Raw genomic sequence first — 57,671 nt, forward strand, 5'->3', positions numbered from 1 at the left:
AAGAAAAACTTCCGCTAAACGCGGTCTGTCTACTTTGAATGTACGTCGATAGACGTTTTTCTTATATGTAAAAATCTAGATAAAACCTTTAATTCGTGAAGTGAAATGTATGCGCTTACCTACTATAATTTTCTATCAAAGGGGGTGATAGTTAAATGTTGGTAAAAGAGGCTCCAAGGTAGGTGATGCCCCAGGAAACGAAGCTTGACCTCGGTAAGAAGCAGGGAGCAAGAATTATTTTTGTTAGTCAAATCTATTTCTGAGGAGGAATGTTTGATGAAATTAAAAAAGAAGATGCTCACTTTACTCCTGACGGCTTCGATGAGTTTCGGTTTATTTGGGGCAACCTCGAGTGCAGCAACGGATTATTGGCAATATTGGACGGATGGCGGCGGAACGGTGAATGCGGTTAACGGGTCCGGGGGCAATTACAGCGTAACTTGGCAAAATAGCGGGAACTTCGTGGTCGGCAAAGGCTGGAGCGTAGGGTCGCCAAATCGGACGATCAATTACAATGCCGGCATCTGGGAACCTTCGGGGAACGGGTACTTGACCCTTTACGGATGGACTAGAAACTCGCTGATCGAGTATTACGTTGTCGACAGTTGGGGGACGTACCGGCCAACAGGTACTCACAAAGGAACGGTGAACAGCGACGGAGGCACCTACGATATTTATACGACCATGCGCTATAATGCGCCTTCCATTGATGGCACGCAGACGTTCCAACAGTTCTGGAGCGTGCGGCAATCGAAACGACCAACCGGCAGCAACGTCTCCATCACCTTCAGCAATCACGTGAATGCCTGGAGAAGCAAGGGCATGAACCTGGGCAGCAGCTGGTCGTACCAGGTCTTGGCGACGGAAGGCTATCAGAGCAGCGGAAGATCCAACGTCACGGTGTGGTAATGGTTCATCGCTAAATTTGGTCTCAAGGCCGTTCGGTTTGCCGCCGGCGGCCTTCACTGATCTTCAATCAAAGGGGAGCTGACCTTGAGGAAGCGATACATGAGCATGATCTTGTCCATCACCATCATGGTGCTGGTCTCCGCCTGCTCGCAGGCAGCAATGGGGAGACCGGAGCGGCAGAACGACTCCTTCGTGCTAGTTCAAGGCGGGAGCGTGAAGAACACCCGGTCTAATTTTTATGGCTCGAGCAGGGTACTGGCTGATTTTTATATCGGAAAATATGAAGTGACCCAGAGAGAATGGGTGGAAGTGATGGGCAGCAATCCGTCTCAGTTCCAAGGCGACCAATTGCCGGTGGAGATGGTGAGCTGGTACGACGTGATCGAGTATTGCAATCAGCGGAGCATAAAAGAGGGCTTGAAACCTTTTTACAATATAGATAAGCAAAAAATAGACCCCAACAATCAAAGCGAATACGATCCTGTGAAATGGACGGTCACCATCAATCCGGACGCGAACGGGTACCGGCTTCCGACGGAGGAAGAGTGGGAGTATGCAGCTGGGGGCGGGCAGCACAGCCAAAGCTATAAATACAGCGGAAGCTCGCGTGTGGACGATGTGGCCTGGTATTGGCGGAATGCCGGAGAGGAGTACCTGAGCGGGGACTGGAACTGGCCGATCATTGAGAGTAATCATAGCCGAACCCGGCCTGTTGGCGGCAAGGAGCCCAATGAGCTGGGGCTGTACGATATGTCTGGCAATGTGAGGGAATGGTGCTGGGATTGGTACGGGGACGAGGTGAACCAGAACTATAAGCGTGGCTCATTTCGCGTAGTGAAAGGCGGCGGCTGGATCGGCGATGTCAGCAGCAGCGAGGTGTCGTTTCGCGGCAAGTTTGAAGCGAGCGGCTTTGGCCCGGATCAAGGGTTCCGCCTGGCGCGCAACAAGTAGTTTGGCGAGGACGCTTGGCCTTATTTTGGAATTGAATCAAGCCCTTCTCACGTAGTAAGCTAGGGGAGAAGAACCCATACGGGATGAAGGGAGCTGGCTCCATAAATGAAGCTGGAAACGGTGATGCAGGAGCTTGAGGCACTCGGTAAGGAGCGCCTGAAAAAAATGTACATGTCCAACGGCGCGCGGGAGCCGCTGTTTGGTGTAGCCACAGGAGAAATGAAGCCGCTGTTCCGGCAGATCAAGATCAATCAGCCCTTGGCTGAGGAGCTTTACGCGACGGGGAATTACGATGCGATGTATTTTGCGGGGATGATTGCGGATCCGAAGGCGATGACGCATGCGGATTTTGATCGCTGGATCGAGGGGGCGTATTTCTATATGCTGTCGGACTTCGTGGTTGCCGTCACCTTGGCGGAGGCGGATATCGCCCAGGAGGTGGCCGACCAGTGGATCGCCAGCGGGGACGAGCTGAAGATGTCGGCGGGTTGGAGCTGTTACTGCTGGCTATTGGGGAGCCGGCCGGACAGCGAATTTGACGAGGGCAAGTTCGCCGGCATGCTGGAAACGGTGAAGAACTCGATTCACGATGCGCCCGAGCGTACGAAGTCTGCGATGAATAACTTTGTTTACACCGTCGGGGTTTCTTACCGGCCACTCCACACTCAAGCGGTGGAGACCGCCCAGGCGATCGGCCCGGTCGAGATGAAACGGGGGAAGAAGAAAAGCGCCATTCTGAACGCTTCGGAAAGCATTCAAAAAGCGCTGGATCGCGGGCAACTGGGCTTTAAGCGGAAGTATGTGCGGTGTTGAGATTGGCGGGGAGGGGACACGGAGCTGGTAGCTGTGGGCGTTAGTCCACCGGGTGCATTCTATATGAAAAATCGAATACAATCGGCTAAATTCGGCGATATCGGCGAAATGTATTCGAAAAATCATACAGAATTGGGCCTGATGCGGGTGAAATCGAGCTACAACGGTTTCCCATTCAACGTCGGCGGGTCCTCGGGCTTCATCTCGGGACCGAAATCGTCCGTCGCTGCGGCAGGGTTGCCGTCCTGGTTCCAGGCGTCTTTCGTCATGAAGGCGCCTTTTCGGCCTTCGTTGGTGGAGTCCTTGGCCTTGGCCCGCTGCAGCTGAGTGTAGTCCTCATTTTTGCTCATCTTAGGCACCTCCTTAGGTTTCGTGTATCGTGGGTGGTTATTTAGTATTCCCAAAGATCATTTCCTCAAAAAAGAAAATCCGCCAAAGCTCGAACTCCTTGGAGTCCAAGCCTTGACGGGTCCCTATCTCATGATCGTTCAGCTTATTGCGCCTTCACGAACTCGGCCGCCTTCACGCCGGCCTGACGTCCGAAAATGATAATATCGGCCACGGAGTTGCCGCCGATCCGGTTATCCCCGTGCAACCCGCCGGTAACTTCGCCAGCGGCAAACAGACCTGGGATCGGGTTGCCTTCTTTGTTCAATACTTCTGTGTTGGTGTTGATTTTCACGCCGCCCATGGTGTAGTGGATGCCGGGAGCAATTTTGATGGCATAGTACGGTGCGCCGGACAAATCGTTATCCATCCCGGTGGTTCTGCCGAATTCGGCGTCATTTTGATTCTGAACAGCCGCGTTCCAAGTTTCTAACGTTTGCGCCAAAGCATTTGCCGGTACACCCATCTTTTCGGCCAAAGCTTCAATCGTGTCGCCCTGGAGTACAATGCCCATCTTCTCATATTGTTGGATCGCTTTAGCTCGGGATTTCACACCGAAATCAAAGACAAGGTAGGCGGACTTCTCAGGCAGGGCATTGATCGCGTTGGTCACTTTATCGCGCGTGTCCATTTCATTAAAGAAACGCTTGCCTTCGCTGGAAACAAGGATCGCGCCTTCGCCGCGCACGGCTTCACCGATCAGATAAGATTTCTCCTGTTGAACAGTCGGGTGAACCTGGATCTGATCCATATCAACGGTAACGCCGCCCAATTTCTCAATCATCGTAATGCCGTCGCCGGTGCTGCCAGCTTGGTTGGTCGTGACATATCCCTTTAAGTCCGGTCTAAACTGCGTGATCATTTCCGGATTGGCCCCGTAACCGCCGGTCGCCACGATGACGGCTTTGCCGGTAATCGTTTTTTCTTCGGTATCGTTCAGGACCACCTTCACGCCGTTGACTTTGCCGTCTTGCTGAGTAATCTCCTTGACATTGGCGTTGACGAACAACGGAATGCCTTGTTCTTCAACGTTTCGGACCAGGCCGTCCACCAGGTATTGTCCCACGGCGGAGCCGTCTTCCGGACGGTGCGTGCGTTTTTCGCTCATGCCGCCCGTAATCGTGAGGTTATTCAACCGAATGCCAATGGAATCGAGCCAATCGATCGCGCCTGCGGAATGGTCAACGAAGAAACGCAACAGTTCGGTATCATTTGTATTGTGGCCACCTTTTAGCGTCTCTTCATAGAACTTGTCGTTGCTGTCTTCAATGCCTTGTTCCTTTTGGAATTTCGTCTCCGAGGCGTTCATGCCGGAGGACGATTTCGTCGTGTTACCGCCGGCCACCGGCATTTTCTCGAAGATAACGGGGTTCATACCGTTGGCTTTCGCTTCGAGTGCTGCGGTCATGCCAGCACCGCCTGCGCCGATGATAATGATATCGTAGCTGTCCTTCAATTGATCGTGAGGCGTATAGCTTTTTTCGGATGCGCCGGCTACGGCTTCGGCTTCGTTTTCTTTGGCTTTGTCCGTCTGTCCGCCAGCCTGCGTCTGGTTCTGATCCTGAGCCTGGTTCTGAGGCTCATTCCCATTGTTGCCGCATCCCGCGATGACAAGCATCAAGGATAAGACGAGAATGAGTGCTGCTGTAACTTTCTTTTGCATGATAAACCCTCCACTTCTGTCTATATCGGGGTGCTGTTTCTCTTTCGTTCCCCTTGGAGAGGATAACATAAGGGCATACCATAGTAAGTGAACCATTTCACAATTCGACAAATTTTGATATCCCAGCGTCCGGTACCCAGCGTCCGGTAAAAACAAAAAGGCAACTCCGTCAGCCAGGTTAAATTGGCTTGGCGGAATTGCCTTTATTTTTGCATGATCTATACAGCTTCCATCTTCTGCGCGGTATACAAGCGGTAGTACAGACCACGTTTGGCCATCAGCTCATCATGCGAGCCGGATTCGGCAATCCCCTTGTCGGAGACATACATGATGCGGTCGCAGTTCTTCACCGTCGACAGCCGGTGCGCGATGATGAACGAGGTGCGTCCCTTGAGCAGCTCGTTTAAGCCTTGCTGAAGCAGGCGCTCCGTCTTGGCGTCGATCGAGGAGGTCGCTTCGTCCAGGATCAGAATGCGCGGATCGGCCAGCAGCGTCCGGGCGAACGAGATGAGCTGCCGCTGTCCTTGGGAGAGCTTCGAGCCGCGTTCGTTCACCTCGGTGTAGTACCCTTGCTCAAACTCGCGGATGAACTCGTCCGCGCAGACCGTTTTGGCCGCGGCGATGACTTCCTCCTCGGTGGCGTCCAGCTTGCCGTATCGGATATTATCCATGATCGTACCCGAGAAAATAAAGCTATCCTGCAGCATTATCCCCATCTGGCTGCGCAGCGACTTCAACGTCACTTGAGAGATGTCGTGACCATCGATCAGAATCGCGCCTTCGCTCACATTATAGAAGCGCGAGATGAGGTTGACGACCGTGGTCTTGCCCGCGCCCGTCGGTCCGACGAGGGCGATGCTTTCCCCGGCTTTTACCTCGAAGTTCAGGTGCTCCAGAATGTTCAGGCCTGGATCGTAAGCAAACGTAACGTCTTTGAATTGGACGTTGCCCTGCACCGGCGGCAAAGCCTTCGCCCCCGGGACATCGCTGACCGTCACCGGTTCATCCATCGTTTCGAAGATCCGTTCCAGATAAGCGACGGCGTTAATGAAGTTGTTATACAGCTGGGACAGGTTCAGGATCGGTTGCCAGAAGCGGGCCGCATAGTTACTCATCGCAAGGATGACCCCGAAGGTCACGCCTTCCGGACCCATCGCAAGCAAGCCAACCATATAGATCAGCGTCGTGACGATCGTCGCCAGGTTGTCGACGGAGAACGGGATCAGGGCGTTGTAGCGAAGCGCCCGCATCCATTCCTTGCGGTAGTTGCCGGCCAGGCGGGTAAAGATGCCTTCGTTATGCTTCTCGCGGGAGAAAATTTGCGTCACGCCAATCCCGCTGATGCTCTCCTGCAAATACGCGTTCATGTTGGAGCTTTTGTTGGAAACAGCCTGCCATGCCCGGCGCTGCCGGGTTTTGATCAGCAGCATAACGCCGAGGAACACCGGCAATCCGGCCAAGGTGACGAACGACAACCGGACATCCAACGCAAACATAAACACAGCGATAAAGATCAAATTGACGATCTCCAAAATAAAGTTGATGATCCCGTTGGACAAAACGTCCGATACGGCGTTGACGTAGTTGACGACGCGGATCAGGATTTTCCCTTGCGGGCGGTCGTCGTAATATTTAAACGGCAGCTGCTGCAGATGCTTGAACAGATCCGTACGGATATCGAAGATGATATCCTGGCCGACCCGGGTCATGATCCGGGAGCGGATCGTCGCCAGCTCGACGCTGACCACGATCGTGAGCAGCATCAGCGCAGACCACCCGACCAGCGCACCAAACGCTTTCTCCGGAATCGTCACGTCCACAACGTGTTGAATAATGAGCGGCGCCGACAGCGCGATTGCAGCCGACAAGGCGCTCAGCACAAACGCGATGATCATCGGCTTCTGCTGTTTTCGGATGTACACCATGGCACGTTTGAAGTGCTTTATGTCAAAAGGAGACTCCAGATTCTCATCCACATCGAACTTATTTCTGGCCATGGGCGCTCACCGTCCTTCCGATCCCTTCATTTTGAAGCATAAATACATCGTAATAATAGCCGCGTTTCGCGAGCAATTCCGCATGGGTGCCTTCCTCGATCAGCCGTCCGCCGTCCAGGATCAGAATGCGGTCCGCTTCGGCCGTGGTCGACACGCGCTGGGCAATGATCAGCTTCGTGCACGGGAAGTTCAGCTCGCGCAAGCTCTTCTGGATATGCTCCTCGGTTTCCAAGTCAACCGCGGAGGTGGTGTCGTCGAGGATCAGAATCGGTCGGCGCACCGCCAGCGCCCGGGCCAGCGCAATCCGCTGCTTCTGACCGCCGGATAAGCCGACGCCGCGTTCCCCAACGATGGTGTCATACCCTTCCGGCATTTTCGTAATAAAATCATGCGCAGCAGCGAGCCGGGCATACTCTCTCGTTTGTTCCTCCGGCAGTTCGGGATCGCCGTAAGCGATATTTCCGTCGATCGTATCGGAGAACAGCAGCACGTCCTGGGTCGCGATGCCGATGTTGCTGCGGAGCTCATCGAGCTCCAGGTCGCGGACGTCCACGCCGTCAACCAACACTTGCCCGTCGGATACGTCGTAAAAGCGGGGGATCAGGTTTACGAGCGATGTTTTGCCCGAACCGGTTGAGCCCATAATGGCGATCGTTTCCCCCGGATTCACCGAGAAGCTGATATCGTGAAGCACTTCATTGCTGTCATATTTGAAGCTGACATGCTTGAATTCGATCCGTCCTTCGTAACGGCGCTTTTCGATCGCTTTGTGCTCGTTTACGATTTTTGGTTTGGCGTAATAAATTTCTACAATTTTACTTAAGCTGGCGAAGAAACGTTGAATATCGTTAATGATAATGCCGATGTTGCGCATCGGGTTGGATACGGCCCAGATCAATGCGGAGAACGCGGAAAATTCCCCGAAGGTAATCCGTCCCTGCATGACAAAATATCCGCCAGCCAGCATCAGGATCACGTTAAACGCTTGTGCGAACGTCTCCAGATACGGGAAGTAGTCCAGCCACACGAGCGCGGCTTTCTTGTTCGCTTCTGAGAAGTGAATGTTCTTGTCGGTGAACTTCTCAATTTCAAATTCTTCACGGGCAAAGGCTTTAACGACGCGGTTCCCCGAGATGTTCTCTTGGGTGATCGTGTTCAGTTGGGACAACCGCTCGCGCAGATCCACGTACATTGGACGGACCTTTTTCGCGAAGATGTAAGCCACGATGAAGATCGGAGGCGCCAAGATCAGCAGCCACAGCGTCAACACAGCATCAATTGTGAAAAAATAAGCGACGGCCGCAACAAAGATCGTCACCGATTCAATAATCGTCTTGATAATCCACGCCATCGAGTGCCGCACCATGTCCAGGTCCCCGGTCATCTTGGTCATGAGGTCCCCGGTCCGGTTATGGTCATAGTACTCCATATCCTGGCCTTGGATTTTGTTGTAGAGGTAGATGCGGACTTTGTACAGCATATTTTGCGAAGCCTGCTCGTATTGCATCGTCGTCAAATAAGCAAGCCCCGTCCGCAGCAGAGAGAAACCAATCATCCCCAAGCAGAGCATGATCAGCAGTCCCCGTTGCTGCGATAAATTTTCCATCGCATGTTCACCTGTGATAAACGTGTCGACAATGCGTTGGCCTATGTACGGATTGATAATCATGAGCGAGGAGCCCACGACGGAAAGCACCAGCGCCGTGATATATCTGGCCCGGTTGCCCTCCAAATTCTGCCACAGCCATTTGAGTTCAAACAATTCTGATCACCCGTTTCTGTTTGTTGTTGCAAGCTGTCAAATGCAACCCCGTTTTCGCAAATCATCGTGATTATACCACAACCGTTCACAGGTAAAACCCGCATATTCCAGCGTGTTGTCACGTAGGTTAGCGTTTTCGTGATGGGATCGCCTCTTTGCTTTTATTTCGGTAAAATCTTTAGAATATGAAGTGAATAGCTCCGATTTTGCAGGCCGATATGAAAAAAAGTGAAGGAGGGATTGCCATGGTCGAAGATATCGTCATCGTACCGTTAACCGCTGAAGATCGAGAGGAAGCCTGCCGGTTATTCGAGCAGACGATTCCAGAGGCGTTTGCCGCGGAAGGGCTTGGACATTTAATAGAAGATATCCGCGAGGAAATTGAGGGGAAAATCCAGCTGGTGGACGCAGCGCTTGGGGCTGCACCTGGCTTTGATTCACGCGGGGATGGGCCACAAGCGGTGGAGAGCCCTGTCTTTTTCCTCGCTGCGAAGATCGCTCGGGAGGTGGTCGGCATCATTTCCTTTGGCCCTTGCGGGAAGGAAATCAGGGAATGTACCCAGCACGCGTTGGACGATGTTGGCGAGCTGGGGAGCTTGTACGTGCTGTCCGCCTATCAAGGACAAGGCATCGGATCGGCTTTGATCGAGGCGATGGCGAAGGCGCTGCGGGAGCGGGGCATCGAGCGGTTCTGCCTCGACAGCGGCTACAAGCGGGCGCAGCAGAAGTGGCTTCGCAAGTTCGGTGAGCCTTATGCCGTGGCCAAGGATTACTGGGGGCCGGGGCAAGACCATATGGTATGGTTGTGTCAGGTGGAGGACTACGTGGTGCGCAGGTAGGGTTTCCGACTTCACTCGGTGCTGAAATAAGGGTAAAAAGTGGTCTTATTCTTCAAAATCAACACGTTCCTCGTAAAATAAGGCCCTAAAATGGCCTTATTGATCTCAAATCGGGCCAATACGGGACATTTCAGCCTCTTTTCCTCCAAATAAGACCCTAAAAGGGCCTTATTTTCTTCATGGAGTGCAAAAGGGCGGAAATAACGCCACAAAAGGGCCTTATCGGAATGCTCTGCCGAAATGAGAACGGTCGGCCATCGCGCATGCACCGAACCGGTCCGATCCAACTCTCCATTTGCCGGGTTACCTGTGAAGTGTTATATTGGTAAGATTGGTGGAACGAGCTTCAAGCCTTGGGCACTTCCTGCCAAAATTAGCGATTCCGGCAGTAAGGCCGGCAAGGAGTTATTATGCAATTTAAAGAACTGAACCTGATCCCTTCGATCTTAAAAGCGTTGGAGCAGGAAAATTATACGGCACCTACGCCGATTCAACAACAAGCGATCCCGCCGATACTCAGCGGCCAAGACTTGCTGGGTTGCGCGCAGACCGGTACGGGGAAAACCGCAGCATTTGCCATCCCTACACTGCAGTTGCTGCATAAGGATGGCGCCCCGCGTGCAGGCCGGCGGAACATCCGCGCGCTTGTGATCACGCCAACCCGCGAGCTGGCGCTGCAGATTTACGAAAATTTTTGCACCTACGGCAAGTACCTGCCTCTGAAATGCGCCGTCATCTTTGGCGGCGTGTCGCAGAAACCTCAGGAGGCCGCGCTGCAAAAGGGCGTAGACATTCTGGTGGCCACGCCCGGAAGGCTGAACGATCTCATGCAGCAGAAGCTGATCGATCTGAAGAACGTGGAGCTCCTGATTTTGGATGAAGCGGATCGCATGCTGGATATGGGCTTTATCCACGACGTCAAGAAGATCATCGCCAAGACACCGTCCCAGCGGCAAACCTTGCTCTTCTCCGCCACGATGCCAGATGCGATCGCGCAAATGGCCGATTCCATCCTGAGAAATCCCGTCAAGGTGGAGATTACGCCGGTTTCCTCAACGGTGGACACCATCGGGCAGTATCTGTATTACGTGGACAAGGGCAACAAGAGGGATCTGCTGATTCATCTTTTGAAAGACCCGTCCATCGAATCCGCCATCGTCTTTACGCGGACCAAGCATGGGGCGGACCGGTTGGTGCGCCACTTAACGAAGGCGCAGGTCAGCGCCAAAGCCATCCATGGCGACAAATCGCAAGGCGCTAGGCAGACGGCTTTGCAAGATTTCAAGAATCGCACCTTGCGCGTCCTGGTTGCTACCGATATTGCGGCACGGGGCATCGACATCGACGAGTTGTCCCACGTCATCAACTATGAGCTGCCGAATATTCCCGAAACATACGTCCACCGGATCGGGCGGACCGGCCGGGCCGGACAAAGCGGCGTCGCCATTTCGTTCTGCGATTTTGACGAGAAGCCGTACCTGGCCGATATCGAGAAATTGATCGGAAAGCGGATCCCTGTCATTAAGGAGCACCCTTATCCGATGCAGCAGACCGCCTTAGCTCCAAAGCCGGTGCAGCCGGCAAGGGAGTCCAAGAAGCGCACGGAATCCTTGAACACCAAACGTGTAAGACAATCCCGCTAAATGAAGAAGGAGTTGCACCTCCCATCTTGATGATGGTACAGGGCAACTCCTATTCTTGTAGGTCTTCCTAAGGCTCATTCCCCGCCCGACAACAACTTCAGCAGCTTCTGCGGAATGTTGAACTTCTGGTTGTCGATAAGCAACTGGAACTCTTCGGAGGCTTCGACTTGGTGAGCGTGCTTGATTTCCTCCATTTCCTGCTGCAGCTGTTCCATTTTCAAGTCCAGCTCGTAGGCGGTGTCGGCGGCGTTCTTGAGATCCTGGAGCAGACGATCCGGTACGGACTCGTTGTATTTATAGAAAATTTTGTGCTCCAGACTGGCCCAGAAATCCATGGCAATGGTGCGGATCTGAATTTCGACGCACACCATTTCCTCGCCGTCTGACATGAACACCGGCACTTCGACCAGCATGTGCAGGCTTTTGTATCCGTTCGGCTTGGGGTTCTTGATGTAATCTTTGATCGTAAGGATCTTCAGGTCCTTCTGCGCCTGCAGCATTTCGCTGATCCGGTAAATGTCCGAGATAAACGAACAGGTGATGCGAATGCCGGCGATGTCGCGGATACTGCGCTTGATATCCTCTAAGGAGGAAGCGCCGCCTTTGCGGTACAGCTTCTTCATGATGCTTTCCGGAGACTTGATTCTAGACTTCGTATGCTCGATCGGATTGTAGTCGTGGAGAAGCTGAAACTCCTCCTGCAAAATTTCGATTTTTGTCTCCACCTCGTGGAGAGCAAATTTGTACATCATCATAAATCGGGTCAACGACTTCTGCAAGGCCTTCATTTGCTCTAAGGGGTTCACAAAAGATTGATTTATCATTAGGGGCTCCGTCCTTTAACATTGTTCATCACATGATTTCCATTTCCATTATAGCTTAGGAGACAGGCCAGATGCCAGAAAGGGGGATATCATGAGCGAACGCCCCTGATTGATTGTACTTACGAGGTTTGCAGCAGGGGCAACGCGTCCGTCAATTGGATCTTATACGATTTGACCAGGGTCTCCCCATTGGTGGTATCAGCTTCGTAAGCCCGTTCGAATCCGAGGCTCTCATACAGCTTCACCGCAGCGGCCATCATGTCCGACGTATGTAGGTACAGCGTGCGGGCGCCCAGCTCCAGGGATCGGCGGGCGGCCTCACGAATAAGCTGCTTTGCAATTCCGCGTCTGCGGGCATAGGGGGATACGGCGAGCAGCCGGATGATGGGGGATTGGATGCCTAGGTCCGATCTCCCATAGGCCGCTTCCGAGTTCAGGAACAGCTGCACGCTGCCCACGATGTCTCCGTTAAGCTCGGCGACAAGGCGGGCATAAGGGCCGTTGCCGTAGACAGAGCTTCGGATGTTCTCGCGATATTCCTCCCACCGCTCACGGGGCATATCAAACGCATATTGCCGGTAAGCTTCCAGCATCACCTTGGCAATTTGTTCCCGTTCATCCTCCCGGGCATCCCGGATTAACACTTCCTGCTCTAAACGGCTCATCTCTCCAACACTCCTTATCGAAGTAATTCATTTAACATCCCAATCAGGTGAAGTGAAATCAGTATAGACTAAATACCGACTAACCGCATCGGAATATAAAAATATTTACACAGACATTAAAAAATTCTATATCGAACGATTGACAAAAAGTGGCGGGCTCCCTAAGATTAAGGATAATTTTAATAAAACCGCCTATATAGATTGGTATAGTAAGAAATATAGAGTAATTAGGGGAGGGATCTTTTTGAACATCGATCATATTGAGGCGTTTGTATACATCAATCACTACGGCAGCTTCAACAAAGCGGCGGAGGTGTTATTTCTTTCGCAGCCGACGGTGACCGCGCGGATTCAATCGCTGGAGCGGGAGCTGGATTGCCGATTGTTCGATCGCTTGGGGAAACAAATCCAGCTGACGGAGAAGGGAAAACAATTTCTGCCTTATGCCCAGCAAATCCTCCAGATCTACCAAAAGGGAAAACATCATCTCCATTCCCGGCCGGGTACCCCTGAGGAGCTTCGGATTGGCAGCACCGTTTCCGTGTCCAACTATTTAATGCCGCACCTGCTCGTGCTTCTGCATCAACGCTTTCCGCTGATCAACTTCAAGGTGACAACCGGTCCGACTGACGTTCTGGCAGGCAAGCTGGCGGCCAAGGAAATCGATGTGGCATTTGCACGCAAGCAGATGAGTCCGTCGTTCCAATCCTATCCTTTCTATGATGATCCGATCCGGCTATACGTGTATAAGGATCACCCGCTTGCCGCTGCCGGAAGTGCATCCATCCGCGACATCCGGCGGGAACCGCTGGTGTTCTTCGAATGCGGCTCCCTCGACTGGATGCGAATTCACCGCGCGTTCGAAAGCCTGGAGCAGCCGCCAAACATCGTGTTTCAAGTCGATAATGCCGAGACTGCGAAGAAGCTTGTGATCAGCCGGGCCGGCATCTGCTTTCTCCCTGGGTTGTCCGCCAGACAAGAAGTGCAGGAGGGAATCCTCGTGCCGGTAGACATCCTTGAGACGGCAGGCGTTTCTTTACAAACCCACCTTATCTCCCTCAGCGGTGAAAACAACGTGTTTTTGGACGCTTTGTTAGAGCTAGGCGCTTCTCCTATCGACGATTTGCATGTACCCATAGAAAAACTCGATTAGACGTGTAACAAAAATCACAGTAAAGTAGTGTCAACATAATCCTGACTAAACTTATAGGGATTGTAAAACAAAGATCACCGTGAATAAGGAAGGGGTTAGAGACATGAAGAGATGGTTAAGTGCAGCGGCCGTACTGGTGTTAGCGGGGGCGCTGGCAGGATGCGGAGCGGGAGCGTCCGGCGGGACGGAAGCGAAGGATACGGCGGCGAGTGCGGACACGGGGGAAGTGAAGAAAATCATCGTAGGGACGGGCACAGGCTTTCCGAAAGTATGCTTTATCGACGAGAACGGGAAATTAACCGGATTTGACGTTGAGCTGGTCCGCGAGATCGATCAGCGTCTTGAGGAATATGAATTCGAGTTCCAGACCCAGGAGTTTTCCAACCTGCTGCTGAGCTTGGAGACGAAGAAGATCGATTTTGTCGCTCATGAGATGGAGAAGAACCCGGAGCGGTCCGAGAAATACCTGTTTAACAAAGAGCCCTACGCGCACTGGAGAAATAAGATCATCGTCGCGAAAGACAACAATACGATTCATTCCTTGGATGATTTGAAGGGGAAGAAGGTGTTGACCTCACCAACCAGCGCGCAGGCACAAATTTTGGAGAACTACAACAAGGAAAATAACAATGCTATCGAGATCGTGTACCAGAGCGGTGCAGCCAACGATACGGTCAGCCAAATCACTTCCGGCCGCGTCGAAGCCACATTGGGAGCGGACTTCTCGCTGTCGCTGATCGATCCTCAAGGCAAGCTGAAGACGACCGGGGAGGAGCTGTCACAAGCCGATATTCTCTTCGTCTTCCGCAAAGACGATCCGGAGGGACAGAAGCTGGCGGATGCGATCGACGGGGTCATCAAGGAATTGAAGGCGGATGGAACCTTAGGCAAGCTGAGCAAGGAATGGCTGGGAGAAGACTTCACTAGCTAATCAACAAGGCGGGAAAGGAGGGAGATTTTCATGGGGGCACCGTTTGATTTTTCTTTCGTGATCAGCGCCTTTTCGAAGCTGTGGTCGACGCTGGGCGTCACCTTGCTGATTGTGGGCGGGTCGCTGCTGACGGGAATGATCGTCGGGTTTGTGATCGCGTTCCCCCGGCTGTATCGGATTCCGGTGTTGCAGCAGTTTTCGAAGGTATATGTCTCTTTTTTCAGAGGGACGCCGATCTTGATCCAATTGTTCCTGTTCTACTATGGCTTGCCGGAGCTGTTGAAGCTGGTCCACCTGGATATCTCCCGAGCGCCCGTGTTGTTCTTCGTCATTTTGACCTACGGCCTGCACACCGGAGCCTTTATGTCGGAGATGATCCGCGCTTCGGTGACGGCCGTGGATCGGGGACAGGTCGAAGCAGCCTATGCGATCGGGATGAAGGGGCATCAAGCATTCACCCGAATTGTATTGCCGCAAGCGTTGGCGGTGGCGGTGCCGGTCTTCTCCAATATGGTGATTGCCTTGTTGAAGGATACTTCGCTGGCGTTTACCCTTGGCGTCATGGAACTCACCGGCAAAGCCCAGACGCTTGGCGCGCTTACTCAGCATTTTATTGAAGCGTATTTGGCTCTGGCGTTCATCTATTTGGTCGTGAGCTTCACATTAGAGAAGCTGCTGCGGGCCGCCGAACGGCGTTTGCTGAAGCATGAGCAGACGGATGGGGCGGAGAGAAGGAGGTTCCGGATCGAGCGGAAGCCATCGCTTCGGGCCATGTTCGCCGGGATCGGCGCGGAGAAAGGAGGCGCAAAACTATGAAAATCGACCCTTCGTTTATCTGGACGGCCTTCGTTCAGCTGTTATCGGCGATTCCCACCACCTTAATGATCACTGCCGTGTCCGTCTCGGTTGGGTTTGTCATTGGCGTGATCACCGCGCTGTTCCGGCTGTATCGGGTTCCTGTGCTGGGGCAAATCTCCACCGCTTATGTCACCTTTATTCGCGGAACGCCCATGCTGACGCACTTATTGCTGATTTACTTCGGGTTGCCGGTCATTATTGACGGCTTATCGGAGGGGTTCGGCTGGGGCTTTAAGTCCGCCTCCATTCCGATGATTGCTTTTGCCTATATTTCCTTTTCTATCACGGCCGGGGCTTATATGTCCGAGGTCGTCCGCTCGGGGCTGCTGGCGGTGAACCGCGGGCAGCTCGAAGCAGCCTATTCCATCGGGATGACGACGTTTCAGGCGCTGCGGCGGATCGTGTTCCCCCAGGCGCTGGCGTTCAGCCTGCCGAACCTGTCCAACTCGGCGATCGGGATGCTGCACGGGTCGACGCTGGCTTTTACCGTATCCGTCGTGGATATTAACGCGAAAGCGCAAATCGTTGCCTCGACCAACTGGAAGTTTTTTGAGGCCTATGTTGCGGCGGCGTTGATTTTCTGGGGGCTGACCGTCCTGATCGAACGGCTCACGGCGCGGCTCGAGAAACGAATCCAACTTTACAATCGGGGGGGAGTGGCATGATTCAGCTTCGTCAATTATCCAAGTCTTTTGGGCGCCAGCAGGTCTTAAAATCGATTGATCTGACGGTGAACCAAGGCGATGTCGTAGTCATTCTGGGACCAAGCGGCTCCGGCAAAACGACGCTGCTGCGATGCATCAACTATCTGGAGAAGCCCAGCGGCGGCGAGATTGCCATCGGCGATTACCGGGTGAACTGCAGCCGCGCGACCAAGAAAGACATTCATGCCCTCCGGCAAAAGACGGCGATGGTGTTTCAGCAATATAACTTGTTTCGGCACAAGACGGCGCTGGAGAACGTGATGGAAGGCTTGGTGATCGTCAAAAAAATACCCAAGGAAGAAGCCAAAGCCCGCAGCATCGCTTTGCTGGAGAAGGTGGGGCTGGCCGGTAAGCTGGACGCTTATCCAAGCCAGCTGTCCGGAGGCCAGCAGCAGCGGGTGGGCATTGCCCGAGCACTGGCGCTTGAGCCGGAGGTTATTTTATTTGACGAACCTACGTCGGCGCTGGACCCGGAGCTGGTTGGCGAAGTGCTGGAGGTCATTCGCAAGATTGCCAAGGAAGGGATCACGATGATCGTCGTGACCCATGAGATGGGGTTTGCCCGGGATGTGGCCAACCACGCCGTATTTATGGACGGCGGCGTCATCGTGGAAGAAGGGAGCCCGGCGGAGCTGCTGTATCATCCGCGTGAAGAGCGGACGAAGCAGTTTCTGAAACGGATTACCCCTGAGCCGAGCTATAGCATTTAAGCATTTAGGATTTAGGAGGCGAAAGAGAGATGGGACTCACGATTAGCGTGTTGGATCAAAGCCCGGTTTACCCGGGGGAGAGTGCGGAGCAGGCGTTTAAGCATACCGTATCGCTGGCCCGCAAATCCGAGGAGCTGGGGTTCCGGCGGTTTTGGGTGTCTGAGCATCATGATTCGGAGCAGGTGGCCGGTTCCTCGCCCGAGGTGCTGATTTCCTACCTTCTGGCGAAAACGAGCACGATCCGGATCGGCTCCGGCGGCGTGATGCTCCAGCATTACAGCCCATATAAGGTGGCGGAAAATTTCAACGTGCTGGCTTCTCTGGCGCCGGGGCGGGTCGACCTTGGCGTTGGCCGGGCTCCAGGAGGTTTGCCGAAGAGCACGCAGGCTTTGCAGCAAGGTGTAAGGGAATCGGCGACCCTGACGGACAAAATCGTGGAGCTGCGCAAATACGTGCAGAACCGCCTGGAGGCGGACCATCCGCTGGCCGGATTGCGCGCGGCCCCGCTCCCGGCGGAGGCTCCTGAGCTCTACGTGCTTGGGGCGAGCGTGGATAGTGCGCAAATCGCTGCAGGACTAGGCTTGCCTTATGTGTTTTCCTTGTTTATTAACGGGGATCCGGCGATTGCGCTCAAGGCGATCCAAACCTACCGGGAGAGATTTGAGGCGTCCCACGGTACCGAGCCTCAAGTCATCCTGGCGTTGTCCGTCATCGTCGCCGAATCTGAAGCGGAAGCCGCCGAGCTTGCCGGCAATCAGAAGGTTGTGAAGGTGCGGCTCGCCAGCGGCAAATTGGTGACGCTTGGCACACGGGAGCAAGCGGAAGAGTTCGGCCGTCAGGCCGGAGAGCCCTATACGATCGAGGAGCAGGAGCCTTGGATTGTTAAAGGGACCAAGGCAACGGTCCGGGAGCAGCTGTTCGCGCTGCAGAAGGACACCGGCATCGAGGAAGTGATTGTCACCAGCAATATCACGCCTTTCGAGAAGCGAGTCCGCTCCTTTGAGCTGCTTCGCGAAGCATTAGTCGAAGTGACGGTGGAGGCGTAACATGTCTAACGATACTTATACGACTCAAGAGTTGTCCGGTACAGCGGCAGAGCGGTTCGTAGAGATTCGCCGGGAGTTGCACCGGTACCCGGAACTGTCAAACGAAGAGTTCGAGACGACCCGTCAAATTCGCGGCTGGCTGGAGGAAGCGGGCATCCGGATCCTGGACATTCCGCTGACAACGGGGCTGGTAGCCGAGGTTGGCGGGCTCCAGGGCGGGCCGGTGATCGCGCTTCGGGCGGATATCGACGCACTGCCGATTCAGGAGGAGACGGGACTCCCGTTTGCTTCGGCGAATCCCGGCAAGATGCACGCCTGCGGGCATGATTTCCATACTGCCGCCCTGATCGGTACGGCGTATGCGTTGAAAGCGCGGGAGGCAGAGCTGAAGGGCACGGTCCGGCTGATCTTCCAGCCAGCCGAAGAGAAGGCCAAAGGCGCGCGGCAAGTCATCGCCAGCGGGGCGCTCGACGGGGTGCAGGCGATCTTCGGCATGCACAATAAGCCCGATCTTCCCGTCGGGACGATCGGGATCAAGAGCGGCGCGCTTATGGCCGCCGCCGATGGCTTTGTTGTAGAGGTCGCCGGACGGGGGACCCACGCTGCCGTGCCGGAAGCCGGCAACGATCCGATCGTCACCGCCGCGCATCTCGTGACGGTGCTGCAATCGATTATCAGCCGGAACGTTGGTTCCCTGGAAAGTGCCGTCATCAGCGTCACGAAGCTGCACAGCGGCACGGCGTGGAACGTCGTCCCTGAAACAGCGCTGCTGGAGGGCACGATCCGCACCTTTGATGAAGAGGTACGGCGGCGGGTGCTGCAGCGCTTCGAAGAGGTGGTTCAAGGAGTGGCGGCTGCATTTGGCACGACAGCTTCCGTCCGCTGGATCGAAGGGCCGCCGCCCGTGCTGAACGATCCCAAGCTGGCGGAGCTTGGGCTGGCGGCCGCAGAGGCGGCGGGGTATCAGGGCATCATGCCGGTTCCGTCGCCGGCAGGAGAGGATTTTTCGTGGTATCAACGGGAAGTTCCGGGGCTCTTCGTCTTTATGGGGACGGATGGGCCGCAGGAATGGCATCATCCAGCCTTTGATCTTGACGAGCGGGCGATTCCGGTAAGCATCGGCTTCTTCACGAAGCTGGCGGAGCTGGCATTGGAGGAGCTGGCACGGGATAACCGACGGAAGGAAGGCGCGTCCCGATGAGCACGCCCGCCGTTTATGACGTCATCGTCGTTGGCGCAGGCTCCATGGGGATGAGCGCCGGGTACTATTTGGCCCGTAAGGGGCTGCGAACGCTGCTGATCGATGCTTTTGATCCGCCGCACCGGGAAGGCAGCCATCACGGCGAACCCCGGCTGATCCGGCATGCTTACAGCGGAGATCCCGTGTATACGGAATTGGCGGTTCGCGCCCACCGCTTATGGAATGAAGTGGAGGAGCTGACCGGAACTCGGCTGCTGGAGCCGTCCGGCGTGCTGAATATCGCGGATCGCACCATCTATTCCTTTAAGGAGCGAATTGCGCAATCGGAGGCGCTGGGCGTCCGTACGGAATGGCTGGATGCGGCAGAAATCCGCGCCCGCTGGCCAGAGCTGACGATCCCGGATTCGTTTGAGGCGATGTATGAGCCGGACGCCGGGTACTTGTACAGCGAGCGATGTGTGGAGGCGTATCGCAAGCTGGCGTTGGCACAAGGCGCGGAGCTGCTGACGTACGCCATCGTGCGGGATTTGAAGGTACACAGCGGAGCAGGCGGCGTGACGGTTTATACCGCGGACGACAAGTTTCATGCCGGGGCCGTTCTGCTTACTGCCGGGGCATGGTTCAGCACGCTCGCCCCGTTCGTCAACCTTCCCATTCGCGCCGTGCGCAAGGTGGTCGGATGGTTCGAGACAACCGGTCCTGGCTTCGACGCGGGACGTTTTCCCGGGTTTACATTGGGGACGCCGGAAGGCGGGTATTACGGGTTCCCGAACATCGGCGGAGCCGGTCTTAAGATCGGCCGCCATGACGGCGGAATCCCCTGGACCCCGGGGGAGACGTTGGCGCCTTTCGGAAGCCGTCCCGAGGATGAAGCGGATTTGCGCCGCGTGCTGTCAGCCTATATGCCGGGGGCGGCCGGCCGCCTAAAGCAAGGCGCGGTCTGCAAATACGAGATGTCGCCGGATGAGGACTTTATCATCGACCGGCATCCAGAGCACCCGCAGGTTTGGGTGGCGGGCGGCTTTTCCGGACACGGCTTCAAATTTGCCAGCGTGATTGGGGAGCGGCTTGCGGACTTGGTTGAAAAAGGGAAGACGGATGACTCGCTGCGGCCGTTTGCGCTGGATCGTTTTGGCCAGTTGGCGAAGTAGAGAGATTTGGCGCTGGACCTGATTGGGCCAGTTGGCGAAGCAGGGAGTTCGGGAAGAAGCTTAATTTGGAATCGGAGGGGATGGCATGACTAAAGTAAATTTTGAAGCTTTTTTGAATACACATGGACAGCTCGTTACGGCCATTGATGGCCTCAGCGAGGAGCAGACCACTTGGAAGCCAAAGCCGGAGAGCTGGAGCGTACTGGAGGTATTAACCCACTTGGTGGATCACAGTATCGTTGTCTCTTTTCGGATCCGGGATATTCTGGCGGGAACGGAGGCGCGGCTGCCGGCTTTTAACCAAGACGCCTGGATCAGCGGGCAATATGCCAACGCAGGTAAAGTCTCCGATGTGCTGCAGGCCTTTCATGCGTTGCTTTTGTACAACAGCCTGCTGTTAAGCCGCCTGGATGCGGCCGACTTGGAGAAAACCGGCGTGAACGCCAAGGGAGAAACTGTCTCCATCAAGGATATTGTCGAGGGCTTTACCAACCACGTCCAACGTCATTTGGGGCAAATCGATCGAATCAAACAAGCAGCCGGGTTTGCCCTAAGCAAGAGCTAAGGGCTAGGAAACGAACGATACCCAAACGATAAGGAGGAACGAGATCATGGCGAAACCAAGACAACTCAAATTAGGCGCATTATTGCACGGGGTAGGAGGAGGAACCTCCCTGTGGCGTCATCCGGATGTGCAGGCGGATGCCAGCGTGAATATCGACGTGTATAAACGTTGGGTGCAAAAGGCGGAGGCCGGCAAATTCGACCTGGTATTTATTGCGGACGGCTTATACATCACGGAGAAATCGATCCCCCATTTCCTGAACCGCTTTGAGCCCTTAACGCTCCTCAGCGCCCTGGCGGCGGTCAGCAAGCATGTGGGTCTGGTCGGAACGTTGTCCACTTCGTACAGCGAGCCGTTTACCGTTGCCCGGCAGTTCGCCTCCTTGGACATGATCAGCGGAGGGCGCGCAGGCTGGAACGTCGTAACCTCCCCGTTGGAAGGCTCGGCGCTGAACTATGGGAAGAAGGAGCATCCGGACCATGCCAAACGTTACCGGATTGCCACCGAGTTTCTGGAGGTGGTCCGCGGTCTGTGGGATTCGTGGGAGGACGACGCATTTGTGCGGGATAAGGAGACGGGGGTATTTTTTGATCCGGAAAAAATGCACACGCTGAACCACGTCGGAGAATTCTTCTCGGTGAAGGGGCCGCTGAACATCGCCCGCTCTAAGCAAGGGCAACCCGTGATCTTCCAGGCGGGCTCCTCTGAGGTCGGCAAAAATTACGCAGCCAAGCACGCGGACTCCGTGTTCACCGGGCATGAGACGATCGAGGACGCGCAAGCTTTCTACCAAGATGTGAAGTCCCGCGCCGCATCGTTTGGACGGAATCCGGAGGAAGTCCTGATCTTTCCGGGGATCAGCCCGATCCTTGGCCGTACGCCGGAGGAAGCGGAACGCAAATATCAAGAGGTCGCCAGCCTGGTGACGATCGAGAATGCGCTGGACTATTTGGGCCGTTTCTTCGAGCATCATGATTTCTCCCAATATCCGCTGGATGAGCCGTTCCCGGATGTCGGGGATTTGGGCAAAAACAGCTTCCAAAGCAGCACGGATAAAATCAAAAAAGACGCCAAGGAAAAAGGGTTGACGTTAAGACAAGTGGCGCTTCAAGTCGCAACGCCGCGCGGCGGATTTATCGGGACGCCGGTGCAGGTCGCAGACCGGATTCAGGCCTGGTTCGAGGGAGGCGCAGCCGACGGGTTTATGATTACCGCTGCCGTTCCGAACGGGCTGGAGGATTTTGTGGATCTGGTCGTACCGATTCTGCAGGAGCGCGACCTGTTCCGGACTGAATACGAAAGCGATACGCTGCGCGGCAACCTGGGCCTGCCGTTTCCGGAGAACCGATATACGCTGGAGCGTAAAGCGGTAGCGGCTAAATCCTGAGGCGGGTACCGGCATGCTGAGGTGGTGCCGTTAGCTTTGCAGTATCAGGAGATGGATTACGAATAGGAGGAGATCAAATTATGAGCAAAATCGTTATTATCGCTGGGAGTCCAACCTTAGGTTCACGGTTGTTCGGATTAACGGATTACGTACAGGAGAAGTTGACCCAAGCGGGCAATTCCATCGATTGGTTCTCGGCGGCAGAGCTGCCGGCGGAGGATTTGCTCCGGGCGAATTTCAACAGCGAGGTTGTGAAGGAGCTGAACGCAGCGGTTGAAGCGGCCGATGCCGTTATCATCGCCAGCCCGGTCTATAAAGCGTCTTATTCGGGCGCGCTGAAGACGATCCTGGATTTGATCCCGCAAAAAGGGCTCCAAGGCAAAGTAGTGCTGCCGCTGTTCATCGGCGGGACGATTGCCCATTTGCTGGCGGTGGATTACGCGTTGAAGCCGGTGGTTGCGGCGCTTGGCGGAACTCATATTCTCAGCGGTGTATTTGCCGTCGATCAATGGGTTAGCCGGTTGGAGAACGGCGGGTTTGCGCTGGAAGAGCAGCTTCGGGTGCGGCTGGACGAGGAGGTAGCCGAGCTGAACCGGGAACTGGCCCGTTATCGGCTTGGGGCAGAGGAGCAGAAGCAAGGCCAGGTTGTGTAAATTCAGAAGGCGATGTGCCTGAAGGTGAAGGAGAGCCTCACGGGATTCTGTGCTGCACTAATGCCGACTAAACATATGAGTTAATGATTGATTAGAGTGTCATGATTTCTAAATTAAACAAAGGTGGAGTGAACAATGGGTTCCCATTCCAATAGACAGCTCCGGTTCGGAGCCGCGATTCATGGCGTAGGGAGCAGCCATACGGCGTGGAGGCATCCGCAGATTCCTTCGGATGCCAGCATAAGCCTTGCTTTTTATACGCAACAGGCGCAAATCGCTGAAAACGGAAAATTCGATTTTGTGTTCATTGCGGACGGTCTCTACATCAATGAAAAATCGATCCCGCATTTTCTGAACCGGTTCGAGCCGATTACGATCTTGTCTGCGCTTGGCGCTGTAACTTCACGGATCGGCCTGGTCGGAACGCTGTCGACCTCGTACAGCGAGCCCTTTACGGTCGCCCGGCAGTTCGCGTCGATCGACCATATTAGCAAAGGACGGGCCGGTTGGAACGTTGTGACTTCACCTTTGGAAGGGACGGCCCTCAATTTTGGCGGCAAACCGCACCCCTCGCATTCTGAGCGATACCGAATCGCCGAGGAATATTTGGAGGTCATCAAAGGCCTGTGGGACTCCTGGGAGGATGACGCTTTTATTCGCGACAAGGAGAGCGGGGTTTTCTTCGACCCGTACAAAATGCATCGGTTGAATCACGAGGGCGAGTATTTCTCCGTACAGGGCCCGTTAAACATCGCGCGTTCCAAGCAGGGCCAACCAGTCGTGTTCCAAGCCGGCTCCTCCGAAAGCGGCCGCAACCTTGCGGCCAAGACGGCGGACGCGGTATTCACCGGACCGGAGACGCTTGAAGAAGCCAAGGCGTTCTATCAGGACGTGAAGCGGCGCGCCGTCGAAAATGGGCGTTCCCCTAATGAGATTCTGATCTTCCCGGGAATCGGTCCAATCATTGGCCGGACTGAGGAGGAAGCGGAGCGGAAATACCGCGAAATCGCCGAATTGGTGACGCCGGACAAAGCGCTGGAGTACCTTGGACGGTATTTTGAGCACCATGATTTCTCCCGATATCCGCTGGATGAGCCGTTCCCGGATCTGGGCGATTTCGGTTCGAACAGCTTCCGCAGTACAACGGAACGTATCAAGAAACGGGCGAAGGAGCAGAACCTGACGCTCCGGGAAGTTGCGCTGCAGGAGGCGACGCCAAGGACGGTGTTCTTTGGCACGCCGGAGAAGGTTGCGGATATTGTGCAGCAATGGTTCGAGGAACAGGCGGCGGACGGTTTTATTATCGGAGAAAGCGTTCCGGGCGGGCTGAGAGATTTCGTGGAATGGGTCGTGCCGATTCTGCAGGAACGCGGATTGTTCCGCACCGATTATGAGGCGGATACGCTTCGCGGCAATCTGGGGCTGCCTGTGCCGGTGAACCGTTACACGGCGCAGAGGGCGCTGCAACAGGCCGGCAGCGTTCGGTATGTCTGATCAAACGTTAGTTTAAGCACAGGGAGGGCGTTGATGCCATGAGAATCATGAAAACCAAGCGCAGTAAATCCATCGTCGCAGCGGCAACGATGATGGTGCTGCTGCTATCGGCCTGCGGGAGCCATCCAACCGCACAAGAAAGCCCAAAGGCTGAGGCGTCCGCCTCGGATGCCGAACAAACAGCTGCCGCACCAGGCGGGGAACTCACTTATGCGCTGGCGACCTCACCCGATACGTTGGACCCGCATCGCAGCGGGCTTGCCGTAGCGGTTCGGGTCCTTCGCACGATCTATGACAGCCTGGTCGTCCAGCTGCCGGACAATACCATCAAGCCGTGGCTGGCGAAGGAATGGACGGTTTCGGAGGACGGGCTCAGCTATACCTTCAAGCTCCGGGAGGATGTCAAATTCCATGACGGAACCCCGTTTAATGCCGAAGCGGTTAAATTCAACTTCGACCGGATTCTCGATCCGGCCACAAAAGCGGCGAATGCGGCTGCCTTGCTTCAGCCGTATGAATCCTCCGAGGTAATTGACGAGTACACCGTCAAGCTCAACCTTTCGACACCGTCCAGAGCGTTCCTTGGCAACCTCAGCCAGGCGCTGCTTGGCATCGTCTCGCCGACGGCAGCCAAGCAATACGGTGATCAGCTGGGACAGCACCCGGTGGGAACCGGACCGTATAAATTCGTGAAATGGGAGGAAAACGCCGGCATTCAGGTGGAGCGCAATCCAGATTATCATTGGGCGCCTGAATTGGTCGACAACCCGGGAGCGCCTTATCTGGACAGCGTGAACTTTCGTATCATTCCGGAGGAAGCGACCCGGATCGGAAGCGTGCAGAGCAAGCAAGTGCTCGCTGCCGAAACGGTGCCGCCTCAGAATGCGATCGCACTGAAGAACCATGCCGAGCTGCAGTTGCTCCAGACCAATACGGTCGGCCTGCCGTATACGTTATTTTTTAATCTGGACCATGCCCCCTGGAATGAGCTGAAGGCCCGGCAAGCCGTGCAGCTCGCAGTTGATGTGGATGCGATCGTCAAGACCTTGTACTTAGGCACTTACGAGCGGGCTTGGTCACCGCTGACGCCGGGAACGTTTGGCTACGATCCTTCGCTGGAGAACTCGATTCAACCTGATCTAACGAAGGCCAACCAGCTGCTGGATGAGTTGGGATGGGTGAAGGGAGCGGACGGCATCCGGGAAAAAGACGGCAAGAAGCTCACCCTGCATTACGTCGACGGAACCCCGAACCGGGAAAAACGCAACGACATCGCGGTGATCATTCAGCAGCAGTTGAAGCAAATCGGCATCGCCGTTGAGGTGGAGATCACCAAAGATGTCCGGACCGTGGTGTATACCAACGGAGATTACGATTTATACGGAAACAGCCAAGTCAATTCTGATCCGAACGCACTCTATTCGTTCTACCATTCCTATGATCCGAACGGACAGCCCACCTTGTCGCGGCTGAACAGTCCAGAGGTGGATGAGTGGCTCGAGCAGGGAAGAGTGGAGAAGGATGACGCGAAACGGGCGGAGCTGTACAAGAAGGTGCAGCATTACATTATCGACAATGCGATCATTCTTCCGATCTACGTGTTCCCTTATACCGTAGCTGCATCCCAGTCCGTACAAGGAATCAAATTCGATTCCCTCGGCTATCCGTTGTTTAACGACGTTTCATTAAAGAAGTAACGCGAAGGGAGCTGCATTAGGAAAATGGTTTGGACGATCTTCCAGCGGCTGATCGCCTCGTTGCTGGTCATTTTCGGATCGCTGGTGCTGGTCTTCACCATTTTGTACGTCCTGCCCGGCGATCCGACGGACGCGATGATTGATCCCGCGCTGGCGACGCCGGAGGCGATTGCGGCCTTACGGCACCAGCTTGGCGTTGACCAGCCGTTCCACGTTCAGCTCCTGCGGTATTTCGGCGGTATATTCCGGGGAGACTTCGGCAACTCGCTGCTGAATTCGGACCCGGTGCTGCCCAAGATCGTGGAGAGCTTGCCGGCTACGCTCGCTTTAACGGCGGCCAGCGCCTTCGTGTCCGTCGTTGTCGGGATCCTGCTGGGCGTTCTCTCGGCGATCCATCGCAACCGGGCGATTGACATTATTGCCCGGATCATCGGATTATTTGGCATCTCCATGCCGACGTTCTGGTCGGGCATTCTGCTGATCCTGATCTTCTCGATTACGCTGGGCTGGTTCCCGGCGATGGGATCGGACGGCTGGAGGACCCTCGTCCTGCCGGCCCTTGCACTTGGCACCGTCGGGGCGGGATTTATCCTCCGGATGGTTCGAAGCAGCATGCTCGATGTCATTGGGGAGCAGTTTATCGTCACCTTGCGATCCAAGGGACTCACCGAGCGCGCGGTGATGTACCGGCATGCGCTCAGGAACGCGTTGATCCCGGCTGTGACGATGATTGGCATGCTGATCGGCGAGATGCTGGCCGGCACGGTCGTGATCGAGACCGTATTTTCCCGACAGGGCATCGGCAGGGTGATCTCGGACGCCATCATGGCCAAGGACTTGCCGGTGGTTCAAGGCGTTATCCTGTTTTCTGCCGCCATTTATGTATTCGTTAATCTGCTAGTGGACATTTCTTATGCGATCATCGATCCACGAGTCCGACGCTCCACTTAATGAGGTTCACGTACTCTATGAACGGGAGGGAAATCGAGTGAGAGAAGCGATCTTCTCCAAAACCGTCTGGCGCGAACGTAAAGCCGGAGCTTCGGCCGCGCCGCGAACCGGCCGATTTTCGGTCAATGACCTGCTTCTGGTGTTGGCCGGATTATTCATCTTGTTTATCGTCGCATGCGCCATCGTCCCTTCCTGGATCGCTCCGTATGCTCCGACGGAAATGCTGACGGACCGTATCCTGCAAGCGCCCAGCCGGGCTCATCCGTTGGGTACGGATTATTTCGGCAGGGATGTCTTCAGCGTGATCGTGCATGGAAGCCGCGATTCCCTCTTTATCGGGCTGGCTTCCGTGCTGACCGGCGGGTTGATCGGCGGAGCTTTCGGAGCCATCGCCGGGTATGCGGGCGGATGGGTGGATACGGTAATGATGCGAATCAACGATATTCTGATGACGATTCCGGGGATTCTGCTCGCGCTTGCGATCGCCGCGGCCCTTGGCCCCAGCCTGTTTAACATCGTGCTGGCCGTCGCCGTCTCCTCCGTACCGGGATATGCCCGCGTGATGCGAGCTCAAATTTTAAGCATTAAAAACCGCACGTTCGTGAAAGCCGCCGCCTCCATCGGCGCTTCGCCCTGGTCGATCTTCTGGAAGCATGTGCTGCCGAACTCCCTTTCACCGCTGCTGGTCATGGCGGCGGTGGGGATCGGCACGTCGATTCTGACGGGATCGGGTCTCAGCTTCCTCGGGCTGGGCGTGCTTCGCGAAATCCCGGACTGGGGGACGCTGCTGTCCCAGGGCAGAGGTTACCTGACCGTAGCTTGGTGGATCTGCACTTTTCCAGGGCTGGCGATTACCTTGTTTGTCTTGGCAGTCAATATACTGGGGGACCGTCTGAGAGATCATCTGGATCCGAAAAAACTTACGCAGCGATAGGAGGGGGCCATGAGGAGCGCATTGTTGGATATTCAGCAGCTTTCCGTTGATTTCAGCACCCGAAACGGACTGATCCAGGCGATTCGGGATGTCACCTTAACGATCGGAGAAGGGGAAACCGTTTGCCTCGTCGGCGAGTCCGGAAGCGGCAAGACGGTCACCTCCAAAGCCATTATGCGCTTGATCGATCATGAGAACGGCAGGATCACGGGCGGCAGCCTCCGCTTAGGCGGGACCGATTTGACGGGACTGTCTGAGGCGGAGCTTCGCCGGGTTCGCGGAAAAAAGATGGCGATGGTGTTCCAAGAGCCGATGGCCGCCTTTGACCCGGTATTTACAATCGGCCGGCAAATCCGGGAAACCATCCTGCAGCATGAGCGGATCTCCAAGCGGGAGGCCGATGAGCGGGCGGTTCGCCTGCTTGAACGCGTGGGCATTCCGGAGCCGAGGCTGCGGCTGAAGCAATACCCGGGCGAACTGTCGGGCGGCATGCTGCAACGGGCGATGATCGCGATGGCGCTGTCCTGCGGCCCGGACCTGCTGATCGCAGATGAGCCGACAACCGCATTGGATGTGACCATCCAAGCGCAGATTCTGAGCTTGCTTAAGGACTTGCAGCAAGAGTTCGGGATGTCGATTTTGCTCATCACGCATGATTTGGGGATTGCCGCCGATATCGCTGACCGTATTGTGGTGATGTATGCCGGGGAAATCGTGGAGGAGGCGCCGGCAGAGCAATTGTTCCGACTCCCCCGCCATCCGTATACCCGCGGACTGCTCCGCTCCATCGCTAAGCTGGATACCGTCCGCGGGACCCGGCTCCATTCCATCGAAGGGTCGATTCCCAGCCTGGCCGAGCCGCCCAGCGGGTGCCGGTTTCATCCCCGTTGCGCTTACGCCACGGAAAGCTGTATTCGGGAAGCCCCGCCTTTAGTGGCAGATGCAGAAGGCCGCCGAACCGCTTGCTGGCACTCGGAAGAGCTGGTCCGGCAGGATAGCTGGCTTGCGGCGCAACCGGAAATCGAAGCCGCCCCGATACACGTACGCAGCTCTTCCTCGGAGAGCGAAGGCCCCATCGCGACGGCCGAACCGACTGATGTAAACGAAGGCGAGGTGCTGTTTGCCGCTGAGCATTTGCGCAAATATTACCGCGTTCACGGCGGAGGCTTAGGGAAACGGACCCGGCTGATCCGTGCCGTAGACGATGTCACGTTTACGATCAAGAAAGGGGAAACCTTTGGCCTGGTTGGCGAATCCGGCAGCGGGAAGTCGACGCTGGGGAGGGTGCTGCTGCAGATGGAGAAAGCGACGGCAGGAAGCGTGTTGTTCGCCGGCGAGGACCTTACTCGACTGAGCGGAGCAGCCTTGCGTTCGGCCCGCCGCCATATGCAGACGATTTTTCAGGATCCTTATGGCTCGTTTGATCCGAGGTGGAAAATCGGGGACAGCATCGCTGAACCGCTCAAAGTTCACGGAGATTTGCCCTCTGGGGAAATCAAGGAGCGCGTTCGCGAATTGTTGGAGCTCGTTGGTTTGGACCCATCTTGGGACGAACGGTATCCGCATGAGTTCTCCGGCGGGCAGCGGCAACGCATCGGCATCGCCCGGGCTATCGCCTTGAACCCGCAGTTCATCTTAGCGGATGAAGCCGTCTCGGCCCTGGACGTGTCCGTCCAGGCTCAGATCATCAACCTGCTGCAGGACCTGCAGCAGAAGTTGGGGCTGACCTATCTGTTTATCGCCCACGGGCTGCAGGTCGTGCGGCATATTTCCGACCGGATTGGCGTGATGTATCTCGGGAAGCTGGTGGAGATTGCCCCAAGCGAATCGCTGTTCCTTCGGCCGGCCCACCCGTATACCCGGGCGCTGATCGACTCCATTCCCCGGAGCCGCCCGGGCGAGGGACAGGGGCAAGGGCAGCTTCCCCGCGGCATCACCGGTGAAATCCCATCCCCGGCGAATCCCCCGGCAGGCTGCCGGTTTCACACCCGCTGCCCGTTTGCCGTCTCGCGCTGCCGGGAAGAGGAGCCGCAGCTTCGGCCGCTCGAAGGCGGCCATTACGCGGCCTGTCATTTTCCGTTATGAGGACTGGAACTGAACGCCGGTTCTGGCCCATTCTCCTGACGTTGTTTTTAGGGTCCTTTGCCGGGGTATATCACGTCGTGTCGCTAAACGTCTCGCTTCCCGGCTTTATCGGGATCTTTCATGCCGAGCTGAATACCGTACAGTGGGTGATTACCGGCTTTTCCTTGGCCTGCGGCATGATCGCGCCGGTCAGCGGATATGTATGCCTTCGGTTTGGGAGCAAACGGGTGTTTCTGTGGTCGCTGGCAGGGATCAGCGTGACCTCGCTGCTGTGCGCGATCTCGTGGAACGTTCAGGCGCTGATCGGGTTTCGTATCCTGCAGGGGGTGTTCTGCGGACTGATCCAGCCGGTTTCCCTGATGATGATTTACCAGACGCTGCCGCGCGAACGCCAACCGCTGGCCGTCAGCGTCTGGTCGTTTTCCACGGTGCTGGCCACAGCGATTGGACCTTCGCTAAGCGGTTGGTTTCAGCAGGTGGATTGGCATCTGATTTTTCTCGTGACCGTGCCGCTCGGCATCGGCGCCTGGATCGCCGCGAAGGTTCTGCTGCCGTCCGCAGGAGGCGCCGATGCTTCGAGAAAATTAGATATCGCCGGGCTGTTCCTTGCCACCGGAGGAAGCCTGGCCATGCTGCTGCTGTTCGGGAATTTGCATCAATGGGGGCTTGCTTCTCCTTTAACCTGGGCGTGCTTGATCGCCGGAGGTGCAGCCTTCGTAATGTTTGTGCGAGTGGAGTTACGCACCCCAGAGCCGCTGTTGAATCTGCGGTTATTTCGCAATTTACCCTTTACAGCAAGCTTAAGTCTGACCCTGATTCTTACGGTAGCCCTGTACTCCGGGGTGTATTTCATCCCGCTGTTCCTCGAGGAAATCCGCGGAATGTCCGCCTTCCATATCGGGCTGCTGTTTCTTCCGGCTGCGGCGTGCCTGACCTTGGCGACCTTCCTCTCAGGGAAAATATACGCTTCCCGTGGCCCCGCGCTGCTGGTTGGTGCGGGCAGCTTGCTGCTGCTGGCGGCCAACCTGCATTTCAGCCGGCTTCATCCGGAGACGACGCTGCTTTCGGTGATCATCTGGTTATGCATTCGTAACGCCGGTACGGGGTTTGCACTCACTCCAGCCACCGGCAGTGCGATGGGGGCGGTGTCCGAGCAGGAATCGGGAGATGCTTCGGCGCTGCTCAGCTGGCTGAGGCAGATCGTTAGCTCCATCTCGCTGGGGATGTTCACGTCTGTGTTCTACGTCCGTTTGGGGATCCATGAAGCCCGGATGCATGCCGAGCTTAACGCTAACGGGCTGAGTCGAGAACAGTTGTACAGGGAGGCGTATACGCAGAGCATTGGAGATGCCTTTTGGCTGGCGAGCGGGTTAATTGCCGCAGCGATTCCTCTTGTTTGGCTGATCCGTAGAAAGAGACAGCCACAAGATGCCGGTGCTCCTGCTTTAAAACGCTCTGTCTGAGGAAAGTAGTCCAATGTAACTTTGATTAACCCGGCAGGAGGCGAAAGCCTGATGAAAGTTGCTTTGTTCAGCTTGATGATGAATGTTCCCAATGCGGTAACGGGGGAAGCGTGGACGGCGCAGCAAAAATTTCAAAATGTGATCGACCAGGCCATCCTCGCCGAAAAACTGGGGTTCGATGCTTATGGGATCGGTGAGAGACACGGGGAACCTTTTCTCTCTTCTTCACCGCCGTTGGTCCTGACCGCGATCGCTGCTCAGACCACCCGCATTCGCCTTCTCACCACCGTTACGGTGTTGAGCGTGCTTGACCCAGTTCGGGTCGCCGAGGATTATGCCACCTTGGATCATTTGTCCGGAGGGAGGCTGACGATGATCATCGGCAAAGGCAACGATCCCCGGCATTACTCGTTGTTTGGCATCACAGAAGAAGAGCAATGGGAGTCGCTCGCCGAACGATACGGATTGCTGAAGCGGCTGTGGACGGAGGAGAAGGTAACCTGGTCGGGCCGTTACCGGCCCCCGCTCCAAGAGGTAACGACCTTTCCGAGACCCCACCAATCGGAAATCCCCGTATGGCACGGCAGCGCATCAAGCACGCTGTCGACGGAGCTCGCCGCCCGGTACGGGGAGCCGATTTTTTCTTCGAACTCTTTTCACCCGTTTGAAAAATACAAAGCCTTAATCGATCATTACCGCGAACGACTGGTCTATTATGGCCATGATCCCCACAAAGCGGTGGTGGGAGCCGGTTCGGGAAGTTTATATCTCGCGGACACGGCCGAGGAGGCCTTGCGGCGGTTTAGACCCTATTATGAGGCGTTCAGCGGGACGGAGGCCGCCAAGCACAATCAATCGCCGTTTACCTCGCTAAAGGATATGGTGGAACGGGGACCGGCCTTAATCGGCAGCGCTGAACAGATTATCGTGAAAATCCTGAAATACCACGAGGCCTTCGGACATACCGTGCTGGGGATTAGCGTGGACGGATTAAGTGAGGCCGAGCAGCGGGAGCAGCTTCACCGGTTTGCCGAAGAGGTGCTGCCGGTTTTGAAACGGGAGATTCCAAACCCCTTGTACCGTGGAATTTAAAAAAAGAGCTTCTTTACACCCGAAAGGGGGTGGAGAAGCTCTTTTTGCTGTTCACTCAAGCTGGGGTTTCACTCAGCCGCCCAGCTGCGATTTTACCTGCTGCACTTCCTGATCGTCCGCCATCATCGCCGGCTGGTAGAATCCTTTGGACTGAGCCAGTTGGAACAGCTCGTATTGCGATTTCTCGCAATTGTCCCGGATTTGCTGAATCGTTGATCTCAGCTGGGGATTCGCGCATTCGGAAATGACGCTGGAGTAGGTGGTCAGGCTGCTTTTGACCATGGACAACGCGTCGTTCACCATATCTTTATCCTGCATCATCGTGTAAAGCTCCTCCTAATTCAGAAATGACATGAGCTGCTGCTTCGTATTCAGTGCGTCCTGAGCCGATTTTTGAAAGTAAGCTTTGACTTGCGGATCAACGGACTGCTGCGCGTAGGCAAGCATTTTTTGATGTGCTGTTTCATGAGCGCCAATCAGGTGCCGCAGGCTTTGCAGCTCCTGTTGATTGATTTGGGCCATGCCATCTGCTCCTTTCCAATGGTATTCGCTGGTTATTGTTTGCGAAACCGGAGCAAATATGCGATGAGTTGATTTTTTCTTGGAAAAAAGCGGCTTATCTGTGAAGAAAACGTGACGGGGATCGGGGAGAAATAGGTCATTTGAGTCTTGTATATTTTTGAACTCGTGACTCTTATCACAATTCCATACCATGTAAACTATTAAAATAGTCACTGTGTTTTTGTCGAATTTAGTTAAAAATGAATATGTAGGTATTATTTAGATTTTATTCCGAAGATGCAGTTAAAGCACCGGGGCATCAACCTATGAAAATTTAATTAAAAGGTGGAATCATCATGTCCAGGCGAGGTAATTTATTCCGATTGTTTAAGAGTTTCAGGTTCCATTCGCTAACCGGCAAATTGCTGGGAATGATCGTACTGCTAATGACAATATGCGCCGTATCTTTCACGCTGGTGTCCTATTACGAGGTCCAACGATCAATGACCAGTCAGATGAAGAGCGACGGGACCACCCTGGTGACGAACATTAAACGCGAAATCATCAGCAATGAGCTGTTGGATATGGAGCAACTGCAGAAGGTATTTCAAACCATCATGGAGGAAGGCAACGGCAACCTCGTTTATGTCTCGCTCTACGATGCCCAAGGGAAATTGATCGTATCGGATAACAGCCAGCTCCAGGGGAACACTGCAGAGGAAATCGACGCCGTCGCTTCTTCCTCGGTTACGGCGTCAAATATGGATTTGTCCTCCGTTGTTGCCAATCAAGAGACGACGGGCCAAATCTTGAAAACGGCCAGTGGTGAGAAGGTTTATAATATTTCCACGGAATTTACATACAACCAAGAGCTCTCCGGTGCGTTAAATGTGGGGATCTCGCTGGAAAGCATGAACGAGCAAATCCGCGATGCACTAATCGAGACGATCGCTATTTCGCTTTTGATTTTATTGTTCGCCGTCGCCTTGGGCGTGTTTATGGGACATCGAATGATTCGTCCGATCGTGATGATGTCCAAATGCATCAAACAGTATGCCGCAGGGGATTTTACCGAAGAATTCATCCATCATAGCCGCGATGAAATCGGTAAAATGGCAGAGGACCTTGCCCATATGCGCAGCAAGCTGGGCGGGATGATGGAGAACATCCAGCTTCGCGCTGGCCAAGTCACCTCCGGTTCGCAGCAGCTATCGATAATGATCGGGGAGAGCTCGCAGGCGGTGAAGGAAATTTCAACCGCGACGGATGCACTGGCGACGGGATCCAGCGATCTTGCGGTGAATGCGCAGGAGGGGTTTGAGCGGCTGAACCGCTTAGCCGAGGAGATTCTTGCCTTGACTGCGCGGGCAGACCAGATGAAGGCAAGCATTGAAGAGACGCAGGAAGCCAACCAAACAACCATGAGTAGCATGAAACAACTGCAGAAAGCGATCCGTGAAAATGCAGAGGTCACCGTCAACATTGAGGAGCAGGTGAACGACCTCAGCGACAAATCGCAGTCGATCACTCAGGTGACGACCGTGATCAAGGCGGTTGCCGAGCAAACGCATCTCTTGGCGCTGAACGCCATGATTGAAAGCGCAAGAGCCGGCGAACAAGGCCGTGGCTTTGCGGTTGTGGCGGAGCAGATTCGTAAGCTGGCCGAACAAACGACAGGTTCGGTGCAGGGGATCGAGGAGATGGTGCGGGAAGTGTCTGCTGCCGTAGCGAAGACCCGGGAGTATATGCAGCAGGGAACCGAAGTCATTACCCGGACAAGCGAGGTGTCGCGGGAGACCGGTCAAGCGTTCCGGCAAATCGATCAGACGATCCATCAGATGATCGCGGGCATGCAAGAGCTGATCGATGGAATCATGCAAGTAAACAACGACAAAAACGAAGTGATCGGCACCATCGAAAACATCTCCTCCATCGCACAGGAAGCCACTGCGTCTACCGAGGAAATCTCGGCTTCAACCGAGCAGCAACTCGCCAGCATGGAGCAGGTATCCGCATCGGCCGTCGAAATGAAAGAGATTGCCGACGATTTGCACCGGATGGTGGAGCAGTTTAAGTTTTGATTAAAGCCCAACAACAACGAACCCCTCGCAAATACAATGTTTCATAGAGCTCTTTACAAAAAAAGTGCCGATGCAACCCTCAGCGAATGAGAAATGCATCGGCTTTTTTTAATTTTGGTAGGCGTTCACGGTTGCATTACCCGCTTCGACCTTTAACCAGTACATAAAATTCTCGCGTGTTTCGATATCGATACTTAAAGAGGGCTCTTCTAGTCCTGTTATAGTTAACGAAAAGTTACCATAATCATCAGCGGTTACCGAACGGGTCATTAGTCTCTTGGACAAAGGGGATGGTCCGTTGATATGAACGGAAAACGTCTTTCCTGCGACCTCTGGAAAAGTTCCCTTAATAAATAAACTATGATCTAAGGAGTAAATGGCTCTAACCGTATTATCAGGGAATCCACCATTTTTTTCATTCTCAGAGAACGGGGTAGGCGACAGCGGTTTTGGCCATATATCATATCCTAGCTCGTATAAGTTTTTCAAGAACACGATGGCTTCGGCTCTAGTTAATTTATCATCTCCGGCGTAGCCCTCTACTGTTGCAGACGTCTTGCCTGAAGTGTATCCCATATTGAACAAATAGCGAATCGAGTCATCATCGGAGTAGTTTCTGCCTCCGAGACCCGCAACGATCCGAGCCACTTGAAGCCTGGTAATTGGTTGGTTGCGAAGTTTGATATCCTTGATACTATCATCTACGTCCAAGTTCAAGGTCCCGGCAAAACGATAATATTCGTCACTCCATGCACCGCGGTCATAGTATGCAGTTCCGGCGCTTTTCTTCATGCTTTGGACCATACTTGAATTGGAATAAAGTTTGAAAAGCATCGCGAAAAATTCAGCTTCTGTAATTGGATTGTTAGGCTTAAAGGTACCATCCTTATATCCGGAGGCAATCTCCCGATCGATAGCCCAAGCAATGGCGCTACTGGCCCAATGAGAATCAACATCACTGAAGTTAGATCGTCCAGAGATATTGACAGTTAACTTCAACTGTTGTCCTTCATATTCAAAGAGAAGTTCCGCCCGACCTGGCTTAATTCCTTTTATTATATTCCCATTGATTTGAATCAGATCTGAACTTGTCGTGAGTTTGTAATTGGATTCGACAGTAAAACGCAATCCATTTGAATACGAAGCAATTACGGTTGGAAGCTCAGCTTGGCCGTTTTGTTTAATAGAAATTTCTTTCGTTTGAGTGGATAGGTTTTGCAGTTCATTTGTTCGACTTGGATCTATCTTGAAAAAGTGAGTCTGATAGGATATTTCGGCAGGTGTACCATCAATTTTACGAAGTCCAGTGATATTTACTGAAAACTGTTCCCCGTCTTGGATCATTTGGACATCATCGGGACGGAAGATGATTGCATAAACGTGACCATATTTCGTAGTATCGACGTTAAAATAAGCTTGCTGCTGCCATTTTAAATCCTCAGAGTCGACGTTGCGGTATCCCGCAGGAAATTCCTCTTTCACCATCTCATGATTAAAATTCCAAGTACGTTGGTCCGATAGTCGGGTTAATTCCACTTTTACATCCGAAAGGGAAGGAGCCTCGAATCGTTCCGGATTTAGCTGCACGGACCAAGCTTGTTGACCATTAAAATATTCAAGCGGGAAATAACCTTTATTGGGATAAAGGGAGTAGTTGAAGTTAAGCGAATCGCTTCGACTGGTATCAAATACCTGCATCGCGCTATAGTATCCGCTCCCTTTAGCAGGGTTAGATTTATATGCCAGACCGAAGCCAATGTTTTTTAGCTGCGGGCTTAATACCCATCTTCGATGGCCTAGTCTATCGATATTACTGACGTCAGAATCATCCATATAGGCATTCACGCTATCCACTAAAATATTTCCGTTGCTTCCGGACGTATAATAAAGATTTGAGGAGCTACTGGATTTGTATCCGATGTCATAGAATTCTTTGAGCATATCGGCTGGTTGTTTTGGCCAATGGGTGAGTTGTCCCACTGTGGAAACAAGTACAGAACCATGCTGTGCTTGCCGGTTTAGTTGAGGATCCAACTGCAGATCACTAGGCAAACCGGTGATAAACCGATAAAAGTTTGCTGTGTCCAAGCCCCTTTTCAGATACTCATCATTCAACTTCCCTGGTAAATAGGGAGCTGTCGTAGCGGGTTCTTCAGCGAAGGCTGGGGAAGTTCCAGAAGTTCCTGTATTCCATAGCCGCCAATGATCGATGATCTCCTCTTTACTTCGCTCCGGTAGCATGCTGTCTAACTGTTCCGCATAAACGCATTTAGGTAATAAAAATGCGCAGAATGTGATTCCAAGGGCTGCGATCAGATGAATCGATATTTTTCTCCAACCTAACATTTAAAGAGGCCACTCCTTTGTCAAACTCCGATAAAATATCGGGAAAAATGTGATAATTAAAACAAATTCGACATTTTTCTGATATTTCCTTCATTTGGGGATGGTGGCTCTCGAAATCTTGATTATCTGCTGACCCGCTCGCGCCGCAGCCCGCGCACCTGCGCGTACACGGCGACGAGCTGCGTCAACAGGCCGGCGATGCATACACCGGTCCAGCCGAAATGCGCATAGCTGAACGAGCCGATCCCGGAGCCCAGAGCTCCGCCGATGAAATACGATACCATATAGATCGTATTGATACGGTTGCGGTACTCGTCGCTGATGGCGTGGATGCGGGCCTGGTTGGAGATCTGCGTCGACTGGACGCCAAGGTCGAGCAGAATGACGCCGACAACCAGGCCCGCCAAGGTGTAGCCGAAGCCGAGCATGCAGGCGTAGGCGAGGATCACCGCGCCCATGCCGATGGCGATGGTGAAGCGCGGACTGCGCCGATCGGCCATCCGCCCGGCGATCGGCGCAGCCAAGGCTCCGACGACGCCAATCAGGCTGAACAGACCGGCCGCGTCAGGGCCGAGGCCGTAGTGCGGTTCGGCCAGCAGGAACGACAGCGTCGTCCAGAACACGCTGAAGGCGGCGAACATCATGCCGCCGTTCAGCGACGCTTCGCGAAGCAGCGGCAGATCTTTAATGAGTGACGCCATCGAGCGGAACAAATCCCCATACCCGGCCATTGCCACGGACGGGGACTTGGGCAGGCGGAACGCTAAGAAGAAGGCCAGAAGGATCATGAGTCCGGAGGCGATAAAATAAACGGTCGGCCAGCCGAGATATTCGCCAACGAGCCCGCTGAACGTCCGGGAGACGAGAATCCCGATCAACAGTCCGCTCATGACAGTGCCGATGATTCGGCCGCGCTCCTTTGGGTCGGCCAGCTGTGCGGCGAGCGGCACGATCAGCTGCGGGACGATGGAAGTGAAGCCCACGGCGAAGGAGGCGACGCTCAGGATGATGCTGTTCCAGGCAAATGCCAGAAACAGCAGGGCGCCGGCGGAGCAGACGAGCATGAACAGAATCAGCGATTTTTTCTCACGGATATCGGCCAGCGGCAGGATCATCAGCATCCCCAGGGCATAGCCAACTTGCGTCAAAGTGGCAGCGTACCCGACCTGGGATTGCGTAACGCCAAACGAGGCGGCAATTTCCGCCAGCAGCGGTTGAATGTAATAGAGATTCGCCACGGCGATGCCGGCGGTGACCGCCATGGTCAACACGAGAAACCGACTCAGCCGAATCGGCGTGCTTTCCGTACTTTCGGTAGGCATGTTTTCTCCAGCCCCTCCTTTCGAGATTTTGGACAAAAAAACAACCTAAGTCCTGTGGAAACGGGGCTTAGGTTGTTTCGCGTAGGGACACTTAACTTACGGCAAAATGTTCCCCGCAGCACGGTAAATTTCGTACCATTCCTCGCGGGTCAAACGGATGTCGCTGGCTTTGATGCAGTCCTTCAAGCGGTCGATGTTCATCGTCCCGATGACCGGTTGCATTTGGGCCGGGTGACGCAGCAGCCACGCGATGGCGATGGTCGTATTCGTGACGCCGTATTTCGCGGCGATTTCGTCAATTTTCTGGTTCAGCTCAGGGAACTTCTCGTTGCCGAGGAAGACGCCTTCAAAGAAACCGTATTGGAACGGCGACCACGGCTGAATCGTGATATCGTTCAAGCGGCAGAAGTCCAGCACGCTGCCGTCACGGTTAATGGCGGCTTCGTTTTCCATATTTACGTTAATGCCGGCCGAAATCATCGTCGTGTTCGTGATGCTCAGCTGCAGCTGATTGGCGACGATCGGCTGTTTGACGTATTTTTGCAGCAGTTGAATTTGCATCGGGTTCTGGTTGGACACGCCGAAATGGCGTACTTTGCCCGCGGTATGCAACTGGTCGAACGCCTCCGCAACCTCTTCGGGTTCTACCAGGGCATCGGGACGATGCAGCAGCAGCACATCGAGATATTCGGTTTTCAGACGCTTCAGAATGCCGTCCACCGACGACAAAATATGCTCTTTCGAGAAGTCAAAGAACCCTTGGCGGATGCCGCATTTCGATTGCAGGATGATTTTCTCCCGAATTTCTGGATTCATGTGAATCGCATCGGCGAAAATCTCCTCACAGGAGCCGCCGCCGTAGATATCCGCGTGGTCAAAAAAGTTAGCGCCTTCTTCCAGCGCGGTTTGGACGAAACGTTCCGCTCCGGCTTTGTCCAGCGAGTTAATTCGCATACAGCCGACGGCAATGACAGGGACCTCCAGCGTGCTCGTACCAAGCTTGATCGTCTTCATTAATCGGATCCTCCTCTATGGTTAGGAATAGATGATTTATTCACCCGGGCCGGATATGTAAAAATATGAGATCGAATCCAGTTCCATCGATGGCGCCTGGATGCCCCCATCATTGTGACATAGAAAAACGGCGGATTCAAGAGCAGGGCAACGCGTTAAAGAAAAACAGCCCAAAAAGGCCGCCGGATCATAAATCCGGCAGCCGAAAGCGGAAAGGAAGGGAAGCCCCTGACCGTTTAGCGAAGGGCTTCGCTGGTAGCAGCAACGCGTTTGTCTTTCAGCACGACGTTGTTGCTGTACAACATCGAGTCGCTGCTCAAACGGTAAGTTGGGTAATTCTCATGGGCAAACAAGCGTAAGACGTCATCAAACAAAATTTCTTGCTGGCGATCCACCAAAAAGGTGAAGCCGCCCGATTCAAATGCGATATCAGTAGGAAGCGGCTCGCTGACCAAATGCAGCGAATAAACGCCGGCTGCGCTGCACCCTTCCGATTCGCCAACCAGCTTGAAGTACCCCGGCTGGCCGCCTAGGCTTTGCGCAAGTTTTTCTTTCGTCAGGTTCGTCATGTCTACTCTCATTCGACACACATCCTTTAGCCTCTATTTATATTTAGTAAAATTAAATTTCCTACAATTTATTTATAAACAATTTAATGAAAGGTGTCAAGTGGGGGAAAGATCACTTGTACGCCGAAGACCTGAGCGAAAGTATGCAGCTGATGGAATGGGTTTGGCAACGGGATGACAGAGCGCTGCGGAATCTTGGACGCTACGAATATTTTATTCGCGGCAGCGAGGCGCGGGCGGGAAAGGATTCGCTTTTTAAGAGAAAAAAGCAAAAAAATTTAGATAATAATGATTTTCATTCTCAATTAGATATGATACGATGGTTCCATCCAAGTAGATCATTTACTTTGTTTACGTGATAAAAAAGGAGAGGTAACGACGATGGAACCAACCGTATATGATGTCACGATTATCGGAGGCGGCCCTGCCGGGTTGTATTCGGCCTTTTATAGCGGCTTGCGCGAGATGAAGACGAAGCTGATCGAGTATCAGCCTTTTCTTGGCGGCAAAGTGAATGTGTATCCGGAGAAAATGATTTGGGACGTCGGCGGCCTGACGCCGGTCACTGGAGAACAGCTGATCCAGCAATTGATCGAGCAGGGAATGACGTTCCAACCGGAAGTTGTGCTAGGTGAAAAGGTGACTTCGATTTCTCGGGGCGAGGATCGCATTTTTACATTGCATACTGCATCGGGAGCCAAACACTACTCCAAAACGATCATCCTGGCCATCGGCGGCGGGATTCTGAAGCCCACGAAGCTCGACATCGAAGGGGCGGAACGATTCGAAGTGACGAATCTCCACTATACGGTGAAATCGCTGGGCCGGTTCAAAGGCAAAACCGTGCTGATCTCCGGCGGCGGGAATACCGCGATCGATTGGGCGAACGAGCTGGCTCCGATTGCGAAGAAGGTCTATCTGACGTACCGAAAAGAAACGCTGAAAGGCCACGAGGCTGAGGTGACGAAGCTGATGAAGAACGATGTGGCTTGCCTGTTGAACACGTCGATCGTGAAATTGACCGGCGCCAAGGGCGGAGATTCCATCCGCAGCGTATGGATTCAAAACCATGAGGACGGCTCCATCGTCGAGCTGGAAGTGGATGAGGTGGTGGTCAGCCACGGGTATGAACGGGATAAGGCGCTGCTGGAAAACAGTGAAGTCAAGATCGAAATGGCGAACGAGTACGGCGTAAAAGGAACGGCCATGAGTGAAACCACGGTGGAGGGGATTTTTGCTGCGGGGGATATTTTGTCTTATGAAGGCAAGCTGCATCTGATCGCCGGGGCTTTTCAGGATGCGGCGAACGCTGTGAACCGAGCCAAACAGTACATCAACCCGGAGGCAGAGGCATATGGAATGGTCTCCTCGCATAATGATCTGTTCATTGAAAAAAATCGGGAGCTGAAGAAGCAACTGTTTGCGACAATGGCAGAATAACCGAATCTACTACATATGGATGCGCTTACCTGAATTGGGTAGGCGTATTTTTTTACCCTTTTACTGCTTATGTGCCATAAAAGTGGGAATATATCGAAACCTCACCCAATAGATATAAAGTCAGCAGCTTGTATAGGCTCCTTGAAAACTATGAACGGTGAGGGAGATGAGAGTTTGAGCAAGAAAGTCGTTGCAGGAATCTTAAGCTTCCTCCTGGCATTTACGCTGCTTCTGCCGATGGCAGGAGCCGAAGGCGACGCTTTGGCGGGAGCCGATGCAAGGAGGGACGGCGTTCCCCGGTTGAATCAGGACGCCGTGACGCAGGAAGCGCTGCGTAAGCAAGTATCGGACGTTCAGCTGAAAGGCAGAGAGCAACGGGAGGTTTTGGGTCAAGCCTCTCCCGCAGGCAATAAGTTGCAGCTGGAACGCCAGGACGCCGAAGCGGCCGCGGTTCAACCGCAAAACTTCGTTCCGCTTACGGACGGCAGCGAGTTAACGACGGTCATCGTCGAGCTGCAGGAAGCGCCGTTAAAGGTGTTTGAGGCTACGCAGAGCAAAATGAAAACAAGCCATTCGCTGAGCTCCCACAGAAAGGCGATCGATTTGCAGCAGCAAACGTTCAAGACGCAAGCGGTTGGTAAACTGAAGGCCAAAATTAAACGCGAGTACGAAAATATTTTTAACGGGTATTCGCTGACCCTTCCGGCCAATGAGATCGAAAATCTGCTCAAGCTTCCGGGAGTGAAGGCCGTTTATCCTAACGAAACGGTCTATGCCACGGAGGAGGAAGAGACTCCGACTGCGCCGCTGGACAGCGTGTCGTTTATCGGCAGCGGTGACTTCTGGGCCGAAGGAAACGAAGGCCAGGGGATTAAAGTTGGGGTCATCGATACCGGTGTGGCGAAGGACCATCCCGATTTGGCGGATGCGGTTCCGGATGGGTATTGGGGTTATGACTTTGTGAACGATGATTCCGAGCCCTACGAAACAACGAAGCAGGATTATTTGGATGCACATGCCCAGAATCCGTCGCTGCCTGAGTTTGATGAAAACGGCAGAGCTTACTATACTTCGCACGGCAGCCACGTCTCGGGAATCGTAGCCGGTCGTGGCGTTGGCACGGATGAACTGGCAGGGACCAAAGGGGTCGCACCAGAAGCGGAAATTTACGCTTATAAGGTGTTAGGTCCATACGGCAGCGGTACGACGGAGGATGTGATCGCCGGTATCGAGCGTGCAGTCGTGGATGGCATGGATGTCATCAATCTGTCGCTGGGCTCCAACACCAATAACCAGCGCTCCGCCGACTCGATTGCGGTCAACAATGCGATGAAAGCCGGCGTTGTGGCCGTGGTATCCAGCGGCAACTCCGGACCGGGGGCTGCGACGGTGACCGATCCGGGCAGTTCGGAGCTGGCGATTACGGTTGGCGCATCCAAGCCGCCGCTCGTCACGCCGATTATGCGGATTCCGGCGATGGGCGGAGAAGGCTTCTTTATGGATACGTTTGATAAGTCCGCCGGGATCGAGGATTTAACCGAGTCTTACCCGTTGGTGGATGTTGGACTCGGGAAAGCAGCGGATTATGCGGGTAAGGACTTGAACGGAAAAATCGCCTTTATCAAACGCGGTGAGATTTCCTTCGCGGAAAAAGCGCTCAACGCCCAAGCCGCGGGTGCGGCCGCCGCGATTGTGTTCAACAACGTGCCGGAAGCTTTGGAAAGCGGGACGTTGGGGGACGCAGATGTTCAAATCCCGGTTTACGCTCTTTCTGGAGCGTATGGGGGACGAATTCGGGAGGCTTTGAAGGAACAGGAGCTGTCTGCTGAATTCAGTACAACGATAGAAGAAGATATTATGGCGGGCTTTAGCTCGCGTGGACCAGCCAAACCGGGGTATGACCTCAAACCGGACATTTCCGCACCAGGGATGAGCGTTCGCTCCAGCGTGCCGGATTATGAAGGCTGGTATGCCGCTCAAAACGGCACCAGTATGGCCGCGCCGCACATTGCAGGTGCAGCAGCCCTCGTGCTGCAAAAATATCCAAACCTGACGCCTTATGAAGTAAAGTCCTTATTGATGAATAATACCGTGAAACTCAGCGATCGGAACGGTGACCGCTATACCCACATGGATCAAGGGGCCGGTCGGGTCGCGCTGGATCAGGTTCTGGAGGCCAAAGCGGTAGCGATGGCAGAGGATTCGACGCCTTATGTGGATGGGGATCTCCCGGAAACTTTTTATACGGGCAGCCTGTCGTTTGGATATGTTGGCAACGGCTTTTCTGCCAAACAACATGTGATCGTGAAGGACATCGTCGGGGAGTCCTCGACCTACACGGTCAGTTCGCATTGGTATGGCAATGCATCGATTGACCTAACCTTGTCTGCGGCAGAGGTTGCGGTCAGCGCTGGCGGGGAAACCAGCTTCGACGTCGAAGTTGTCGTGCCGGAAGAAGCCGCCAACCAACGGTATGAAGGTGAAGTGATCCTGACCGAAACGGCAACCGGGCATGTGATTAACCTGCCGGTATCGGTCTACGTTGGTGATACGCCGCAGGTGGATGTGGTGACGGATGTAGATCTGTCCAGCAACCCGATTTCGCCGAATAACGATGGACTTTATGATACTACAGACATCTCATTCACGGTGAATGAATATACCGATTACTTCTCGCTGGAAGTCCATGATCTGAACGGAAATTGGCAGGGCGTGGTCTTTGAAACCGATCAAGGCATTGATCCCGGCAGCTATACTTTGAGAGGTTGGGACGGAAGTGTTTTTGATGAAAATTACGACGAAGTGTTACTTCCCGATGGCGGATACCTGCTGATCCCTTATACTGGAACATCCTTGTTTGACTCCGTTCCTTCGGAAGACTCTGCTTATGTATTCTTCGTCGATACGACGGCACCGGTATCCCATCTTAGTGAACCGCCATTGACAGTGAAGAGCTCTGGTCAAACGGGAGTCATCTCCGGCGAAGTGACGGAGGATATGCTGATTAATTATCTCGTGAACTTCGGCGGGCTGGATATGGAGCTTGTGATTGGTGTCGAGGCGTGGTTTGCAGATCCAGAGGGCAATGTAGATTATCGGTTTGGCACTATTGATAACCAAGGGAATTTCAAAATTGAGGTTCCCGTATATCCTGGCGACAACGAATATGAAGTGTACATCTATGACTTGGCCGGGAATGGGTTCTGGGATCCGGCACATGTGTTTAGCTACAACCACGCTACAGAACCGGAATTGATCGTTAACACTGAAAATCTGACGCTGCAAGCAGGAGATACCGAACAACTCACCGTAACGTATAAAGCGGCAAACGGTGAGGAGAGCGACGTCACAGTAGCAGCAGAATATTCCGTAGCTGACTCGACTATCGCGACAGTTGACCAAGGCGTCGTAACCGGGGTAGCAGAAGGAACGACCACGATTGAAGTTGCGTACGAAGGAATCTCGAAGACCGTTAATGTAACCGTAACCGCTGAAGGCAATGAAGAACAACCAGAGCTGCGGGTGAATCCGGAGAGCTTGGATCTTCAAGTAGATGAAGTTCAAGCGCTCACCGTAACGTATAAAGCGGCAAACGGTGAGGAGAGTGACGTCACAGCAGCAGCGGAATATACCGTGGCGGACTCCACGATCGCGACTGTCGATCAAGGTATCGTGACCGGGGTAGCGGAAGGAACGACAACGATTGAGGTTGTGCACGAAGGTCTCTCCCAAACTGTTCATGTGACTGTTACTGCTGAAGGCGGCGAAGAACCAGAACCAGGGGAACCTTCGCTGATCGTTACACCACCTTCTCTGACTCTGAAAGTTGGAAAAAGCAACCAGTTAGCAGTGACTTATCGGGATGCGGATGGCAATGAAACCTCTGTGACAGATGCGGTATACGTATCGAGAGATCCGCTGATTGCTGCCGTTTCAAGTACGGGACTGGTTACGGCCTTGAAAGCAGGCTCTACCACGATCGACGTGACTTCCCAAGGTTTGTCGAAGTCCGTCCAGGTCACAGTCACCCCAGCTGACCCGCCTAACAATGGCGGCGGAGGCAATGGCGGAGGTAATGGCGGCGGCAACGGTGGCGGAGGCGGATCCAGCAGCGGCGGTTCCACTTCTACGCCAACCACGACACCAACAACGACGCCAACTAAACCAGCAATACCTAAGGATGCCGTAGCCATCAAGGCAGGCGAACCAACGGTGGTGAAGCTGCCAAATGGGTTTACGTTAACGATTCCGGAAGGCGCGATCACTTCCCCGGATGCCGCTTATGTCCAAGTCACGCCGGCAACCGAGGAAGAAACGAAGAAGCTGCTGGAAGGATTGAAGCTGCCAGCAGAAGTTCAACCGTTTGGAATCTATTATGATATCAACATTTTAGCGAAAGACGGGAAAGCGCTGGAAAATATCCAGCTCAGCAAGCCAGCCGAAGCCGCAATCCCGCTGACGGCATTGAATCCTGGAGCAATCCATGGCGGGAAGATCAGCCTGTTCAAGCTGGGGGACAACGGAGAATTAACTCAATTCTTCGGACGATTGAAGGACGGTAAAGTGGTTGCGAACCTGTACGGCTCTAGCCGTTACATCTATCTGGCCAAGAACGTCACCTTTGCTGATGCCACCCCAGCGAAGTTCGCTTGGGCGGTGGATGCGATCGAAATTCTGGCATCGAAAGACATTCTCGCTGGATCCATCGACGGTAACTTCCATCCGACATCGCAAGTCACTCGGGCGGAATTCGTATCCATGCTGGTTCGGGCACTGGAATTGAAGGCTGATCCAAACGCAGCTAGCCAGATTTCCTTCCTTGACGTTCCTGCAGGAAGCTGGTACGAGGAGGCCGTGAAGATTGCGACATCCAAGGGGCTGATCAGCGGTTATTCCAACGGTACTTTTGCGCCGGACCAACCGATTACTCGCGGTGAAATCGCAATGGTTTTGGCGAAGGCGCTGGAGGTCCTGGGCCAATCCGCAGGGGAAGGCGGAGCGAATCACAGCTTTGCCGATCAAGCTCGCATTCCAGCTTGGGCCGCCGAGGCGGTAGCCAAAGTCACGAGCCTTGGCATCATGAACGGCAAGGCGGGGAACCGCTTCGAGGCCGAATCGCCAACGACCCGAGCTGAGGCAGCCGTCGTGGTGTACCGCATCTTCAAAGATTTTACCAAATAAGATTTGAACGTTCCGCCGTCGGTGCGCATGATGCCGGCGGCGGTTTTCATATACATGAGGTAAGGTTCGATCTCACCGAAGGAGCGTGGACAAGTGGAACAGAAAGTACGTCGTTATCATGAACTAAAACAGCTGCAGAAAGAAACGGAGCAAGAGCTGGCCGCATTACGTGGCGAAATTTTAGAACATTTTCAGGAACAAGGCATTTCGGAGCTGGACGTGGGGGAATACCGGGTTAGAACCATCCGCCAGGAACGGAAGGAGTACGATGATCGTAAGCTTTACGAAGCGCTTCCCGATCCTGGCGTGTGGCGTTTGGTTTCCAAAGCGGACGCCCAGAAGATCGCCGGACTCGTGAAGCTGAACGTAATCCCCGAGGAAAAGCTGGAAGGAACGTTCTCCATCAAACAAGTCACGCTGGTGCAGGTGGACAAGAAGTAGCGACGCAAAGCCGGAATTAGTCCGGCCGCCGCGTTGCCCCAGGACTGGCTGTCGACACAGGGATGGCTTGGCGATTCCGGCGCAAATCCAGCGGCGCTTGGTGGTACCATTTTTTGAATTGATGATAAAAATGGCTGACGTTCTCGAACCCGCACTCCAGGGCGATTTCCACCACGCGCAGCTCCGTCGTCAGCAGCAGGTTGCGGGCTGCGCTCAGCTTCAGCTGGTTCAAATATTCCGTTGGCGTCTGCTGCAGATATCGGCGGAAGGCGCGGTTCACGTGGCCGATGCTTCTTCCGGACAATTCATACAAGGCGGGAAGCCCGCGGTGGAGATTTTCTTTCAGCTGCATTTTGCTGAGTGCATGCTCCAGCCATAATGGAATCTCCTCCTGCTTGACCGGATTCGGGTTAAAAAAGTAACGGGTTAGCAGGTCGATCAGTCCGCTTTTGAGGACGAGGCGGGCCTTCTGTTTGTCGATGGAGGACAACAGCTTGATGCGTTCGAATAAGGCGACGAATTCGCCAACTTCGGTTGGCGACAGCAGGGCCACCTGGGGCAGATGCGATTGCAGCAGCCGCTCGGCGATCTCTTCCTCCCCCAAAAAAGCCATCGCTTCGTCCATCAAGCTATGCCGGCAGGGAACATTGTAAAACCGGCAGTCCTCCTCCCCGTTCTGCTCGTATCGATGGATATCCTCCGGCCGGATGAAGACCAGGCAACCCGCCTGTAGCAATTGGGTCTCCCCATTCACAACATGGCGGCAGCTCCCTGCTTCAATTACGAAAAATTCATAGAAATCATGGGTATGCTCCGGCGAAACCTGAGACAAGGCCTCCACCCGAAACGGGTTGACCGGCACCTCCGGATCAATGTAGTTTTCCTCGGTATATTTCAGCATGGAAGACACCTCTCCACAACAAGATGGTGTTAAAATAGCACATGACTTAGGTGAAGACAATACAAGAAAATATCCAGCCTCTTTAGTACAATCAAACCATGGTCAGGATAAAAAAGTACATGAGGAGGCAAAACAATGCTGCTTGTCGACTTGGGCGGAGCTTGGCGGATGAAACGGCTGGACCAGACGGAATGGCTCCCGGGAACCGTGCCGGGTTCGGTTTATTATGATTTGTTGAATGCCGGACAAATGCCGGACCCGTATTACCGCGATCAGGAGTACGAGGTACTGGAGCTTTCGAAATACGATTATGAATATGAACGGACCTTTCAGGTGGACGAGCCCACGTTGGACCATGACCGGGTGGTGCTGCTTTGCGAGGGGTTGGATACCCTGGCTGAGGTGTACTTGAATGGGACGCTCATTCTGAACGCAGACAATATGCACCGGACGTACGAAGTTGACATCAAATCGCAGCTGATTCTCGGGGAAAATCACATTCACGTGATTTTGCGTTCGCCGGTTGAATACGTGCTGCGCAAGCAGGCGGAACGGCCGCTGATCGGCTGTGCTGACGCCGTGCCGGGGATTTCCCATCTGCGTAAGGCGCATTCGATGTTCGGCTGGGATTGGGGGCCGCAGCTGCCAGACCTCGGGATCTGGAGGGACATGACCATCCGCGGTTACGATCGTTCCCGGATCGAAGATGTGTACATCACGCAAACCCACGAGCCCGGCAAGGTCAGCTTGGATGTACGCGTGCGGACGGATAGCTGGGCGGAAGGGAACCGGGAGATCACGGTCCGCGTAACCAGTCCGTCGGGCCATGTGCTGGAAACCCAGGTTTTGGAGCAAAATGAGCAATCCACCGCTAGGGCAAATGGCACTCTCCGAGAGCGGCATATTCCGGTAGTGATCCTAAATCCGGAGCTGTGGTGGCCCAACGGGCTCGGCGAGCAGCCGCTATACGAAGTGGAGGTTGTGCTTAGCGAGCAAGGCCGGGAGCTGGACCGGCACGACCTGCGCATCGGCCTGCGCACCCTGACGGTGCTGCAGGAAGAAGACGAATGGGGCGAATCGTTCCAGTTTGTCGTGAACGGGATTCCGTTCTTTTCCATGGGGGCGGATTATGTTCCTGAGGACAACATCTTTCCGCGGCGCAGCCGAGAGCGGACAGAACACCTGATCCGCAGCTGTGCTGAAGCCAACTTTAATACGATCCGCGTCTGGGGCGGGGGACATTATCCGGAGGATTATTTTTACGATTTATGTGATGAATACGGGATCGTGGTGTGGCAGGACCATATGTACGCGTGTGGCGTCTATGAGTTGACCGAGGAATTCAAGGCGAACATCACGCAGGAGACGATCGACAATATGAAGCGGCTGCGCCATCACGCTTCGCTGGGGCTTTGGTGCGGGAACAACGAGCAGGAGATGGCCTGGGATGAGTGGAATTGGGCGGAGCAAACCTCGCTGCAACTGCAAGCGGACTACATCAAGATGTATGAGGTGCTGCTGCCGGAGATCGCGAAGGAAATCGATCCGAATACGTTCTACTGGCGGGCCTCGCCGTCCTCGAAGGGGAGCTTCGACAAGCCGAATGACGAAAATTACGGGGACATGCATTACTGGGATGTGTGGCACGGCAAGAAGCCTTTCACCGCCTACCGCACCATCTACCCGCGTTACATGTCGGAGTTCGGGCTGCAGTCATTCCCGTCGCTGAAGACGGTGGAGACGTTTACGCTGCCGGAGGACCGGAATATTTTCTCTTATGTAATGGAATCTCACCAGAAAAACGGGACGGGGAACGAAAAAATCCTCTACTACATCGGGGAAACGTACCGTTATCCCAAGGATTTCTCGTCCCTGCTGTATGCCTCCCAGCTGGTTCAAGCCGAAGGCATGCGTTGCGGAGTCGAGCATTGGCGTCGCAACCGCGGCCGCTGCATGGGGGCATTGTACTGGCAGCTCAACGACATTTGGCCGGTAGCCTCTTGGTCGAGCATCGATTACTACGGCAGATGGAAGGCGCTGCAATATGAGGCCAAGCGCTTCTTTGCTCCCGTGTTGGCGTCGGCCTGCGAGGAAGGTACACGAGTCGCCTTGCACGTATCTAACGAAAGCAAGCAGACCGCGAAGGGCAAGCTGGTCTGGACGCTGCGGAATGCCTGCTCCGAAGTGCTTCGGCAGGGAGAACGGGCGGCGGAAGTCGCTCCGTTTACCAGCGTGGAGCTGGAGCAGCTTGATTTTGCCGGAGAGCTGGACACCAAAGCGAAGCTGCGGAGCACCTATCTCGAATATGCTTGGGAGGAAGACGGAGAGATCGTCAGCGGCGGCACGGTCCTGTTCGTCAAAGCGAAGCATTTCGAATTCGCCAATCCGAACATCCAAGCCGTGATCACGGAGGCGGAAGACCGCTTTACGATCACGCTGACCGCAGAAGCGTATGCTCGGTTCGTAGAGCTGGATTTTACGGGGCTGGACGCCATCTTTAGCGACAATTATTTCGATTTGTCCGGCGGATCGAAGAAGACGGTCACCATCGCCAAATCGACTCTGAGCCGTCCGGCGGCATTAACCGAGCTGCAAGAGCGGCTCACGGTTCGCAGCGTGTTTGATATCTAAACCGCAGAAGATAAACGGGGGTGTTCCTTAGGGGACCCCCCTTTTTAAGCAGATGATCTTCAAAATGACATATCCGTCGTAAAAACAACATATTTACCCCTCATGCTGCAATCGCTTATCGTTAGGAGGAACAAGCATAGAGGGGGAATAGCGATGTTACCATGGTTTGAAGACGCCAAGCTGGGGATCTTTATCCATTACGGGATTTACGCGGTTGACGGTGTTTCCGAATCTTGGTCCTTTCATAACGGCGTGATCTCGTATGAGGATTACATGAAACAATTGGACGGGTTCACAGCTTCCCGGTTTGATGCCGACCACTGGGCGGAATTGATCGAGAAGTCCGGGGCCAAGTACGCGGTGTTGACGACGAAACATCATGACGGCGTAGCGCTGTTTGATACCCAGTACAGTGATTTGAGCGTGGTCAAGCGAACGCCGGCCAAACGTGACATCGTTAAAGAGTATGCCGAAGCGATAAAGAAACGGGGAATTCGACTAGGTTTGTACTATTCGTTAATCGACTGGTCCCATCCTGATTATCCTAGCGTGTATCCAGGCGGTGCTGTGCCCGAGGATCTAAGCCAGGTTAACCGTTTCTCGGAACCGCTGGACGGTAAACAGGACGAGGCGAAGTGGCAGAGGTTCTTGCAGTTTAATCGTCATCAGCTGAGCGAACTATTAACGAAATATGGCAAGGTTGATTTGCTCTGGTTCGACGGGGATTGGGAACGAAGTGCTGAGCAATGGGGATTGCCGGAGTTTAAGGAGTTTTTGCTGTCTTTTAACCCCGATCTGATCATCAACTCACGCCTAGCCGGTCACGGGGATTATAAAACGCCGGAGCAAGGGCTACCGATCACAAGACCCGAAGGACCTTGGGAGTTCTGTACGACGATTAATTCGTCTTGGGGCTATCAACACAATGATCATAAATATAAATCGTTAAATCAAATTATCCGTATGTTCTGCGACTGCATCTCTATGGGCGGCAACATGTTGTTAAATATCGGTCCCCGCGAGGACGGAACGATCGATCCGAGACAAGCTGTCATTTTGCTTGGGTTAGGCGATTGGATACGCGCGCATGAAGAAGCCGTGTATGGAACTGTCGAAGGGATCATGACCCGCTATTGGTTAGGCGGAAGCACGTTAACGAAAGATCGGAAGACGTTATATCTGTTCGTTTACGATGACCCGAAGGAAAGCGTCTGCCTCAAGGGCTTATGTAATCCGATTCAAAAAGTGACCGTGCTCCATTCGGGCAAAGAACTGAAACATGAAATTCATGGCGGTGTGCCCTGGTTTAATATCCCGGGAACGACGTGGATCTATTTAACGCCTGAGGATTGTCATGAGCATGTTACCGTTCTGAAGCTGGAGTTTGCTGAGCCAGTCGAAATGTACGGCGGTTCGGGTGCGGTTGTCACCCATAACTAGAGTAGGGAGAAGCATTGGGCGTACGTCGGTCGGCAGGTCCAGGCCTGTCGTCCGGGCCCGTTTTACAGGATTATCCCGTTTGATCAGAAGATAGGCAAAAGGAAGATCGTACCCCTCCGACCAAAGCCGACGCAGGTTGTCCGCCCTTTCCTCAAGACCTCCAGGCAATCCTCCTCGTTAGCAAAATCGTCTGCAAAATGGTGGAAACCGATTCCACCGTTACCTCCAAAGTCCTTTCCTCTCTCGTGAGAAAAATAGGTACATATCGTTTGTCTGGACGATTTATCGCAAACATATGCTCATCTTTTTACCTCATTGGGCCCCCTGACCAAAGGGGATAATCCTGCAAAGAAGGGGAAAAGAGGGGCCCGCATCTTTCCCCACTCATTGGAGCCATTTGACGATGCGGGTGGACAGCCATTGGCAGAGCAGGGCTATGAGATATTGCTCAGCCACAAGCCCAGACTCATCGGCAGGCGGCGGACATGCCAAAGATGCATTCTAGTCCATGTTTTGTTGTCAGAGAAAATTTGTTGTCAGAGAAAAAGGGTTTATAGAGAGATACATGGAATTAAAGTTTTATACATACTTTGTTTGTTCTGAAAAGCGGTCACTGAGATGGATTTGTTCATCAGCTATGCACAAAACGAGCGGGTTATCCGAGTACCTAGCGATATCCAAGCCGATTGGCGATAAGCAGGAGCCTACCAATCTCGAGGTGACTTTCTCCTACCAGGCGATTCTTTCGTTCGGCGGCACGGTGAGCGTGCAAAGCGCACCCGGAGCGGGGACGAAGTTTACGATTAGCTTGCCGATCTATAACTGTGAGGAAGAAGCAAAGGGGATGAATGAAGGATGAACAAATCCGTCGGAGAGCTTGCGGCCAAAATTGTGCTCTGTGTCCTGTTGTCTAGTGTGATTTTATTCTTAGGATTTTTTGCCGGTTTAATCGTGTCATTCTCCGGCGGAGCGGTGTTCTATACGCCTTTGGTGCTGGTTGCGGCGGCCGTGTTGGTCGTCTTTCTGGCTTTCTTTATGTTCTTGCCGGAGCGGCACCGTCGCAAGTTGTATTTCTCGCTGCTTGCCGTCGTGATCTTGGGCGGCTTGACAACAGGGGGATACGAGATTCGCAAAGCTTACCACAACAGCATTCCGGTCGTCAGCGACCAGGAGGTAGATATGAGGCCGTATCGGCCGTTTGCGGACACGGGGAAGCTGGCCGTGCTGCCGGAACCGTCCAAATTGACATTAACGGAGGATTTACCGCGGCTTGACGGAGCAACGGCACTTTATCCTCTGTATGGAGCGTTTGCGCAGGCCGTATATCCGCGCCAGGATTATGATCTCTACGACAGCGAGGTCATGGTGAATACGACACCTGTGGCTTATAAGAATTTAATCGAAGGCCGGGCGGATATCATTTTCGCCGCCGCGCCGTCGGAGGGGCAAATAGCCGCCGCCCGCAAGGAAGGGAAGGAATTAAAGCTCACCCCGATCGGCCGTGAGGCGTTTGTCTTTTTCGTGAATGCGTCGAATCCGGTAACCGGGTTAACGACGGAGCAGATCCGCGGGATCTACTCGGGGGAAATTACCCGATGGAGTGAAGTGGGGGGCCGCGAAGAGCGGATCCGCGCGTTTCAGCGTCCGGAGGATAGCGGAAGCCAGACGATGCTGATACGGGTGATGGACGGACGGGAGCTCGCCAAACCGCCCAAGGAGAATGTGGCCTCCGGGATGGGTGGCATCATTTCGCGGACCGCGGATTACCGCAACTACAAAAACGCGCTGGGCTATTCGTTCTTGTTTTATGCCACCGAGATGGTGAAAAACGGGAATATCCGCCTGTTGGCCATCGACGGCGTGAAGCCGGAACGAGCGACGATTGCCAGCGGCGAATATCCGTTTGCGGCCGAGTTTTACGCGGTAACGGCGGGCAGTGACAATCCGAACGTGGAGAAGCTGATCGAATGGATTCGCTCCCCGCAAGGGCAGTATTTAGTGGAGCAAACGGGCTATACGCCGCTCGCCCCCTAGGACGTATTGACACTCGAATTGGGGATCGATAAACTAAAAACTAGGAATTAGCACTCTTCCTTGTAGAGTGCTAATATGTTGTAAGACAAGTTCCCCCATGGGGTGAAAGGAAGGAGATCCGATTCATGGCGAAAAAGCAGTTTAAAGCAGAATCTAAACGACTGCTGGAAATGATGATCAACTCGATTTACACACAGCGGGAAATTTTTCTGCGTGAGCTGATTTCGAACGCCAGCGATGCCATTGATAAGATTTATTATCGGGCGTTAACGGATGACAAGCTGGTATTTAACAAGGACGACTATTTTATTAAGATTAAGCCGGATAAAGCAAACCGCACCTTGACGATTTCCGATACCGGGATCGGCATGACCAAGGAAGAGCTGGAGAAGCACCTGGGGACTATCGCCAACAGCGGTTCGTATGCGTTTAAGAACGAAAATGAACTGAAGGATGGTCATAACATTATCGGGCAGTTTGGTGTCGGCTTCTATTCCGCATTTATGGTCGCCGACGTGGTTACCGTGATCAGCCGGGCGCTTGGTTCGGACGAGGCCTACAAATGGGAGTCCAAAGGGGCGGACGGCTACACGATCGAACCGTGTGAGAAGGAAACGGTGGGTACGGATATTATTTTGAAGATCAAAGAAAACTCCGAAGACGACCAATATGACGAATACCTCGAGGAATACCGTCTGAAGTCGATTATCAAGAAATATTCGGATTTCATCCGTTATCCGATCAAGATGGACGTCACGAGCAGCCGGCCGAAGGAAGGCAGCGAAGGCGAATACGAGACGTACACCGAAGAGCAAACCATCAACAGCATGGTGCCGATCTGGCGCAAGAACAAATCCGAACTGACGGAAGAGGATTATGTCAACTTTTACATGGAGAAGCGCTACGGGTTCGATAAACCGGTATCGCATATCCATATCAAGGCTGACGGCGCGGTCGTGTACAATGCGATTTTGTATATTCCGGAGAAGACGCCGTTTGACTATTACACCAAGGAATACGAAAAAGGGCTGGAGCTCTACTCCAACGGCGTGCTGATCATGAATAAGTGCCCGGATCTGCTGCCGGACTATTTCAGCTTTGTCAAAGGGATGGTCGATTCCGAGGATCTGTCGCTCAACATTTCTCGGGAAATGCTGCAGCATGACCGCCAGTTGAAGTTGATTGCGAAGAACATCCAAAGCAAGATCAAGAGCCAGCTGCAAACGCTACTGAAGGAAGACCGTGAGAAATACGAGAAGTTCTACGCTTCGTTTGGCCGCCAGCTGAAGTTTGGCGTGTACAACGACTACGGCATCAACAAGGACGTGCTGCAGGATCTGCTGCTGTTCACTTCGTCCAAGGAGAAGAAGCTTGTTACGCTGGATGAATACGTCTCCCGCATGCCGGAAGACCAGAAGTATATTTATTATGCTGCCGGTGAATCGGTAGAACGGCTGGAGAAGCTGCCGCAAACCGAGCTGGTGCTGGATAAAGGATACGAGATCCTGTATTTCACCGACGACATTGACGAGTTCGCGATCAAGATGATCATGAAATACAAGGATAAGGAATTCAAATCGGTATCGAGCGGTGATTTGGGCATCGAAGCCGAGAATTCCGAAGATAAGGCGAATACGGATGAGAACAAGGAATTGTTCGCCGCAATGAAGGACCTGCTGGCGGGCAAGGTGAAGGAAGTTAAAGCGTCCAAACGTCTGAAATCCCATCCGGTCTGCTTGTCGACGGAAGGTGAGCTGACGATCGAGATGGAAAAGGTACTGAACTCGATGCCAGGCTCGAACGGCCAGTCGGTTAAAGCCGAAAAAGTGCTGGAGATCAACGTGAACCACGACGTCTTCCAGTCGCTGAAGAAGGCTTACGAGAGCGACAAAGAGAAGCTGGCCTTGTACACGAACCTGCTGTACAATCAGGCGCTGCTGATTGAAGGGCTGCCAATCAACGATCCAGTTGAATTTACGAACGATATTTGCAAAGTGATGGTGTAAGCGGAAGAACCACCTTCCTCCGAAAAATGCGGGAGGGTGGTTCTTTTATTTTTGGCCTGGAATATGCCATCATGAGGGTGGGGGCGATACAGGGTGTTTCATGAATTTAAGCTTGTGGCGGAAACGCCGGTTTACGTGCAGGTGAAAAATTATATCAAACGACTAATGATGCAAGGCGCTTTGCAGGCCGGGCAACGGCTTCCCTCAACACGGGAACTGTCGGAACTGCTGGGCGTCAGCCGGGGCAGTATCATTGCTGCCTATGAAGCCTTGCAGGATGAGGGGCTAGTGTATGCTGTCACGGGGAAAGGGAACTTCGTCGCCGAGGTCTCTGCACCAAGCGGGCAGGCGGTCCCCACCTGGCGGATGGATTGGCGCGAGCGGATGAATCGGCAAGCCCGGCTGTCCGTGGAGCTCGACCATATGAAACGCAGCAGGCCCGGCCTGCGGGCGGCGAAAGGCGCCATTTTGTTTACGAGCATCGCCCCTGACGAGGAGCTGTTTGATCTGGAGAACGTCAAACGCGCATTCTTGGATCGGATGGCGGTGGAAGGCCGCGTCTTATTGAACTATGGATACGCAAAAGGATATAAACCACTTATCGATTATTTGCTGAACTATATGGAACGTAAAGGCGTGGATCTGCAAGGCAAGGATTTGCTGATCACCAGCGGCTTTACGGAAGGGCTGGACATCGTGTTGTCAGCCCTGGGGCGGGATGGCAGTGCGGGCGGACGCATGTTATGCGAAAACCCAACGCACCAAACCGCGATCAAAAATTTGCGGCGGCACGGGTTCGAGATCACCGGGATTCCGATGGAGCCGGACGGCCTGGACCTGGCAGCGCTGGAGCGCGAGCTGAAGACGCAGGCTTTTGACGGCGCGTTCCTCGTTCCTTCCTATCATAACCCAACCGGGATCGTGACGTCCGCTGAGAAACGGCTGGCGATACTAGAGCAGCTCGGCCGCTACCGTGTGCCGGTGATCGAGGATGGATTTAATGAGGAGCTGAGGTATTCCGGCTCCCACGTCGCGCCGTTGATTGCGATGGCAGGGCAGGGGAACGGCGTGGTGTATTTGGGAAGTTTCTCGAAGGTGCTGTTCCCGGGGATTCGTGTCGGATGGATCTTAGCAGACCGGGAGCTGATCGAGGTGCTGGAAAGCGTCAAACGGGCGCGCAGCATTCATACCTCAACGTTGGACCAATCCCTGCTGTATCAATACTTGCTGAACGGG

The 57,671-nt window shown here is 54.0% G+C and carries 47 protein-coding genes (1 of these 47 running past the window's edge); 34 read left to right on the forward strand and 13 right to left on the reverse strand.

Features of this window, described 5'->3' with window-relative positions; genetic code table 11:
- Positions 1–273 precede the first annotated feature (273 nt).
- The 3 genes from U9M73_RS00005 (at position 274) to U9M73_RS00015 (ending at position 2,673) form a co-directional block, all read left to right on the forward strand.
- Positions 274–909 carry a glycoside hydrolase family 11 protein gene (locus U9M73_RS00005; RefSeq protein WP_036644891.1) on the forward strand — a complete coding sequence of 212 codons (636 nt, stop codon included), beginning with the start codon at positions 274–276 and terminating at the stop codon, positions 907–909.
- 99 nt (positions 910–1,008) lie between these two features.
- Entirely contained in the window at positions 1,009–1,860 is an 852-nt protein-coding gene (locus U9M73_RS00010; protein ID WP_036644892.1) for an SUMF1/EgtB/PvdO family nonheme iron enzyme, read from the forward strand.
- A gap of 105 nt (positions 1,861–1,965) precedes the next feature.
- Positions 1,966–2,673 (forward strand): DNA alkylation repair protein, encoded by a 708-nt coding sequence (locus U9M73_RS00015; protein WP_323075791.1) that lies wholly within the window; start codon positions 1,966–1,968, stop codon positions 2,671–2,673.
- Positions 2,674–2,831: 158 nt separating this feature from the next.
- Here U9M73_RS00015 and U9M73_RS00020 read toward each other — a convergent pair whose 3' ends face one another.
- The 4 genes from U9M73_RS00020 to U9M73_RS00035 form a co-directional block, all read right to left on the reverse strand.
- On the reverse strand, positions 2,832–3,023 hold the full coding sequence (locus U9M73_RS00020; RefSeq protein WP_323075792.1) for a hypothetical protein: 192 nt from the start codon (positions 3,021–3,023) through the stop codon (positions 2,832–2,834).
- Positions 3,024–3,166: 143 nt separating this feature from the next.
- The gene (locus U9M73_RS00025; protein ID WP_323075794.1) at positions 3,167–4,723 is read right to left on the reverse strand and encodes a flavocytochrome c; all 1,557 of its coding nucleotides are present in this window, start codon (positions 4,721–4,723) and stop codon (positions 3,167–3,169) included.
- A gap of 218 nt (positions 4,724–4,941) precedes the next feature.
- Positions 4,942–6,720 carry an ABC transporter ATP-binding protein gene (locus tag U9M73_RS00030; protein WP_009224576.1) on the reverse strand — a complete coding sequence of 593 codons (1,779 nt, stop codon included), beginning with the start codon at positions 6,718–6,720 and terminating at the stop codon, positions 4,942–4,944.
- Positions 6,707–8,482 (reverse strand): ABC transporter ATP-binding protein, encoded by a 1,776-nt coding sequence (locus U9M73_RS00035; protein WP_260069729.1) that lies wholly within the window; start codon positions 8,480–8,482, stop codon positions 6,707–6,709. The genes U9M73_RS00030 and U9M73_RS00035 overlap by 14 nt, the downstream gene beginning before the upstream one ends.
- 245 nt (positions 8,483–8,727) lie before the next feature.
- On the opposite strand from U9M73_RS00035, the gene U9M73_RS00040 reads away from it, so the two are divergent.
- Both U9M73_RS00040 and U9M73_RS00045 read left to right on the forward strand, forming a co-directional pair.
- Positions 8,728–9,321, forward strand: coding sequence for a GNAT family N-acetyltransferase (locus tag U9M73_RS00040; RefSeq protein WP_323075799.1), 594 nt, complete (start codon positions 8,728–8,730; stop codon positions 9,319–9,321).
- Positions 9,322–9,731: 410 nt separating this feature from the next.
- Positions 9,732–10,964: a DEAD/DEAH box helicase gene (locus U9M73_RS00045; protein WP_323075800.1), complete on the forward strand. Its 1,233-nt coding sequence runs from the start codon at positions 9,732–9,734 to the stop codon at positions 10,962–10,964.
- Between the two features lie 74 nt (positions 10,965–11,038).
- On the opposite strand, the gene U9M73_RS00050 is transcribed toward U9M73_RS00045, so the two are convergent.
- Positions 11,039–11,788, reverse strand: a complete 750-nt coding sequence (locus tag U9M73_RS00050; RefSeq protein ID WP_260069732.1) for a GTP pyrophosphokinase — start codon at positions 11,786–11,788, stop codon at positions 11,039–11,041.
- A gap of 119 nt (positions 11,789–11,907) precedes the next feature.
- Positions 11,908–12,453 carry a GNAT family N-acetyltransferase gene (locus U9M73_RS00055; RefSeq protein ID WP_127576342.1) on the reverse strand — a complete coding sequence of 182 codons (546 nt, stop codon included), beginning with the start codon at positions 12,451–12,453 and terminating at the stop codon, positions 11,908–11,910.
- 244 nt (positions 12,454–12,697) lie between these two features.
- Between U9M73_RS00055 and U9M73_RS00060 the strand changes: the two genes are divergently transcribed.
- The 18 genes from U9M73_RS00060 (at position 12,698) to U9M73_RS00145 (ending at position 32,528) form a co-directional block, all read left to right on the forward strand.
- A complete protein-coding gene (locus U9M73_RS00060) occupies positions 12,698–13,606 on the forward strand; it encodes a LysR family transcriptional regulator (protein WP_036644893.1) in 909 nt (302 codons plus the stop codon).
- Positions 13,607–13,709: 103 nt separating this feature from the next.
- On the forward strand, positions 13,710–14,537 hold the full coding sequence (locus U9M73_RS00065; RefSeq protein ID WP_323075802.1) for a transporter substrate-binding domain-containing protein: 828 nt from the start codon (positions 13,710–13,712) through the stop codon (positions 14,535–14,537).
- A 30-nt stretch (positions 14,538–14,567) separates the two neighbouring features.
- Positions 14,568–15,353, forward strand: a complete 786-nt coding sequence (locus U9M73_RS00070) for an amino acid ABC transporter permease (RefSeq protein ID WP_323075803.1) — start codon at positions 14,568–14,570, stop codon at positions 15,351–15,353.
- The gene (locus U9M73_RS00075) at positions 15,350–16,060 is read left to right on the forward strand and encodes an amino acid ABC transporter permease (protein WP_127576339.1); all 711 of its coding nucleotides are present in this window, start codon (positions 15,350–15,352) and stop codon (positions 16,058–16,060) included. Before U9M73_RS00070 ends, U9M73_RS00075 begins: the two co-directional genes overlap by 4 nt.
- Positions 16,057–16,809 carry an amino acid ABC transporter ATP-binding protein gene (locus U9M73_RS00080; RefSeq protein ID WP_009224587.1) on the forward strand — a complete coding sequence of 251 codons (753 nt, stop codon included), beginning with the start codon at positions 16,057–16,059 and terminating at the stop codon, positions 16,807–16,809. Before U9M73_RS00075 ends, U9M73_RS00080 begins: the two co-directional genes overlap by 4 nt.
- Positions 16,810–16,838: 29 nt before the next feature.
- Positions 16,839–17,855 (forward strand): LLM class flavin-dependent oxidoreductase, encoded by a 1,017-nt coding sequence (locus U9M73_RS00085; protein ID WP_127576337.1) that lies wholly within the window; start codon positions 16,839–16,841, stop codon positions 17,853–17,855.
- A 1-nt stretch (position 17,856) separates the two neighbouring features.
- Positions 17,857–19,056, forward strand: coding sequence for an amidohydrolase (locus tag U9M73_RS00090; RefSeq protein WP_127576336.1), 1,200 nt, complete (start codon positions 17,857–17,859; stop codon positions 19,054–19,056).
- Positions 19,053–20,207 carry an N-methyl-L-tryptophan oxidase gene (gene solA / locus U9M73_RS00095; protein ID WP_127576335.1) on the forward strand — a complete coding sequence of 385 codons (1,155 nt, stop codon included), beginning with the start codon at positions 19,053–19,055 and terminating at the stop codon, positions 20,205–20,207. The genes U9M73_RS00090 and solA overlap by 4 nt, the downstream gene beginning before the upstream one ends.
- Positions 20,208–20,292: 85 nt before the next feature.
- Complete coding sequence (locus U9M73_RS00100) at positions 20,293–20,772, forward strand: DinB family protein (RefSeq protein ID WP_009224591.1); 480 nt, start codon at positions 20,293–20,295, stop codon at positions 20,770–20,772.
- Between the two features lie 46 nt (positions 20,773–20,818).
- The gene (locus U9M73_RS00105; RefSeq protein ID WP_009224592.1) at positions 20,819–22,159 is read left to right on the forward strand and encodes an LLM class flavin-dependent oxidoreductase; all 1,341 of its coding nucleotides are present in this window, start codon (positions 20,819–20,821) and stop codon (positions 22,157–22,159) included.
- A gap of 80 nt (positions 22,160–22,239) precedes the next feature.
- Positions 22,240–22,812 carry an NADPH-dependent FMN reductase gene (gene ssuE, locus U9M73_RS00110; protein ID WP_009224593.1) on the forward strand — a complete coding sequence of 191 codons (573 nt, stop codon included), beginning with the start codon at positions 22,240–22,242 and terminating at the stop codon, positions 22,810–22,812.
- Between the two features lie 135 nt (positions 22,813–22,947).
- A complete protein-coding gene (locus tag U9M73_RS00115) occupies positions 22,948–24,306 on the forward strand; it encodes an LLM class flavin-dependent oxidoreductase (RefSeq protein WP_323075807.1) in 1,359 nt (452 codons plus the stop codon).
- A gap of 38 nt (positions 24,307–24,344) precedes the next feature.
- Positions 24,345–26,003 (forward strand): ABC transporter substrate-binding protein, encoded by a 1,659-nt coding sequence (locus U9M73_RS00120; protein ID WP_323075808.1) that lies wholly within the window; start codon positions 24,345–24,347, stop codon positions 26,001–26,003.
- Positions 26,004–26,027: 24 nt separating this feature from the next.
- Positions 26,028–26,954, forward strand: coding sequence for an ABC transporter permease (locus U9M73_RS00125; protein ID WP_028538696.1), 927 nt, complete (start codon positions 26,028–26,030; stop codon positions 26,952–26,954).
- A 37-nt stretch (positions 26,955–26,991) separates the two neighbouring features.
- The gene (locus U9M73_RS00130; protein WP_036699952.1) at positions 26,992–27,888 is read left to right on the forward strand and encodes an ABC transporter permease; all 897 of its coding nucleotides are present in this window, start codon (positions 26,992–26,994) and stop codon (positions 27,886–27,888) included.
- Between the two features lie 9 nt (positions 27,889–27,897).
- Entirely contained in the window at positions 27,898–29,973 is a 2,076-nt protein-coding gene (locus tag U9M73_RS00135; protein ID WP_260069741.1) for an ABC transporter ATP-binding protein, read from the forward strand.
- The gene (locus tag U9M73_RS00140; RefSeq protein WP_009224599.1) at positions 29,970–31,436 is read left to right on the forward strand and encodes a DHA2 family efflux MFS transporter permease subunit; all 1,467 of its coding nucleotides are present in this window, start codon (positions 29,970–29,972) and stop codon (positions 31,434–31,436) included. Before U9M73_RS00135 ends, U9M73_RS00140 begins: the two co-directional genes overlap by 4 nt.
- Before the next feature lie 51 nt (positions 31,437–31,487).
- Positions 31,488–32,528 carry an LLM class flavin-dependent oxidoreductase gene (locus tag U9M73_RS00145; protein ID WP_028538700.1) on the forward strand — a complete coding sequence of 347 codons (1,041 nt, stop codon included), beginning with the start codon at positions 31,488–31,490 and terminating at the stop codon, positions 32,526–32,528.
- A 72-nt stretch (positions 32,529–32,600) separates the two neighbouring features.
- On the opposite strand, the gene U9M73_RS00150 is transcribed toward U9M73_RS00145, so the two are convergent.
- Complete coding sequence (locus U9M73_RS00150; RefSeq protein WP_009224601.1) at positions 32,601–32,849, reverse strand: spore coat protein; 249 nt, start codon at positions 32,847–32,849, stop codon at positions 32,601–32,603.
- Between the two features lie 15 nt (positions 32,850–32,864).
- Positions 32,865–33,050 (reverse strand): hypothetical protein, encoded by a 186-nt coding sequence (locus U9M73_RS00155; protein ID WP_009224602.1) that lies wholly within the window; start codon positions 33,048–33,050, stop codon positions 32,865–32,867.
- 482 nt (positions 33,051–33,532) lie between these two features.
- On the opposite strand from U9M73_RS00155, the gene U9M73_RS00160 reads away from it, so the two are divergent.
- Positions 33,533–35,110 (forward strand): methyl-accepting chemotaxis protein, encoded by a 1,578-nt coding sequence (locus U9M73_RS00160; RefSeq protein WP_232228323.1) that lies wholly within the window; start codon positions 33,533–33,535, stop codon positions 35,108–35,110.
- A 108-nt stretch (positions 35,111–35,218) separates the two neighbouring features.
- Here the strand turns inward: U9M73_RS00160 and U9M73_RS00165 are convergent, their stop codons facing one another.
- The 4 genes from U9M73_RS00165 to U9M73_RS00180 form a co-directional block, all read right to left on the reverse strand.
- Positions 35,219–37,456, reverse strand: a complete 2,238-nt coding sequence (locus U9M73_RS00165; RefSeq protein WP_323075816.1) for an S-layer homology domain-containing protein — start codon at positions 37,454–37,456, stop codon at positions 35,219–35,221.
- A 122-nt stretch (positions 37,457–37,578) separates the two neighbouring features.
- On the reverse strand, positions 37,579–38,778 hold the full coding sequence (locus tag U9M73_RS00170) for an MFS transporter (protein WP_323075817.1): 1,200 nt from the start codon (positions 38,776–38,778) through the stop codon (positions 37,579–37,581).
- A gap of 96 nt (positions 38,779–38,874) precedes the next feature.
- Entirely contained in the window at positions 38,875–39,792 is a 918-nt protein-coding gene (locus U9M73_RS00175; protein ID WP_323075818.1) for an aldo/keto reductase, read from the reverse strand.
- A gap of 236 nt (positions 39,793–40,028) precedes the next feature.
- Positions 40,029–40,373, reverse strand: coding sequence for an iron-sulfur cluster biosynthesis family protein (locus tag U9M73_RS00180; RefSeq protein ID WP_036644899.1), 345 nt, complete (start codon positions 40,371–40,373; stop codon positions 40,029–40,031).
- A 104-nt stretch (positions 40,374–40,477) separates the two neighbouring features.
- Here U9M73_RS00180 and U9M73_RS00185 point away from each other — a divergent pair, with 104 nt between their 5' ends.
- The 4 genes from U9M73_RS00185 (at position 40,478) to U9M73_RS00200 (ending at position 47,423) form a co-directional block, all read left to right on the forward strand.
- Complete coding sequence (locus tag U9M73_RS00185; protein WP_260069745.1) at positions 40,478–40,720, forward strand: hypothetical protein; 243 nt, start codon at positions 40,478–40,480, stop codon at positions 40,718–40,720.
- A gap of 22 nt (positions 40,721–40,742) precedes the next feature.
- Positions 40,743–41,801, forward strand: coding sequence for an NAD(P)/FAD-dependent oxidoreductase (locus U9M73_RS00190; protein ID WP_127576152.1), 1,059 nt, complete (start codon positions 40,743–40,745; stop codon positions 41,799–41,801).
- A gap of 174 nt (positions 41,802–41,975) precedes the next feature.
- A complete protein-coding gene (locus U9M73_RS00195) occupies positions 41,976–46,982 on the forward strand; it encodes a S8 family serine peptidase (RefSeq protein ID WP_323075819.1) in 5,007 nt (1,668 codons plus the stop codon).
- Positions 46,983–47,075: 93 nt separating this feature from the next.
- A complete protein-coding gene (locus U9M73_RS00200; RefSeq protein WP_009224612.1) occupies positions 47,076–47,423 on the forward strand; it encodes a hypothetical protein in 348 nt (115 codons plus the stop codon).
- Positions 47,424–47,439: 16 nt separating this feature from the next.
- On the opposite strand, the gene U9M73_RS00205 is transcribed toward U9M73_RS00200, so the two are convergent.
- A complete protein-coding gene (locus U9M73_RS00205) occupies positions 47,440–48,324 on the reverse strand; it encodes a helix-turn-helix domain-containing protein (protein ID WP_009224613.1) in 885 nt (294 codons plus the stop codon).
- Positions 48,325–48,459: 135 nt separating this feature from the next.
- On the opposite strand from U9M73_RS00205, the gene U9M73_RS00210 reads away from it, so the two are divergent.
- The 6 genes from U9M73_RS00210 to U9M73_RS00235 all read left to right on the forward strand — a co-directional run.
- The gene (locus U9M73_RS00210; RefSeq protein WP_323075821.1) at positions 48,460–50,955 is read left to right on the forward strand and encodes a beta-mannosidase; all 2,496 of its coding nucleotides are present in this window, start codon (positions 48,460–48,462) and stop codon (positions 50,953–50,955) included.
- 153 nt (positions 50,956–51,108) lie between these two features.
- Complete coding sequence (locus U9M73_RS00215) at positions 51,109–52,395, forward strand: alpha-L-fucosidase (protein WP_009224615.1); 1,287 nt, start codon at positions 51,109–51,111, stop codon at positions 52,393–52,395.
- Between the two features lie 637 nt (positions 52,396–53,032).
- The gene (locus tag U9M73_RS00220; protein ID WP_260069749.1) at positions 53,033–53,254 is read left to right on the forward strand and encodes an ATP-binding protein; all 222 of its coding nucleotides are present in this window, start codon (positions 53,033–53,035) and stop codon (positions 53,252–53,254) included.
- Positions 53,251–54,429 carry a PstS family phosphate ABC transporter substrate-binding protein gene (locus tag U9M73_RS00225; RefSeq protein WP_009224617.1) on the forward strand — a complete coding sequence of 393 codons (1,179 nt, stop codon included), beginning with the start codon at positions 53,251–53,253 and terminating at the stop codon, positions 54,427–54,429. The genes U9M73_RS00220 and U9M73_RS00225 overlap by 4 nt, the downstream gene beginning before the upstream one ends.
- Before the next feature lie 125 nt (positions 54,430–54,554).
- Positions 54,555–56,435 (forward strand): molecular chaperone HtpG, encoded by a 1,881-nt coding sequence (gene htpG / locus U9M73_RS00230; RefSeq protein ID WP_009224618.1) that lies wholly within the window; start codon positions 54,555–54,557, stop codon positions 56,433–56,435.
- Positions 56,436–56,528: 93 nt separating this feature from the next.
- A protein-coding gene (locus U9M73_RS00235) for an aminotransferase-like domain-containing protein (protein WP_323075825.1) crosses the window boundary here: on the forward strand, positions 56,529–57,671 show its 5' portion. It continues 339 nt past the right edge of the window; the window shows 1,143 of its 1,482 coding nt (coding positions 1–1,143); its start codon is at positions 56,529–56,531; its stop codon lies off the right edge, out of view.

Origin of the sequence: Paenibacillus phoenicis (assembly GCF_034718895.1) — a bacterium.
Classification (GTDB): Bacteria; Bacillota; Bacilli; order Paenibacillales; family Paenibacillaceae; genus Fontibacillus; species Fontibacillus phoenicis.

What these genes read in the sequence shown, in the direction of transcription:
- U9M73_RS00010 (WP_036644892.1), top strand. Translation starts at nt 1,009, where the DNA reads ATGAGCATGATCTTGTCCATCACCATCATGGTGCTGGTCTCCGCCTGC.
- U9M73_RS00015 (WP_323075791.1), top strand. Translation starts at nt 1,966, where the DNA reads ATGAAGCTGGAAACGGTGATGCAGGAGCTTGAGGCACTCGGTAAGGAG.
- U9M73_RS00020 (WP_323075792.1), bottom strand. Translation starts at nt 3,023, where the DNA reads ATGAGCAAAAATGAGGACTACACTCAGCTGCAGCGGGCCAAGGCCAAG.
- U9M73_RS00025 (WP_323075794.1), bottom strand. Translation starts at nt 4,723, where the DNA reads ATGCAAAAGAAAGTTACAGCAGCACTCATTCTCGTCTTATCCTTGATG.
- U9M73_RS00030 (WP_009224576.1), bottom strand. Translation starts at nt 6,720, where the DNA reads ATGGCCAGAAATAAGTTCGATGTGGATGAGAATCTGGAGTCTCCTTTT.
- U9M73_RS00040 (WP_323075799.1), top strand. Translation starts at nt 8,728, where the DNA reads ATGGTCGAAGATATCGTCATCGTACCGTTAACCGCTGAAGATCGAGAG.
- U9M73_RS00045 (WP_323075800.1), top strand. Translation starts at nt 9,732, where the DNA reads ATGCAATTTAAAGAACTGAACCTGATCCCTTCGATCTTAAAAGCGTTG.
- U9M73_RS00050 (WP_260069732.1), bottom strand. Translation starts at nt 11,788, where the DNA reads ATGATAAATCAATCTTTTGTGAACCCCTTAGAGCAAATGAAGGCCTTG.
- U9M73_RS00055 (WP_127576342.1), bottom strand. Translation starts at nt 12,453, where the DNA reads ATGAGCCGTTTAGAGCAGGAAGTGTTAATCCGGGATGCCCGGGAGGAT.
- U9M73_RS00065 (WP_323075802.1), top strand. Translation starts at nt 13,710, where the DNA reads ATGAAGAGATGGTTAAGTGCAGCGGCCGTACTGGTGTTAGCGGGGGCG.
- U9M73_RS00070 (WP_323075803.1), top strand. Translation starts at nt 14,568, where the DNA reads ATGGGGGCACCGTTTGATTTTTCTTTCGTGATCAGCGCCTTTTCGAAG.
- U9M73_RS00075 (WP_127576339.1), top strand. Translation starts at nt 15,350, where the DNA reads ATGAAAATCGACCCTTCGTTTATCTGGACGGCCTTCGTTCAGCTGTTA.
- U9M73_RS00080 (WP_009224587.1), top strand. Translation starts at nt 16,057, where the DNA reads ATGATTCAGCTTCGTCAATTATCCAAGTCTTTTGGGCGCCAGCAGGTC.
- U9M73_RS00085 (WP_127576337.1), top strand. Translation starts at nt 16,839, where the DNA reads ATGGGACTCACGATTAGCGTGTTGGATCAAAGCCCGGTTTACCCGGGG.
- U9M73_RS00090 (WP_127576336.1), top strand. Translation starts at nt 17,857, where the DNA reads ATGTCTAACGATACTTATACGACTCAAGAGTTGTCCGGTACAGCGGCA.
- solA (WP_127576335.1), top strand. Translation starts at nt 19,053, where the DNA reads ATGAGCACGCCCGCCGTTTATGACGTCATCGTCGTTGGCGCAGGCTCC.
- U9M73_RS00100 (WP_009224591.1), top strand. Translation starts at nt 20,293, where the DNA reads ATGACTAAAGTAAATTTTGAAGCTTTTTTGAATACACATGGACAGCTC.
- U9M73_RS00105 (WP_009224592.1), top strand. Translation starts at nt 20,819, where the DNA reads ATGGCGAAACCAAGACAACTCAAATTAGGCGCATTATTGCACGGGGTA.
- ssuE (WP_009224593.1), top strand. Translation starts at nt 22,240, where the DNA reads ATGAGCAAAATCGTTATTATCGCTGGGAGTCCAACCTTAGGTTCACGG.
- U9M73_RS00115 (WP_323075807.1), top strand. Translation starts at nt 22,948, where the DNA reads ATGGGTTCCCATTCCAATAGACAGCTCCGGTTCGGAGCCGCGATTCAT.
- U9M73_RS00120 (WP_323075808.1), top strand. Translation starts at nt 24,345, where the DNA reads ATGAGAATCATGAAAACCAAGCGCAGTAAATCCATCGTCGCAGCGGCA.
- U9M73_RS00125 (WP_028538696.1), top strand. Translation starts at nt 26,028, where the DNA reads ATGGTTTGGACGATCTTCCAGCGGCTGATCGCCTCGTTGCTGGTCATT.
- U9M73_RS00135 (WP_260069741.1), top strand. Translation starts at nt 27,898, where the DNA reads ATGAGGAGCGCATTGTTGGATATTCAGCAGCTTTCCGTTGATTTCAGC.
- U9M73_RS00140 (WP_009224599.1), top strand. Translation starts at nt 29,970, where the DNA reads ATGAGGACTGGAACTGAACGCCGGTTCTGGCCCATTCTCCTGACGTTG.
- U9M73_RS00145 (WP_028538700.1), top strand. Translation starts at nt 31,488, where the DNA reads ATGAAAGTTGCTTTGTTCAGCTTGATGATGAATGTTCCCAATGCGGTA.
- U9M73_RS00150 (WP_009224601.1), bottom strand. Translation starts at nt 32,849, where the DNA reads ATGATGCAGGATAAAGATATGGTGAACGACGCGTTGTCCATGGTCAAA.
- U9M73_RS00155 (WP_009224602.1), bottom strand. Translation starts at nt 33,050, where the DNA reads ATGGCCCAAATCAATCAACAGGAGCTGCAAAGCCTGCGGCACCTGATT.
- U9M73_RS00160 (WP_232228323.1), top strand. Translation starts at nt 33,533, where the DNA reads ATGACCAGTCAGATGAAGAGCGACGGGACCACCCTGGTGACGAACATT.
- U9M73_RS00165 (WP_323075816.1), bottom strand. Translation starts at nt 37,456, where the DNA reads ATGTTAGGTTGGAGAAAAATATCGATTCATCTGATCGCAGCCCTTGGA.
- U9M73_RS00170 (WP_323075817.1), bottom strand. Translation starts at nt 38,778, where the DNA reads ATGCCTACCGAAAGTACGGAAAGCACGCCGATTCGGCTGAGTCGGTTT.
- U9M73_RS00175 (WP_323075818.1), bottom strand. Translation starts at nt 39,792, where the DNA reads ATGAAGACGATCAAGCTTGGTACGAGCACGCTGGAGGTCCCTGTCATT.
- U9M73_RS00180 (WP_036644899.1), bottom strand. Translation starts at nt 40,373, where the DNA reads ATGAGAGTAGACATGACGAACCTGACGAAAGAAAAACTTGCGCAAAGC.
- U9M73_RS00190 (WP_127576152.1), top strand. Translation starts at nt 40,743, where the DNA reads ATGGAACCAACCGTATATGATGTCACGATTATCGGAGGCGGCCCTGCC.
- U9M73_RS00205 (WP_009224613.1), bottom strand. Translation starts at nt 48,324, where the DNA reads ATGCTGAAATATACCGAGGAAAACTACATTGATCCGGAGGTGCCGGTC.
- U9M73_RS00210 (WP_323075821.1), top strand. Translation starts at nt 48,460, where the DNA reads ATGCTGCTTGTCGACTTGGGCGGAGCTTGGCGGATGAAACGGCTGGAC.
- U9M73_RS00215 (WP_009224615.1), top strand. Translation starts at nt 51,109, where the DNA reads ATGTTACCATGGTTTGAAGACGCCAAGCTGGGGATCTTTATCCATTAC.
- U9M73_RS00220 (WP_260069749.1), top strand. Translation starts at nt 53,033, where the DNA reads ATGCACAAAACGAGCGGGTTATCCGAGTACCTAGCGATATCCAAGCCG.
- U9M73_RS00225 (WP_009224617.1), top strand. Translation starts at nt 53,251, where the DNA reads ATGAACAAATCCGTCGGAGAGCTTGCGGCCAAAATTGTGCTCTGTGTC.
- htpG (WP_009224618.1), top strand. Translation starts at nt 54,555, where the DNA reads ATGGCGAAAAAGCAGTTTAAAGCAGAATCTAAACGACTGCTGGAAATG.